General features: G+C 37.6%; 45 protein-coding genes and 1 tRNA gene (1 of these 46 running past the window's edge). 14 read left to right on the top strand and 32 right to left on the bottom strand.

The window, feature by feature from the left end:
• Positions 1-375: 375 nt before the first annotated feature.
• A tRNA-Val gene (locus tag PZE06_RS04735) sits at positions 376-448 on the bottom strand.
• A 223-nt stretch (positions 449-671) separates the two neighbouring features.
• On the opposite strand from PZE06_RS04735, the gene PZE06_RS04730 reads away from it, so the two are divergent.
• Complete coding sequence (locus PZE06_RS04730; protein WP_150914499.1) at positions 672-893, top strand: hypothetical protein; 222 nt, start codon at positions 672-674, stop codon at positions 891-893.
• Positions 894-941: 48 nt separating this feature from the next.
• Here the strand turns inward: PZE06_RS04730 and PZE06_RS04725 are convergent, their stop codons facing one another.
• From PZE06_RS04725 to PZE06_RS04715, 3 genes are all read right to left on the bottom strand, one after another.
• Positions 942-2897 carry a TRAP transporter permease gene (locus PZE06_RS04725; RefSeq protein ID WP_150914501.1) on the bottom strand — a complete coding sequence of 652 codons (1956 nt, stop codon included), beginning with the start codon at positions 2895-2897 and terminating at the stop codon, positions 942-944.
• Positions 2887-3408 (bottom strand): DUF1850 domain-containing protein, encoded by a 522-nt coding sequence (locus tag PZE06_RS04720; protein WP_150914689.1) that lies wholly within the window; start codon positions 3406-3408, stop codon positions 2887-2889. The genes PZE06_RS04725 and PZE06_RS04720 overlap by 11 nt, the downstream gene beginning before the upstream one ends.
• Before the next feature lie 153 nt (positions 3409-3561).
• Positions 3562-4581: a TAXI family TRAP transporter solute-binding subunit gene (locus PZE06_RS04715; RefSeq protein ID WP_150914503.1), complete on the bottom strand. Its 1020-nt coding sequence runs from the start codon at positions 4579-4581 to the stop codon at positions 3562-3564.
• Positions 4582-4963: 382 nt separating this feature from the next.
• Between PZE06_RS04715 and PZE06_RS04710 the strand changes: the two genes are divergently transcribed.
• The 4 genes from PZE06_RS04710 to PZE06_RS04695 all read left to right on the top strand — a co-directional run bounded on the left by PZE06_RS04710 (position 4964) and on the right by PZE06_RS04695 (position 7904).
• Complete coding sequence (locus tag PZE06_RS04710) at positions 4964-5692, top strand: esterase family protein (RefSeq protein ID WP_150914505.1); 729 nt, start codon at positions 4964-4966, stop codon at positions 5690-5692.
• A gap of 163 nt (positions 5693-5855) precedes the next feature.
• On the top strand, positions 5856-6368 hold the full coding sequence (locus PZE06_RS04705) for a YjcG family protein (RefSeq protein ID WP_150914507.1): 513 nt from the start codon (positions 5856-5858) through the stop codon (positions 6366-6368).
• A 6-nt stretch (positions 6369-6374) separates the two neighbouring features.
• Positions 6375-6797, top strand: coding sequence for a GNAT family N-acetyltransferase (locus PZE06_RS04700; protein ID WP_150914509.1), 423 nt, complete (start codon positions 6375-6377; stop codon positions 6795-6797).
• 429 nt (positions 6798-7226) lie between these two features.
• The gene (locus PZE06_RS04695) at positions 7227-7904 is read left to right on the top strand and encodes a DUF421 domain-containing protein (protein ID WP_150914511.1); all 678 of its coding nucleotides are present in this window, start codon (positions 7227-7229) and stop codon (positions 7902-7904) included.
• Positions 7905-7910: 6 nt separating this feature from the next.
• On the opposite strand, the gene PZE06_RS04690 is transcribed toward PZE06_RS04695, so the two are convergent.
• Positions 7911-8186, bottom strand: a complete 276-nt coding sequence (locus PZE06_RS04690; protein WP_150914513.1) for a hypothetical protein — start codon at positions 8184-8186, stop codon at positions 7911-7913.
• A 135-nt stretch (positions 8187-8321) separates the two neighbouring features.
• On the opposite strand from PZE06_RS04690, the gene PZE06_RS04685 reads away from it, so the two are divergent.
• Positions 8322-10604, top strand: coding sequence for a UvrD-helicase domain-containing protein (locus tag PZE06_RS04685; protein ID WP_150914514.1), 2283 nt, complete (start codon positions 8322-8324; stop codon positions 10602-10604).
• Between the two features lie 577 nt (positions 10605-11181).
• Here PZE06_RS04685 and spoVIF read toward each other — a convergent pair.
• From spoVIF to PZE06_RS04645, 8 genes are all read right to left on the bottom strand, one after another.
• Positions 11182-11436: a sporulation-specific transcription regulator SpoVIF gene (gene spoVIF, locus PZE06_RS04680; RefSeq protein ID WP_095310119.1), complete on the bottom strand. Its 255-nt coding sequence runs from the start codon at positions 11434-11436 to the stop codon at positions 11182-11184.
• Between the two features lie 131 nt (positions 11437-11567).
• Positions 11568-12344: an SDR family NAD(P)-dependent oxidoreductase gene (locus PZE06_RS04675; RefSeq protein ID WP_150914516.1), complete on the bottom strand. Its 777-nt coding sequence runs from the start codon at positions 12342-12344 to the stop codon at positions 11568-11570.
• Positions 12345-12474: 130 nt separating this feature from the next.
• The gene (locus tag PZE06_RS04670; RefSeq protein ID WP_095310115.1) at positions 12475-12606 is read right to left on the bottom strand and encodes a YjcZ family sporulation protein; all 132 of its coding nucleotides are present in this window, start codon (positions 12604-12606) and stop codon (positions 12475-12477) included.
• Positions 12607-12701: 95 nt separating this feature from the next.
• On the bottom strand, positions 12702-13058 hold the full coding sequence (gene spoVAE / locus PZE06_RS04665; RefSeq protein WP_150914690.1) for a stage V sporulation protein AE: 357 nt from the start codon (positions 13056-13058) through the stop codon (positions 12702-12704).
• A 16-nt stretch (positions 13059-13074) separates the two neighbouring features.
• The gene (gene spoVAD / locus PZE06_RS04660) at positions 13075-14091 is read right to left on the bottom strand and encodes a stage V sporulation protein AD (RefSeq protein ID WP_150914518.1); all 1017 of its coding nucleotides are present in this window, start codon (positions 14089-14091) and stop codon (positions 13075-13077) included.
• A gap of 2 nt (positions 14092-14093) precedes the next feature.
• Positions 14094-14558, bottom strand: a complete 465-nt coding sequence (spoVAC, locus tag PZE06_RS04655) for a stage V sporulation protein AC (RefSeq protein ID WP_095310109.1) — start codon at positions 14556-14558, stop codon at positions 14094-14096.
• A gap of 14 nt (positions 14559-14572) precedes the next feature.
• Complete coding sequence (locus PZE06_RS04650; protein WP_150914520.1) at positions 14573-15043, bottom strand: sporulation protein; 471 nt, start codon at positions 15041-15043, stop codon at positions 14573-14575.
• A gap of 497 nt (positions 15044-15540) precedes the next feature.
• Positions 15541-15891 carry a DUF1360 domain-containing protein gene (locus PZE06_RS04645; RefSeq protein ID WP_150914522.1) on the bottom strand — a complete coding sequence of 117 codons (351 nt, stop codon included), beginning with the start codon at positions 15889-15891 and terminating at the stop codon, positions 15541-15543.
• Positions 15892-16024: 133 nt separating this feature from the next.
• On the opposite strand from PZE06_RS04645, the gene PZE06_RS04640 reads away from it, so the two are divergent.
• The gene (locus tag PZE06_RS04640; protein ID WP_150914524.1) at positions 16025-16519 is read left to right on the top strand and encodes a CotY/CotZ family spore coat protein; all 495 of its coding nucleotides are present in this window, start codon (positions 16025-16027) and stop codon (positions 16517-16519) included.
• Positions 16520-16662: 143 nt separating this feature from the next.
• On the opposite strand, the gene PZE06_RS04635 is transcribed toward PZE06_RS04640, so the two are convergent.
• From PZE06_RS04635 to PZE06_RS04625, 3 genes are all read right to left on the bottom strand, one after another.
• The gene (locus PZE06_RS04635; RefSeq protein WP_150914526.1) at positions 16663-17208 is read right to left on the bottom strand and encodes a CotO family spore coat protein; all 546 of its coding nucleotides are present in this window, start codon (positions 17206-17208) and stop codon (positions 16663-16665) included.
• Between the two features lie 518 nt (positions 17209-17726).
• On the bottom strand, positions 17727-18497 hold the full coding sequence (gene fabI, locus PZE06_RS04630; RefSeq protein ID WP_150914528.1) for an enoyl-ACP reductase FabI: 771 nt from the start codon (positions 18495-18497) through the stop codon (positions 17727-17729).
• Between the two features lie 119 nt (positions 18498-18616).
• Positions 18617-20473 carry a monovalent cation:proton antiporter family protein gene (locus PZE06_RS04625; protein ID WP_150914530.1) on the bottom strand — a complete coding sequence of 619 codons (1857 nt, stop codon included), beginning with the start codon at positions 20471-20473 and terminating at the stop codon, positions 18617-18619.
• 299 nt (positions 20474-20772) lie between these two features.
• On the opposite strand from PZE06_RS04625, the gene prpE reads away from it, so the two are divergent.
• Positions 20773-21513: a bis(5'-nucleosyl)-tetraphosphatase PrpE gene (prpE, locus tag PZE06_RS04620; protein ID WP_150914533.1), complete on the top strand. Its 741-nt coding sequence runs from the start codon at positions 20773-20775 to the stop codon at positions 21511-21513.
• On the opposite strand, the gene PZE06_RS04615 is transcribed toward prpE, so the two are convergent.
• The 4 genes from PZE06_RS04615 to PZE06_RS04600 all read right to left on the bottom strand — a co-directional run bounded on the left by PZE06_RS04615 (position 21510) and on the right by PZE06_RS04600 (position 24420).
• The gene (locus PZE06_RS04615) at positions 21510-22394 is read right to left on the bottom strand and encodes an RluA family pseudouridine synthase (protein ID WP_150914535.1); all 885 of its coding nucleotides are present in this window, start codon (positions 22392-22394) and stop codon (positions 21510-21512) included. The two genes, prpE and PZE06_RS04615, sit on opposite strands and share 4 nt — an antisense overlap.
• Before the next feature lie 53 nt (positions 22395-22447).
• Positions 22448-23242, bottom strand: coding sequence for an NAD kinase (locus PZE06_RS04610; protein WP_095310088.1), 795 nt, complete (start codon positions 23240-23242; stop codon positions 22448-22450).
• Positions 23243-23322: 80 nt separating this feature from the next.
• The gene (gene yjbM, locus PZE06_RS04605) at positions 23323-23961 is read right to left on the bottom strand and encodes a GTP diphosphokinase (RefSeq protein WP_150914537.1); all 639 of its coding nucleotides are present in this window, start codon (positions 23959-23961) and stop codon (positions 23323-23325) included.
• 90 nt (positions 23962-24051) lie between these two features.
• On the bottom strand, positions 24052-24420 hold the full coding sequence (locus PZE06_RS04600; protein ID WP_150914539.1) for a UPF0738 family protein: 369 nt from the start codon (positions 24418-24420) through the stop codon (positions 24052-24054).
• Between the two features lie 124 nt (positions 24421-24544).
• Between PZE06_RS04600 and PZE06_RS04595 the strand changes: the two genes are divergently transcribed.
• The 5 genes from PZE06_RS04595 to PZE06_RS04575 all read left to right on the top strand — a co-directional run bounded on the left by PZE06_RS04595 (position 24545) and on the right by PZE06_RS04575 (position 28208).
• Positions 24545-25138: a CYTH domain-containing protein gene (locus PZE06_RS04595; protein WP_150914541.1), complete on the top strand. Its 594-nt coding sequence runs from the start codon at positions 24545-24547 to the stop codon at positions 25136-25138.
• 14 nt (positions 25139-25152) lie between these two features.
• Positions 25153-25776 (top strand): lytic transglycosylase domain-containing protein, encoded by a 624-nt coding sequence (locus PZE06_RS04590; protein WP_150914691.1) that lies wholly within the window; start codon positions 25153-25155, stop codon positions 25774-25776.
• 668 nt (positions 25777-26444) lie between these two features.
• Entirely contained in the window at positions 26445-26849 is a 405-nt protein-coding gene (locus tag PZE06_RS04585) for a globin domain-containing protein (RefSeq protein WP_150914543.1), read from the top strand.
• Positions 26846-27718, top strand: a complete 873-nt coding sequence (locus PZE06_RS04580; protein WP_150914545.1) for a ClpXP adapter SpxH family protein — start codon at positions 26846-26848, stop codon at positions 27716-27718. The genes PZE06_RS04585 and PZE06_RS04580 overlap by 4 nt, the downstream gene beginning before the upstream one ends.
• Positions 27719-28034: 316 nt before the next feature.
• Positions 28035-28208: a hypothetical protein gene (locus PZE06_RS04575; protein ID WP_191963151.1), complete on the top strand. Its 174-nt coding sequence runs from the start codon at positions 28035-28037 to the stop codon at positions 28206-28208.
• Between the two features lie 199 nt (positions 28209-28407).
• On the opposite strand, the gene pepF is transcribed toward PZE06_RS04575, so the two are convergent.
• From pepF to PZE06_RS04545, 6 genes are all read right to left on the bottom strand, one after another.
• Positions 28408-30225 carry an oligoendopeptidase F gene (pepF, locus tag PZE06_RS04570; RefSeq protein ID WP_150914548.1) on the bottom strand — a complete coding sequence of 606 codons (1818 nt, stop codon included), beginning with the start codon at positions 30223-30225 and terminating at the stop codon, positions 28408-28410.
• A gap of 118 nt (positions 30226-30343) precedes the next feature.
• Positions 30344-31531: a competence protein CoiA gene (locus tag PZE06_RS04565; protein WP_150914550.1), complete on the bottom strand. Its 1188-nt coding sequence runs from the start codon at positions 31529-31531 to the stop codon at positions 30344-30346.
• Between the two features lie 331 nt (positions 31532-31862).
• Positions 31863-33374: a cardiolipin synthase gene (gene cls / locus PZE06_RS04560; protein ID WP_150914552.1), complete on the bottom strand. Its 1512-nt coding sequence runs from the start codon at positions 33372-33374 to the stop codon at positions 31863-31865.
• A 129-nt stretch (positions 33375-33503) separates the two neighbouring features.
• Positions 33504-34169, bottom strand: a complete 666-nt coding sequence (gene mecA / locus PZE06_RS04555; RefSeq protein WP_150914554.1) for an adaptor protein MecA — start codon at positions 34167-34169, stop codon at positions 33504-33506.
• Positions 34170-34674: 505 nt separating this feature from the next.
• Positions 34675-35070 (bottom strand): transcriptional regulator SpxA, encoded by a 396-nt coding sequence (gene spxA, locus PZE06_RS04550; RefSeq protein ID WP_150914556.1) that lies wholly within the window; start codon positions 35068-35070, stop codon positions 34675-34677.
• Positions 35071-35399: 329 nt separating this feature from the next.
• Positions 35400-35975, bottom strand: a complete 576-nt coding sequence (locus PZE06_RS04545; protein WP_150914558.1) for a GNAT family N-acetyltransferase — start codon at positions 35973-35975, stop codon at positions 35400-35402.
• 190 nt (positions 35976-36165) lie between these two features.
• On the opposite strand from PZE06_RS04545, the gene PZE06_RS04540 reads away from it, so the two are divergent.
• Positions 36166-36351, top strand: a complete 186-nt coding sequence (locus PZE06_RS04540; RefSeq protein WP_095310064.1) for a hypothetical protein — start codon at positions 36166-36168, stop codon at positions 36349-36351.
• A gap of 77 nt (positions 36352-36428) precedes the next feature.
• Here the strand turns inward: PZE06_RS04540 and PZE06_RS04535 are convergent, their stop codons facing one another.
• From PZE06_RS04535 to PZE06_RS04510, 6 genes are all read right to left on the bottom strand, one after another.
• Entirely contained in the window at positions 36429-37628 is a 1200-nt protein-coding gene (locus PZE06_RS04535) for a putative glycoside hydrolase (RefSeq protein WP_095310062.1), read from the bottom strand.
• A gap of 688 nt (positions 37629-38316) precedes the next feature.
• Positions 38317-39258 (bottom strand): ABC transporter ATP-binding protein, encoded by a 942-nt coding sequence (locus tag PZE06_RS04530; protein ID WP_095310060.1) that lies wholly within the window; start codon positions 39256-39258, stop codon positions 38317-38319.
• A 1-nt stretch (position 39259) separates the two neighbouring features.
• On the bottom strand, positions 39260-40303 hold the full coding sequence (locus PZE06_RS04525; protein ID WP_095310057.1) for an ABC transporter ATP-binding protein: 1044 nt from the start codon (positions 40301-40303) through the stop codon (positions 39260-39262).
• A 20-nt stretch (positions 40304-40323) separates the two neighbouring features.
• The gene (opp3C, locus tag PZE06_RS04520) at positions 40324-41346 is read right to left on the bottom strand and encodes an oligopeptide ABC transporter permease (protein ID WP_095310054.1); all 1023 of its coding nucleotides are present in this window, start codon (positions 41344-41346) and stop codon (positions 40324-40326) included.
• Complete coding sequence (gene opp3b, locus PZE06_RS04515) at positions 41346-42275, bottom strand: oligopeptide ABC transporter permease (RefSeq protein ID WP_095310053.1); 930 nt, start codon at positions 42273-42275, stop codon at positions 41346-41348. The genes opp3C and opp3b overlap by 1 nt, the downstream gene beginning before the upstream one ends.
• A 133-nt stretch (positions 42276-42408) precedes the next feature.
• Positions 42409-42670 carry the end of a peptide ABC transporter substrate-binding protein gene (locus PZE06_RS04510; RefSeq protein ID WP_150914560.1) on the bottom strand. 1430 nt of this gene lie beyond the right edge of the window, so the window shows 262 of its 1692 coding nt (coding positions 1431-1692); its start codon lies beyond the right edge, outside the window; its stop codon occupies positions 42409-42411.

The following is a 42670-nucleotide window of genomic DNA, read 5'->3' as shown; positions in this document are numbered from 1 at the left end:
TAATTTTTTGAATTCGATAGTCATGTACCTTAGACGTTAATGCCCCACAATTCACGCAGGAATGTTCTTTTACAGGCATCTCCACATAGAAACAATACTTACCCTCTACTATTTCTGTCTTCTTAATATCACTTCTTCAAATCCAGGTAAAAATATGTTAGAATTCATCATGCACGTATCCCCACTCTATACTTGTTTCTCGACAATTCAAGTATAAATGAATGAGTGATATCGTGCTCTTTTTTTTGCACAGTAATTGCGTAATAACCCCAACAAATATTATAGAACCATTTTTATAAGTTAATCAAAAAACTTATATAAAACAAAAACAGGCCCAAACCCTTGATACAAAAGGATTTGAACCTGCTTTAATGATGACCTGTGAGGGACTTGAACCCCCGACCCCCACCCTGTCAAGGTGATGCTCTCCCAGCTGAGCTAACAGATCGTTTTTTGAAGTATAAATATTATTATACTGATCTATAGTAAATTGTCAATAGAGTTTATTTGCACACAAAAAAGAACATCAGTTCGTTTTTTTGTTGAATAAAGAACATCAGTTCGTATATAATAATAAAGAGAAATGACTCTCACAAAAAAATAATCAATACACCATCATAATTAATCATGATTCTTATAAAGAGCTTAATTACAGAAAGCGGTGATGCCTCATGAATAAATTGTTATCAAAGTCACTAGATGAACAGATTCCTGTTGAAATGATATATATATCTTCTTCAAATCAAATAACGCAGCGGAAAATAATTGTGAAAGAAATCAACGGCTCGACAATTCGAGCATATTGCTTTATGCGAAGGCAAGCGAGATTATTTAAAATTGAGCAGATTTTATCATTAATGCCAGTTAGAACCTTTCATAAAGAAATTAGTTAAAGCAAAAAAGGAAGCTCTCCCATGAGAACTTCCTTTTTGGTTTATTCACTAAACTGTTTCTGGTTTTGCAGTACCTTTGCCTTTAACAAAAAATTGTAAGGCAACAAGGATAAGGAAGATGACAAGTCCTATCATATCAGACATGCCCTCTGGATAAATCAGCAAAATCCCACCGACAATTCCGGCAATTCGCTCTAACCAATGGAGCTTTCTTTGCCAGAAACCAATCACTCCAGAACCAATTGCTGTCATACCGGCAATGGCGGTGAATATAATCCAGATTAAATGATACCAAACTGTATCTATCATCAGCAATTCTGGAGAGAGCACAAACATATATGGAATAATAAAGGCGGCTATCGCCAGTTTTGCTGAATTGACCCCTGTTTTTATCGGTTCTCCGCCTGAAACCCCTGCGGCTGCAAATGCAGCTAATGCTACTGGAGGAGTGATGTCTGCGACAATCCCGAAATAGAAAACGAATAAGTGCGCAGATAAATCTGGTACCCCTAGCAAAATAATAGCAGGAGCTGCAATCGTCGAAGTAATGACATAGTTTGCTGTTGTTGGCGAGCCCATTCCAAGAATAATACAAGCTACCATTGTCAGCATCAACGTTGGGATCAATGCCCCGCCTGCCAAATCTAATAAACCGTTGGCAAGCTTTAAGCCTAGGCCTGTTTTTGTAACGACCCCTACGATAATCCCTGCAGCTGCAGTGGCAGCAGCAACGCCGAGTGCGGTACGAGCACCATCAACTAACGCATCAATTATATCTTTAAAACCGATTCTCGTTTCCTTGCGAATGGCACTGACTAAAATCGTAATCACGATCGCCCATAAAGCAGCACGTGTTACACTCATCCCTGACATTAACAAGACAATAACAGCGAGTATTGGTGTTAATAAATAAATCTTTTTTAACACTTCTTTACGATTCGGCATTTCTTCTTTTTTTAATCCACGTAAACCAACACGCTTCGCTTCAAAGTGTGTCATAATCCAAATGCCTGTGAAATATAATAATGCTGGGATGGCAGCTGCTTTAGCAATTTCCCAATAGGTAATTCCACCGATAAATTCGACCATTAAGAAAGCGGCCGCACCCATAATCGGCGGCATTAACTGACCACCTGTTGAAGCAGCGGCTTCAACTCCTCCTGCAAATTCCTTCTTATAGCCAAGCTTTTTCATCATTGGAATCGTAAATGATCCAGAAGTAACAACGTTTGCGACCGAACTTCCACTGATCGTTCCTTGTAAGGCGCTTGAGAAAATCGCAACTTTTGCTGGTCCTCCCGTTGCCTTTCCAGCTAAAGTGACAGCAAGATCATTAAAATACTGACCGACACCGGTTTTCACTAAGAAAGCACCGAATAAGAGAAATAGGAAAATGAACGTTGCCGATACTCCTAATGGCGTTCCCAAAATACCTTCCGTCGTATAAAACATCGTTTGAATTAAACGTTCCGGAGATAAGCCTCTATGTGCTAAAAAGCCTGGCAGTTGCGGGCCGTATAAGGCATACAAAAGGAAGAGCGACGCAATGATCGTTATCGGCAATCCTACCGCACGTCTCGTTGCTTCCAAAACTAATAAGATCGCTGCAACACCAACATAGAAATCAAGTTCAGTGATGACTCCCACTCTCGAGACTAAATCATCAATCATTAGCGGCCAGTAGGCACCAACACCTATAGCAGCAAGCGCTAAACAGATATCGTACCATGCTGGCTTTGTTTGACTACCACGATTCTTCCTTCTAGCTGGAAAAAGAAGGAAAATCAAAGACAAAGCAAACCCCAAATGAATCGAACGTTGTAATTGGGCTGTTAATACACCAAAGATCCCGGTATACAATTGGAATAAGGAAAAGGATAATAACCCTAGAAAAACGATCCAGCCAAAAATTCCTTTTAGACTTCTCGTATTAGCTTCAGGATCGTATTTTTCTAGCAACTTCTGCTGTTCTTCCTGTGATAATGTTTCTTCATTATGTTTCAACGATGTTCACTCCTTTCAATTGCTGAATGATGCTCAGCTTCCTCGCTTTTATTCGTACCCATGTTCCTGGCTCTATATAGTTAGAAAGCAAATATTCATTCGATAAAAATATGACCTTATGATTAGCCCGAACCTGTCCAATGCGAAGATCAATATGCGGAAATGTTCGCTTCATATTTTTAATGTAATATTTTCCATCCAGCTCCTCAAAAGTCTCTCCTTCTGAAGCATCCGACGGCATGCCGATAGCAAAATCTTCAAACATTAACTCATATTGTTGAATATTGCCATTTTTTATAATTTTATAACTTTCTAAAACGTCAGAAAGATGGATCGAATGAGTATATTTAATTTTAAACGTCTGTTCCTTTTTTAAAGGGATGTAGGCAAGCACATTCTCGCTATTTTGGTATTCAAAAACGAGCGCCTGCTTCAATGGAATGAATACAACAATGGTGATGAATAATAAAATGAGGGGTACTAAAAAGATGATACCTTTTCTATGTTTCATTTTCACGTAAACCCCACCTAGGAAATGGTGTCCTTCTTTTTGCAAAAAACAATCTTTAAAAGATAAGTTGACCGGCTAAAAAACCTCAGCGAGGTTATACAGCCGGTCATTTTTGCCATTATTTAAAGCTGCTAAACAAAACCCTATTTAGCTTTAGTACCCTTTTTCATCGAAGTACTTTTGAGCACCTGGATGAATTTCAATGCCAGTACCTTCTTTTGCTTTAGCAGGATCAATAACTTCTCCTTTTGCATGCTGAACTTTATCTAAGTTTTCAAAGATTGCCTTTGTGATTTCATATACAGCATCTTCAGAAAGACTATCGACAACTGCTAGCATCGCTGAAACGGCAACAGTTGGTACAGCATCAGCTAAACCGTAAGTTCCAGCTGGAATTTCATCCTGAACATAGTATGGATACTTATCCATTAATGCATCGATCTTGTCTTGCTCAAGTGGTACAACGACAACATCTGCAGTAGCGGATAAGCCTTCAACTGCTCCAGCAGGTGAACCTGCTGTAACGAAAGCTGCATCAATCGCACCGTCTTGAATACCGTCAGTAGATTCAGCAAAGTCAAGATCTTGCTTTTGAATATCGTCAAGAGTTAACCCATGCACTTCAAGAATTTGCTCTGCATTCAATGCAGTTCCTGAACCAGGAGCACCGATTGAAACTTTCTTTCCTTTTAAATCCTCAACCGATTTAATGCCTGTTTTTGCAGTAGTAACAATGTGAATGGTTTCAGGGTATAATGTACCAATTGCTTGGACATTTTCGACCGCATTTCCTTCGAACATGGCTTTTCCTTCTTTTGCATAAGAAGCGATATCTGTTTGCGTGAATGCAATTTCTGCATCACCATTTTTTAAAGTAGTCATGTTTTCCGCAGAAGCACCAGATGTTTCAGAGTTTGCTTGAATACCTGTTTCATCCTGAATAATACTAGCAAACGCACCACCTAGTGGATAATATGTACCACCAGTTCCACCTGTTAAAATGCTGATGAAATCTGGAAGATCAGCAGTCTCTTCTCCAGCCTGATCACTTGAATCATTTCCACCCGTATCAGCGTCATTGCCCTCTTCACTGTCTCCACCACCACATGCGGCTAAGAACATTGATAACGCCAACATTAAAACGGTTAGTAAAAGAAAATGTTTCTTTTTCATTCGTTTTCCCCCTTGTGTTTATTAGAGTTAATCGATACTATTTTATCACAGGATTATCTCTTATTGTCAACTTTATAGTGTACTCCCATCTTTACTCAGCTCTTAAAATCAAGTGTTTGCTAGAATTAAATCGGTGCAAAAAACGTTGTCAGATAGCAATTTCTACCATTACGGAGCACGGATTTTTACTTTTCATACTCTTCAAAAAAATTTATTTTAATCCTTTTTTGAAGATTCATTTTTCTTACAGTGTAATCTCATAGTCTTTACATTTTTAATCATGATTGTACATCAACTAAGTCATTTAAAAATGTTTTTCTAAATCTCCTATGGTACAATCTTTTGTAATTAGCCTAAAGCATAAATGCAAGGAGGGATTCGCATGGAATTTTCAAAAGGACGCATTACGGAATATCCGTTTGCAAGCAAAGAGTTAAATGAAAACATTCCAATACTAGTTTATTTGCCGGCTTCATACTCCCCTTTGTATAAGTACACATTAGTCATTGCTCAAGATGGCAGAGATTATTTTCAACTCGGTCGAATTGGAAGAACAACCGATGAATTGATTAATGGTGGTGAAATTGAAAATATCATAATTATCGGAGTTCCATACAAGGACGTGAAGGATCGCCGCTCGAAATATCATCCGCAAGGAAGTCAACATCAAGCATACATACGCTTTCTTGCTAAGGAGCTTGTTCCTTTTCTCGAGCAACACTTTCCAACTTATCAAATGGGCTTAGGAAGAGCTTTAATTGGAGATTCGTTGGCTGCTACAGTTTCATTAAAAGCAGCATTACAATTTCCTCATACCTTCGGCAAGGTGATTTTACAATCACCTTTTGTAAACAATGAAATCATCGATGATGTTGCAGCGTTTGAACAACCCCATTTACTTTCAATCTATCATGTAATTGGAAAGCAGGAAACAGAGGTAAAAACAACGGCTGACAAAATTGAAGATTTCCTTACACCTAACCGGGAGCTAAATATTGTAATGGAAAGCAAAGCATTCCCCTATTTTTATGAGGAATTCGAAGGAATTCATACATGGACATATTGGCAGCCTGATCTCAAACGCGCCTTAAAAAAGATGTTTCCAAAATAGTCAATCACGCTCATTTTACATATCAAAATGATCTAATAGAGAAATAAAATCCATTATTTGCTATAATGGAAATACAAGCGTTTACAAAAATTGGACACAAGCTATTGTTTATCTGTTCTGTTCATATGTAGAAATAAAAAATTAAACATTTGGAGGTTATACAATGAAATACGGAATTGTTATTTTCCCATCCAAAGCCTTACAAGACAAAGCGAATTCCTTTCGAAAAAGATATGATCCACATTATGCCCTCATTCCCCCACACATCACATTAAAAAGTACTTTTGAAGTGAATGATGTGGATATTAAAGATATCGCAGACCAATTACATCAAATTGCTCAACGATTTTCACCTTTTCAAATTAACGTAACGAAGTTTAGTTCATTCCAGCCTGTTAATAATGTCATTTATATGAAGATTATTCCTGAGCCGGAAATCGTTGATTTACATGAAGCAGTAGATGCGGTTATTGCTGATAGTCCATCTGAATATGCCTTTGTTCCCCACATCACAGTTGGACAAAACCTTTCAAATGATGAGCATTCAGATGTTTATAGTTCATTAAGACTGCAAGAAGTTAATCATGAAGAAACCATTGATCGATTCCACTTGCTTTACCAACTTGATAATGGTTCCTGGACTGTATATGAAACATTTCGCTTAAGAAAGGAATAGAGAAACTTGAATCTTATAACTGTAACTACTAATGAACAACTTGAAGAAGTCTATCGTGTTCGAAAAATTGTCTTTGTTGATGAACAGCATGTACCTTTAGAAGAAGAAATCGACAATCTTGAAGAAGAGTCGACACATTTTCTTTTGCAAGACGAAGAACAGTCAGTCGGTGCTGGACGTTTTCGTGTTGTTGACAGCTATGGAAAAGTTGAAAGAATTTGTGTTTTAAAGCATAAACGGAAAAGTGGTGCAGGACGAGCGATTATGGAAGGCATCGAAGCGTTCGCCAAAAAAGAAGGCATTAAGAAGCTAAAGCTAAATGCTCAAACCCATGCTATCCCATTTTATGAAGGCTTAGGATATAAAGTTGCCTCAGAGGAATTTCTTGATGCTGGAATTCCCCACAAAACAATGATTAAGCAGTTATAAAGGGCGATTGGAAAAAAAGAGACTCCTCTCTTTCACTTGAACGGGTTAAAAGGGTTAACTTTAAGAGCAGTGTGTATAAATTGCTGCTATAATGGGAGTGTTAAACTCTTAAAAACTCGAGAAAGATCATTTTCTCCTGCATTGCAACCGAAAAAAAGGAGAGCTAAGAGGCAATTTCGTTTTATTAGAAAAGGCAAACGCTCCTTACATATGTGGAAGGCTTCGCATTGTCACAGGAAATGCTGATGAAATAATCATATGATCCAACTTAAACATTCTTATTCAAGAAAAAGGGGCATGCGAGAAGATTCTCTCGATGCCCTTTTCAATACAAAAGTTATTCAACATACTTTTTAAGTAACGGCAAATATTTAACCACGCCCCTTCCCATACTAAGAAATAATTACTACTGGGGAATGAGGGTTAATTATGGACGAATATTTACAAATTCTAATTGAGCTGATTTTTGGATATATAGCTTTATTTGCTTTAACGAAGATTATGGGGAAAACGCAGATTACGCAAATTACACCATTCGATTTTATCTCTGCTTTAATTTTAGGAGAGTTAGTTGGTAATGCTATCTATGATAATGACATTACATTTCAAAAGGTCATTTATGCGGTCGTCATTTGGGGACTTCTTATTTTTATTACTGAAATCTTAACACAGAAAAAGAAAGGGCTGCGCAAGCTTTTAGAAGGTAAACCCTCAATCGTTATTCGCAAAGGGAAAATTGATTACGAAATGCTGAAAAAGGCACGTTTGGACATTAACCAGCTTCAGCACCTCCTTAGATCAAGAGGAATCTTTTCGATCCGAGAATGTGAGTATGCCATTTTAGAAACAGACGGTTCAATTAGCGTCTTAAGAAAGTCTAGCTATGAACATGTAACGATACGTGATCTTAATCTTCCTCGTTCAGCTGTTAAGCTACCGGTTACCTTAATACTGGACGGAGAAATCGAAGCTGATAACCTCCATTTTATTAAATGGAATGAGGAAATGCTTTATAATGAAATGAAAAAATTCGGCATCGATTCTGAAAAGGATGTTCTCTATGCTGAATGGAGAGAAGGTGAAGAATTACTTATTCAAACATATTAACTTTTCCTAGACAACTTCATTAAAATAACGGCCCTTTCCAGTAATTTCACTATAGATTTCTTCAATCATATATTTTCGATCCAGCTCCTGAACTGTGGAGCTTTTTTTATTGATCCTCCGCTCATCCTGTGGCAATTTCGCCATCCTTTCTCCATTTATCATGCCTGCTGCCCGCCTTGTTCTTTCGATAGGGAAAATTTGAAACGGATCATACTTGTTTTTTAATTCTCGATCAGCGTAATGATGATATTGATTATTTGTTGTCGGAGGAATATAGCCCATGCTAACCACCTCTTTAAAAAATTTAATTAACGAAAACCTCTTTAGAATATATATACGATTTGGTATGATAAATTTTGTCTGTACCAATAAAGAAACATCCATTTTAGACAAGAGAGAGCAATTAAGGGGAACATGATGAAAACAGCTGTATTAGAAAACAACGTAATCAACATAGAGCAATTAAATAGAGAACATTTTCATTCGATTCATGATGAAGGAAAAAAAGGGAAGCTTCGTTGTTCGGTTTGTGGAGAGCCTGTTCGCGTCTACTTAGGCATTGAACAGCAGCCTCATTTTTTTCATATGACAAAAAAAGCTAATTGTCAGGAGCACGAATTTGAGCTAGAGCACTCCTCTAAAGAAGAAGTAGAATACGTAGAACGAAATGGCTTCAAAATCCCAGTTTCTCGCACCATTACAACAGCAAAACACAGCACTGAATTCAAACCTCCACAATCAGTGAAACAAGCACCACCATTTATAAGAACGAACAAGTTGGAAGCGAAAGCTTACAGTCCCTATATACAAGCCTTGAAGGAATCTGGTTTTTCCTTAGATGCCAATCAATTGGAAGCTGCTACTCAAACTGAAGGTCCTTTGCTCGTCCTTGCAGGCGCAGGCAGTGGAAAAACACGGGTGCTGACAGCACGGACGGCTTATATGATTCAAGAGAAAAACGTCGATCCCCGCTCCATTATGCTCGTCACCTTTACAGCTAAAGCAGCTCAAGAAATGAAAGATCGATTACATCAATACCCTGGGATGAAACAGCAGCACATTCAACAGTTATTAGTCGGTACTTTTCATAGCATTTTTTATCGAATTTTATCCTTCCATGAGCGGAGTAAATGGAGTTCTGATCGATTATTAAAAAAAGAGTGGCAAAAAGAACAAATTATCAAATTAGGTGGTAAAGAGTTAGAGTTGGATGAGAAGGAGTTTGCTTATGATTTGGCACTGCAACAAATTGGTTTATGGAAAAATTCATTGATCCTTCCTTCTCAAATTAAACCTGAAACTCCTTGGGAGGAAAAGGTCGCTTATCTCTTTCAATATTATGAAAAAGCAAAACAGGACAAAGGTTTATTTGACTTTGATGACATGCTCCTTGGCTGCTACCAGCTTTTTCAAGAGAACCCTTCCCTTCTTGAAAATTACCAAAAGCGATTCCGTTATTTTCTTATTGATGAGTTTCAAGATATCAATAAAGTTCAATACGAATTAATTCGCATGCTGTCAGCTTCAAGTCATATTTGTGCAGTTGGGGATGATGATCAATCTATATATTCATTTCGAGGTAGTGACCCACAATACCTGCTAGAATTTGAAAAAGATTTTCCAAATTCAAAATTAGTCGTTTTAAATGAAAATTACCGTTCAAGCCATGAAATTGTGACGACCGCTAATTCAATTATTAAAAAGAATAAAGAACGTAGAACAAAGGAAATGCACGCGCAATTTTCTACTGGATTTTCACCTATCCTCTTCTTCCCCTATGATGAAGAAGAGGAAGCAACCATGATCGTTCAAGATATACAGGAGAAACTTGAAAAAGGTTATGCGCCCTCCGATTTTGCGATTTTATTTCGGACAAATACAAGTAGCAGAGCCATTTTTGAGCGGTTAACCAACTCTAGTCTCCCTTTTAAAATTGATCAAGATGTTGAGTCGTTTTATGAACGCTTTGTCGTTAAAGGCATGCTTTCATTTCTAAGACTTTCGCTGAATGAAGAGGATCAAGAAGCAATACGCTCGATCCTTCCCGTGTTATTTGTGAAAAATAACGTCCTGCAGGATTTAAAAGCCGACAGTATTCTTAATGATCGTTCATTACTTGAATGTGTCAGCCAGTTGAAAACCGGTTTTGCTTTTCAAGAAAAAAAGCTAAAAAAGTTAGTTCCTATTATTCGTTCATTGCGTCAGCTCTCGCCAGTTACAGCAATGGATATTGTAGAGAAAGAATTAGGGTACGGAGACTTTATAAAGAAAAGAGGGAACGAGGGCAACAAGCTGGATAAAGGCTCTGACGATATTCGAGATTTAAAAGTGGCAGCGCGAGGCTTCAAAACGATTCTTGAATTTTTAGATCATGTTAGTCATATGACAGCGATGAATAAAGAAATGAAAAAGCTTAGTAAAACGCTCGATAATGCCTTAACATTAAGTACAATTCATCGTTCAAAAGGGTTGGAATATAAAATTGTGTACGTCGTAAGTACCGTAGATGGCAGCTTACCACACGATTTTGCACTAGATTCTTACCGTAATGGTGACATTTTTCCATTAGAGGAGGAAAGAAGATTACTATATGTTGCCATTACAAGAGCGATGGAGCAATTATACCTATCAATTCCACAAAAACGACGAGGCAAAACGGCTCACCCTTCTCGCTTTTTAAGTCCTATAAAAGAACCATAGCGCAAGAGCCTTGCTCATCGCCGTACATAACTGGAGAAGCCTGTTCTTTCGATAATAGGGCCATTCTTGGTTGGCCTATCGTAGGGAGAAGACCTGAAGTTTGTTAGACTCTGGCTGCTTGCGCTAAACAAAGTTCCACTCATTTAAAGAGTTATATACAACTCCGAAATCATTTTAGTTCGAATTGTTCCGACTAGGATGGAACGTAGAACTTCTTCTTGCTAATCGAAACGATGACTACAGCATTTTTTATCTTAAGGAATTTGAGATTAGTTCGGAAATAGGCAGCATTTCCTAAAATAATGAAAGAGCATCCCTAACGGCTGCTCTTTCATTATTTTCGAGATAAACTCACTATTCATTAGTAAATCCCTGTAATCGACTTCACTGTACCGCCATATACTTTACAACTTTGCAATTTTCCCCTGATTTTATGAAGAAGTCAATTTATTATCATCTAAAGAACATTCTTCAGAAACTTGATGTGGTAGCTTTTCAACTACCGATAGGGTTCCGAAAGTTGTTGACATTTTTCCATTCAAAGAGGATCCAAATATTGGACGCCCCTTCATGAAAGCTATTTCTTATTTAGCATTTTTGAAATGGTGTTGAAATCAAGCTGCTTCCCATCACTAACAATGGACTTGACGATTTTATCTTCCGTTTCCTTGTTAACAGGCTTGTTAGCAATTTGTGATACCCTTCTGATCACGTTGCGCACCGTTCTTTCGTCCTTGAAATTTGCCCCTTGTAATGAGTTAGCCAAATCAAAAACATCCTTCATATTTACTCCTGTTTTCTTCTCGATATTTTTAAAGAATTGATTATCCATTTTGTGAAACTACGCCTCCTTTTTAAGCTACTTACATTTTATGAATGTAGCTCCTGAAGGGTGATATGAAAAGCGAAAGAAAGGCGTTTTTCATAGTTTTATAGATTTCACAATAATCGAAAAAGCTATTGTTACTTAATAATCCAACCTCCGTCGACTAGAATGTCGCTTCCCGTCATATAAGATGCCTCTTCTGAAGCGGCAAAAACAATGACATTCGCAATTTCCGAAGCTTTGCCAATCCTCCCTAAAGCGGTATTTTCTTCAATCATTTTTACAAATTTTTCACTTTGCAAACCTTTTTCAGTTAACGGCGTATCAACAAATCCAGGAGATACAGAATTGACACGAATACCATAGGGTGCCAGCTCTAGAGCCAGTGATCTTGTAAAATTAATCACTCCCGCTTTTGCGGCGCTATAATGAGGAATAAGCGCCCCTGCATGATGTCCAGATAGTGAAGCAACGTTTACGATAGCACGTCCCTGCCTCCTATTTTCCTCTTTTGCCTGTAAAACCATTAAATGGCCCAGCATTTTCGAAACAAGGAAAACACTCCGTAAATTCGCACTCTGAATATCGTCCCATTCCCCCTCTGAAGTTTCTAGTATTTTCGAGCTTTGGGAACTGCCCGCATTGTTTACTAGAATATGTAGATCACCAAAATGTAAACGGATATAGTCGGAAAGCTCTTGAACATCTTCCTCATCGGTCACATCTGCTTGAAAAATTTCAGCCATGGGGATTTTTTTAGTCTTATTAATCTCGTTTGCAACCGCTTCCAGTTTTGGTTTCCGTCTTCCTACCAACACCACCTTTGCCCCTTCTCGTGCAAGCCTTATTGCCACCTCTCTGCCTATCCCACTACCTGCCCCTGTAATTAAGGCAATCCTCTGAGCAAACCTCATTTTATCTACATCCCTTCCACACTATATCATCACTTTACATTATGCAACAAAACCCAGAAAATTCATAATATTCAATCCTATCGTTGCAAAAGAAATGCCGTTCTTTGCAAACGGCATTTCTTTCACGTCATTAATAGAAGCTAGCGCCTACAATAATTAATAGGATAAACAACACAACGATTAATACGAAGGTTGATCCGCCATAGCCAGCGCCTCCATAGCCGTAGCCACCATAACCTCCAAAGCCACATCCGAAGCCCATCTATGTCACCTCACTTTATACGGTCTCACTAGTAACATATGTACGGGTTCCAAAAAGTGTATAGGCTGTTTAATAGATTCCGCAAATGCATATACTCATCCTTTTGGTTTAAAAAGCAAGGCGCCGATGAATGCAAAAACAATTGCAGCAGAAATTCCTGAACTTGTTACCTCAAACATTCCTGTCAAAACTCCAACTAGGCCATGTTTCTCTGCCTCTTGTAACGCCCCGTGAACAAGGGTATTCCCAAAGTTTGTAATCGGAACAGTCGCCCCAGCTCCGGCAAAATCAGCCAATGGCTCATATAACCCAATGCCATCAAGTATAGCCCCTATAACGACAAGTAGGCTAAGCGTATGGCCTGGTGTTAATTTGGCAACATCAAATAATAATTGCCCAATTACACATATTAAACCACCTACTACAAACGCCCAAAAAAACATTGGCAACAACAAGAAAACCTCCTTATTATTCATTCATTTCGATTGAAACCGCATGTGCAATACATGGGATGCTCTCATTTTGCTGGTATGTTAATGGTGAAAGCAAGGCACCCGTTGCAACAACAAGAACTCTTTTATAAGTCCCTTTTTGCATTTCGTTGAGGATATGACCGTACAATACTGCAGCTGAACAGCCTGCTCCACTCGCCCCTGCTTGAACGGGTTGATCATCCTTATAAATCATCAATCCACAGTCTTGGAATTTTTCCCATTCTATATTCAGACCATTTTTCTGTAAAAGTTCAAAGGTGACTTCCCTGCCAATTTTCGCTAAATCCCCGGTAAGAATTAAGTCATAATAAGAGGGATCTAAGCTTAAGTCATTAAAGTGAGCTGTAATTGTATCAGCTGCAGCAGGTGCCATTGCTCCCCCCATATTGTAGGGATCTGTCATACCTAGATCAATGACCTTTCCGATCGTGGCAGAAGTGGTAACAGGCAACCCTTTTTCATTTTCATTTTTCTTGAGCAGCGCGGCTCCTGCCCCCGTCACTGTCCATTGGGCTGTTGGCGGTTTTTGTCCACCGTATTCTGTAGGGTAACGAAATTGCTTTTCAGTTGCAGCATTGTGGCTTGAAGCTCCCGTTACCACATAATCTGCGCCATTGTAATTAAGAAAAAAAGAGGCCAAAGCAAGTCCTTCCATTGAAGTGGAGCATGCCCCAAAAATACCAATATACGGTAGTTGAATCGTCCTTGCTGCCATACTTGAAGGAGTAATTTGATTAATCAAATCTCCAGCAATAAAGAATTGTATATCGTCCTTTGTTTTATTTCCTTTTTGAATCGCCGTTTTCGCAGCTTCCTCCATTAAGACCCGTTGCGCTTTCTCATACGAATCTTCTCCCATCCATAAATCATCATGGATGATATCAAAATCAGCGACTAATTTTCCGTTCGCCTCAAACGGGCCTACTGATACACCCGTTGAAACAATGACTGGTTTATTTGGAAATATCCAAGACTGCTTTCCCTTGCGCATGATTAGATAACCCCCCATTTGATGAGAAGGACTTTTATTAGGGCAACAACAAAAGCAGAAAAAACGCCGAATAAAATAACAGAACCTGCTAGCTTAAACATATTTCCTCCAACACCTAATACAAAACCCTCTGTTCGATGTTCTATTGCAGCCGAGATAACAGCATTCCCAAAACCTGTAACAGGAACTGCACTGCCAGCTCCAGCAAATTGGCCAATGTGATCATAGACCCCAAATCCAGTTAAAAGCATGGAGATAAAAACCATCGTTGCTACAGTTGGATTACCTGCCGTTTGTTCAGTAAAATTAAAAAAATAAATATAAAAATAGGTGATCGCTTGACCAACGATGCAAAAAAGCCCTCCAACAAAAAACGCCTTAATGCAATTCTTCAATACGGGCCTTTTCACTTCATGTTTTTGTTCCAAGGATTGATATTGTTTTTGTTCTTTTGTTTTCCCCCCCATAGCTGAGGCCTCCTTCAAGTTAGTTCTTTCTTTAATTTGATTATTTCCTGAAGCCTTTTTTCCGCTTTTTCAGTAGAATAAGTTGGATCCTTTAATTTTTCTTCTAACTTTACTGCTTCGAGAAAAATTTTGTAATCACTTGAAACAATAAAGTTTTCTTGTGAATACTTATCCTCAAGTAGCTTCTTGATTTTTTTCTCAATTTTCTTCATGTGAAATCGCTGCATATGCCTTACCTTATAAGCAACAAGAATATCCTCTTTCCCCTTTAATACAGAAACATCGTAAAGCTCCTTAAAACTTTCTACATCTTGTTCAATAGCTCCGATCAAATCCAATTCCTTTTTCGTACTTTTCTCAAGTGAAAGTGGTGCTGGATTTGTCGTTTTTACTAAAGCAAGCCCGCTTTCCTTCGAGCCATCATTGTTACAAGCACATAATAACGTAACGATCACGAAAAAATATGTAATCAATATTTTCCTCATTAATTCCCATCCCCCACCAGCATATATTGTTTTTATTTTCCTCGATTTTGCCTTAATTTATGAATATTAGTGACCTACCAATATTTGTAACAAAAATGGTAACTACAGGCATTTGAAAGCAGCACAGTTTGATGGTTGTAAGCAAGGTTTCACACTGGATAAGCCGAAACTTTACGAAATTATTAAACAACGTCTAACCATAAAAAAAGCCTGCTAAAAAATTAGCAGACCGCTCTTGCTTATATATTATCTTGTTTTTTTCTTTCCACAGCCACAACCTTTTTTTCTTTTCGCCATTTTTGGTTGTTTTTTCATTTTATGATTAGCGCTTGTGCTTTGTATTCTCATGTTTCCCTCTCCCATCTGTTATATTTCATCAACAAGACTTTGGAGCCTAATATGGATGATATGTGAGTATCGTTATGATAATCTATGCAATTTAGAAAATGCCTGTATATGTGCTTTACCCAGTTTGTTTTAGAAAATTAAGAAGGAGCTCATAATAGACGTTGAATGAGCGTTTCCATTATGGCAGCAATACCAGCAACCGCCAAAATAAGTAAAAAAGGAAAAGCAAAAACCGGCCACATTAAATAGAATAAAGATATGGCAGCAGCAGACCAAACGCCCGTACACCAATAACAGCTCAACAATTCACCAATAAAATTTTTTAATAACCCTTCCTTAGGGACATAATACACTTCCTCCTCACCATGTTCATTTACCTCCAATTCTTCATCAAAAAAGGGGGTTCTTATAAATTCTGTAATTTTATCAAATACAAGTAACCGGGTAAGACGAAAGCTAGCCAGTGAAATAATGATCAGTTCCATCCAAGAAATATCCATTTTTTTCATCCTTCATCATGATATTTTCCCGCCTATTTTTAGGAAATAAGGCGTTTGTCCGTTACCCAAATCCCCCCATAACAATATGTTATTAATGTAATATTACTTCTAAGAAAATAAGGAGGAATAACGAATGGGTTGTGGAAAAAAAGACGACGTACAAGGCGTTAGTCGCGGCAACTGTGTATGCGAAGTTGTCCGTGCTATAAAAGACATCCAAGATGCGGCCGAAGATGTTTGTGAGTGCCCTAGTAACTGTTTCCAAGAGCCTCTTGGTTCTTTAATTAAACCGGGTAAAAGACAAAGAGTAGATACTCGTGTATTCGTACTAAAAACAGCTGATGGATCTCCTTTCCATGCATTCTTCAGACATGATGAATGTGCATGCGTATCCATTTTTTTCCGAGTTGAAGAGATCTTTGATAACTGCTGTGCTACGTTACGTGTCATTAAGCCGGTTCAAAACGGTGAAGCAGTAGATTTAACTCATGGTAGCTGCATCGACTTAAGTAAAATTTGTCAAGTAGAAGGCTTTAGATCAACAAATGATTGTATTACTGTTGACTTAAGCTGCTTCTGCGCTATCCAATGTGTTGCTGACGTTGACTTAAACATTTGTGAAGATTAATCAACAAAGCGCCGTATGAATTAAGGCTGAAATTTAGGAGAAGTGTCTAGACTTGAGCTAGACACTTCTTTACTAAAAACAGGGTGATTAAGATCGGTACCTATATAAAAATTGGACATACTGTCCACATTGCCAAAAAATGACTATAGGCCGATCATTCTAATCTCGATTAAATCTTTAATAAGAATCGTTGCCTCTGTCTTATCAAAGAGTTTGACAATCACTTCCCGCTCTTTTTTCTCCTTCAATACTCCTCGCAGCGCTGTATCCTCCGTTTGAAACAAACAAGGAACTGGAGGTAGTTGCCGGGGAAAATGAGATAAATAATCTAGCTTTTCTTCTATATTCATTTCCCTAAAGGGCTTCACTCTTTGAAACGAAAATCCATGCTCATGTCCCTTCGCTTTCCCTTCATAACCTTCGAGTGCTTCTTGAACTTCCTTTTGAGACAATCTTATTTCATCATGATTCGATGCTGTTCCGAAAATTGCTTCCTCTTCTCCAGTAGAAGAACCTTTTTTTCTTTTTCGCTTCTCTAAATTCTTCTCCTCTGTCTGTCTTTGTTGTGATTGAAGTTTCTTCTCAGCTTGTTTTAAGGAGAATGTTTCCTGCATTTTTCCTTGTAAAGATTTATTCTCCTGATGCTGGATAAAGAGTAGAGGATCACGCTTTTTTTGGTCTTTGCTCATATTTGTCACACCTCCACATTCATTTGAATTCACCTTATATGTATGCTTGAACCTTGATTTCGTTTCCAAGATGAGGGTACTTTATGATGACAAATTTCCTTTAAAAACCAGGTAGTTTTTTGAACAATAGTAAATGGTAACGATCGTTCTCTAAACAGCAAGCTTCACTCGTAATTTGCAGGGGGAACTCGTCGGAAAAGACAGTGATTTACATTCGTTGATTTATTTAACCCACGAAGCACTTCCTTCTCAGGCGTTCCTCACACATCGATCGTACCTTTGCTTCTGAACTGAAAGGAAAAACAGTTCCTCGAACTTCTCGTTCAATAGGCGCTTCATTAGAGCGGATGCGATCACACATCCTCGAGTTTTCAATTTTGAATAGGAGCAGGATTAAACAAGATTGTTGATAAAGTGAGCTAAGGTCAACACCGAAATATAACCATGATAAATAAAAAAAGACTGTAGACAAATCGAGTTTGTTTACAGTCTGAACTCGCCCTATTTGGCGAGCGTCATTATAAAATATGATAGCCTGAATCTACATGAAGATTTTCTCCGGTCATCCCACGGGATAAATTACTAAAGAGGAATAAAGCGGTATCTCCAACCTCTTCAGGTGTTGTCGTTTTTCTTAGCGGAGAACGTTCTTCAATTTCTTTTAGAATTGAATTGAAATCGCTGACTCCTTTTGCTGAGAGAGTACGGATAGGACCTGCTGAAATCGAATTTACCCGAATACCTTGTGGACCAAGATCATTCGCTAAATATTTAACACTTGCGTCCAAGGATGCTTTCGCTACACCCATCACATTGTAATTTTGCACTACCCGCTCTCCGCCTAAATAAGTTAATGTAACAATGCTTCCGCCTTCTGTCATGTATTCTCTTGCCGCTTTCGCAACTGCAGTTAAAGAATAGGAACTCACATTATGCGCTAACAAGAAACCATCACGAGTGGTGTTCATATATTCCCCTTGCAGTTCTTCCTTATTGGCAAAAGCAATACAATGAGCTATACCATGAATCGTCCCGACCTCAGAGTGAATTGTTGCAAAGCATTTTTCAATATCTTCATCAACAGTGACATCGCAAGGTAAAATGAGAGAATGATTCCCCTCTAATGTTGCAACTAGTTCTCTTACACTTTTCTCAAGTCTTTCTCCTACATATGTAAAGATCAATCGCGCTCCAGCATCATGCAAAGAACGAGCGATTCCCCAAGCAATACTGCGTTTATTTGCTACACCCATCACTACTATATTCTTTCCTTCTAACGAAAGAGACATATTCGTTACCTCCTGTTTCATTAATACAAGTTATTAGAACCTGATACTAATTCTAACTGATTTCTTCAAAAAAGAAAAGCAGCAATACAATTCCTAGTATTGCTGCAATTAATATAAGATCATTGACAAAATTCTAATTCTCGTTTTAATTCGTCAACATATTCTTTTGTTCCTGTTACAATTAAACGGTCATTCACTTGCAATTCTGTATCCCCATGTGGAACAAGCGAATCCTTGCCGCGGAATATGCGCACAAAAATGATGTCGCCAGTAAAAGGGAACCTTCTGACGGTCATGCCATCAAATTGATCATTCAGTAAACGGATCTCGTAAAGGGATGTTTCTTGATTTGTTAAAATATTCATCACTCTTGGCGATTCAATTAAAGCTCGAAGCAATGCTTTTGAAGAGTTAAAGACCGAATATACTTCAACTCCTTTTTCTCTTAGCCCTTCCTCTAAATCAGGACTTTCAATCCGGACAATCACCCGTTCGATCCCTTTTTCTTTTACGGCAATAGCAAGAGTTGCATTGATTTCATCACTTCCCGTTGAGACAACCACAATATCAGCAGAAAAGACCTCTGTATTTTCTAACGCTGAAATAGAGAAATCAGTTAGTTCCTTTACCTCAAACAATGAGTTAGCAATTTGAGCGTCTGCTTTTTCCTGTTTTGTATGATAAATGACCGTATCATATAAAGACGACTTTAATTCTCTTGAAATCGGAAGTGTTAATTGATTCGCTCCCACAAAAGCTATTTTCAGCTTTTTCTCTGAAACCGTCTCTTTCGGAAGGAGATTTTTAAAGATAATCGGGGTGATGACACATGAAATTACAGCGACTAATATCAATGTCCCGCTTAATTCGGACGTAATCACACCCATTCTTTCTCCAATCGTTGCTGCTGCAATGACCAGAGACAATGTCGAAGTCAATAAAAAGCCAGCCGCTAAAACAGTCTTTGTGTCATACCATATTTTTAATAAGGCGACTGGGATTAATTTTGAAATTAGCAATGCAAGCAATAGAAGCGGGATCAGCATAAGCATTTTCGGATCGCCAAATAACTGCCATATATCTAAGTCGACTCCCACCATTACGAAGAAAATAGGAATGAGAAAACCATATCCGAATGAGTCAAGCTTATGCACTAACTCCTGATTTGGAGACAGAAGCGATACTAAAACCCCAGCCAAAAAAGCCCCTAAAATATTTTCAGCCCCAACTGTTTCTGAAATGGCAACAAGCAAAATAATTAAAGTGAAGACAGCTCTTGTCCCAATTTGAATCGTTCCAGTGGACATCCCTTCGAGCAGCTTATTGTTCTTAAACCTTTTTCCCACAAAGAATAACAACAAGCCAGCGCCGAATAATACAAGCAATAACCATGTGTTTCCTTGCCCGCCATCATATAAAGAAACAAAGACAGCTAGAAGAACCATCGTAACTAAATCAGCGATTACTGCAATTAAGAGAATAATCTGTCCTATTCCTGTTTTCATCAAACGCGCTTCCTTAAGGGTAGGAACGACCACTCCTAAGGAAATGGTAGAAATGATTAAGGTCATCAGAAAAGCATTTTCTATAATTCCAGCGAGAACGAATAAATAGGAAAGCCCGTATGAGACGATAAAAATGCCAAGAAAAACCATTGTGGCAACAAAAAAGCTGTTCGGCTCGTCCTTCCCATTCGGCAGACGTTCTTTTTTCTTTTTACCGGAGAAAGCTGAGAAATCAATCTCCAACCCACTTAGAAACATTAAAAATATAAAACCAAGAGTAGATAGTGTTTCAAGCCACATATCATCTTGAACAAGATTAAATCCACTTTTTCCAATTACTAGCCCCATTAATATTTCGGCGACAACTACCGGGATAAATGCCAGCTTTAACCGGTGCAAAAACAACGGTGTTAAAAATGCTACGATAATTACAATTACTAGAGATGCAACGGACGCACCATGCTCTTCCATTTTCACTCCCCCTAAACTAATAAAATAAAAAAGCGCCCATTTAATCTCCACTTCGCCATTTATTGTGAACGATCAAACACAGCAATTGATACATGTATAAATGGTACTAAAGCTCTTACTTATGTTGCAACTATTTAGACAGTATAAAATAAAATTAAAAAAAATCAGGCGCTCACTCTGGCATAAGAATCTTTATCGCAAATAGATAAAAACAAATTAGGTGCTAGTTAAATGATTCATGTATAAACGAATGATGATTATACTAATTAGTATCGATATTTTATTAAAGGAGTCAGCATATGCAGATTGATATTATTGGAGATATTCATGGCTGTTTTCAAGAATTTAAAAACTTAACGCTGGAACTCGGTTATCAATGGTCAAAGGGCTTTCCACTTCACCCAGATGGGAGGAAGCTTGCTTTCGTGGGGGATTTAACAGATCGGGGTCCACAATCTTTAAAAGTGATTGAGGTTGTGTGGGAGCTTATCATGAAAGAGAAGAATGCCTTCTATACTCCAGGAAACCATTGCAACAAACTCTATCGCTATTTTCTTGGCAATAAAGTTCAAGTTACCCATGGTTTAGAAACAACAGTTGCAGAATATAATGCGTTAACGCGCAAGGAACAACAGAAAATTCGCACAATGTTTATGCAGTTATATGAGGAAAATCCACTTTATCAAGTATTGGATAATGGTAAGCTTGTTATTGCACATGCGGGAATTCGCGCCGAATATATTGGGAAGCAGCATTCAAAAGTGAAGACTTTTGTATTATACGGGGACATTACCGGTGAAAAACATCCAGATGGCTCTCCAGTTCGACGTGATTGGGCAAAACTCTATCAAGGCGATGCAGCAATCGTTTATGGCCATACTCCAGTACCAAAACCACGCATTATAAATAATACCTATAATATTGATACTGGAGCCGTATTTGGTGGCTATTTAACCGCCCTAAGATATCCAGAGATGACATTCGTTTCTGTTTCTTCCTCAATGCCGTTTATTGCGGAAAAATTTAAGGAATTCAACTAAACTAACCTCTTCATATCTTTCGGCAGTGAAGTTTGAAAGAGTAAAGGCTTTTGAGTTATTGGATGAATAAAGGCAAGACTTCGACAGTGCAAGGCTTGACGGGTTATAGAAGCAGCAGGACCGCCGTAAAGGTCATCACCAAGCAATGGATGGCCAATATGAGATAGATGGACTCTAATTTGATGAGTTCGCCCTGTTTCTAACATCAGCCTTACATGGGCAAAATCCGTCATCTGCTGTAAGACTTCATAATGGGTGCAAGCATACTGTCCATCTTTCTGTACTGTCCTCTCAATAATGCTATCTTTTTTTCGCCCAATTGGTTCTTCAATCGTTCCTTTTTTATGCAAAAATATACCTGCTGCTATGGCCTCATATGTTCTTTTGATGATTCCATGCTTTTGTTGCGTACTTAATAAGTGATGGATATGGCGATGTTTCGCCACCAAAACAAGACCGGATGTATCCCGATCTAGTCTCGTCACAATATGAACTGTTGCGTCATGGTTCTTTTTTTCGTAATAACCGATAATTCCATTTGCAAGGCTTCCTGCTGGGTGCTCTCTTGATGGAATTGTCGATATTCCTGCTTCTTTATTTATAACTAGAACATAGTCATCTTCATAGAGAATATCCAACAGAAGTTCTTCCCCCTTAAGAGAATCACTTCGATTTTCAAGGGGAAACTCAACCACTAAAAGATCTCCCGCTTGCAACGGTCTGCGAACGGTTACCTCATGATTGTTGACGCTAATACGACCGCCAGCAAATTTAATATCCGTTAAGGCGGATTTGGATATGAATTGTTCTTTTAGAAAATCTCTTATAAGTTTTCCGTGATTATCGATGTTAATTTCCCATTGCAGTTGAAACCTAGACACTGTCATTACTCCTATCCCAATATGCAAACGCTATATCCAGCAATAGCATTTCCTTATTCTGAAATAAACGAGTCACGCACTCTTTTCCAAAACGGAAACGGTCTGAATCTCGCAAAACGAATTTTCTCGTCGGCAACTCGGAATTGAATCGATTTTACATCTTTATGAAGCAATGTTAAATGATCAACTGTTATCTGAAAGTCCGCTCCATTTACAGGCTTTAACATGCATGTATGATGAGCAGGCAAAACAAGTGGAGAGCCGACAGTACGAAAAACTCGATTATTTATCGAAGCCATTTCCGCAAGCTGTATAGCTTGAATCGATGGGTGTAAAATCGCTCCCCCCAACGCTTTATTGTAAGCAGTACTACCCGATGGAGTGGACAAGCAAAGCCCGTCTCCGCGAAAGCGTTCAAAATGCTGTCCCCGTATTTCTACATCCATCACTAACGTTGCATCGACACTTTTTACTGTCGATTCATTCAATGCTAAGTAGCGATTTTCTTTCCCACCATGGGAATAACGAATAATTACTTCAAGTAATGGATATTCCACCACTTGAAATGGTGTTTTCGCAATGGCAATAACAAGCTTTTCGATTTCATCTGGAAGCCAATCGGCATAAAATCCTAGATGACCGGTATGAACACCAACAAATGCGGTCTTATGCAAACGACTTTTATAACGATGGAATGCATATAGCAAAGTTCCATCTCCACCGACAGAAATAACGATGTCAGGATTATCCTCGTCATAAACAAGCTTGAAATCAAGTAAATAGGATCTCATTTTATGCATCAACGTATTTGATTTTGAATCCCCTTTTGAGGTTATGGCAAAGTTCATAATTACTGACTCCTCTTTCTGTAGGCTTATTTTAAGAACGTTCACAACAAGCTTTCGTTAATTGTTCTGTGCGATTGCATTCATCGTTTTCCATCTGGCTTCAATTCTTTCTTTCTTGTAAAGAAAGCTTGTGCTTCCTGAATTTCTCCGCGAATTAGGGACATTTCTTCATCCAATCGAAAAGCAGCCTCAGCTGCTCTTTGTAAGCGAAGAAGAATGTCCTCTGGAAACTGTCCTTTATATTTATAATTTAAAGAATGTTCGATTGTCGCCCAAAAATTCATGGCTAATGTCCTAATTTGAATTTCAACAAGAATTTTCTTTTCGCCTGAAATCATTTGAACTGGATAACGAATGACAACATGGTAAGAACGATATCCACTTGCTTTTTTATGAGAAATATAATTTCGCTCCTCCACGATTTCAAAATCATTTCGTTTCCGCAACAGTTCAACAACCAGTTCAATATCATCAACAAACTGACACATCATTCTTAGTCCGGCTATATCTTGCATTTCCGTATCTAATTTATCTAACGGGATCCCCTTCTGGTTCGCCTTATCAAGAATACTGGCAATTGGCTTTACTCTTCCTGTTACAAATTCAATTGGTGAATGATTTGAATTTAAGTCGAATTGTCCCCGCATCCCCTTTAGTTTAATTTTCAATTCGTCAACCGCTTGCTTGTAGGGTGCTAAAAACTGATCCCAATGCTTCACTGTACGTCTCACCTCATCCGATATTTTCTTTCTCCGGAGTGATGGATTGGTCACTCCTTATCTCTATTTGACGGATGGAAGAATAGAAACTTAAAAAAGCGTTTCTACCTTCGTGACCATTGTTTCACCATAATTGCCATTCCCTTTAATATTTTCAATCAGGTATTCCAATTCATCAACAAAAGATGGCAGCTCACAGTGCCCGGAATCATTTTTCAAAAAGACGGGCAACCCCTCTGCCAAGCTATTTTTTAATGAAATCCATAGTTCTTCTTTGATCACTAAATATGTATATTGCTCATTTTTTTCAAGCAGATAGATAAAGGAAACGTCATCAGAATCGACAAGCATTTGACCTAAAGGCTTGAAATCGGCAATTTTGATTTCTTTTTCAACAATTAAATGAAGCTCGTTTTCTTTTGTAATGGTTGCATTAACTACATTCATTTTTTCTCTCATATTTTCAACTCCTATACGATCATATTCTATCACAAACAAACATTTATCACATAATTGATCAATTCGTAAGCAACAAGGAAAAGTGGTATTCTTAAATATATCCCCGTTTAGAAAGGTGAAGTTAATGTCACAAAATATTGAAATTGAATTTAAAAATCTTTTAACTGAAACAGAATTTATCCGTTTAAAAAAATTCTTTCATATAGACGAATCTATGTTCACAAGCCAAGATAACCATTATTTTGATACACCGCAATTTGTATTAAAAGAAAAAGGTTGTGCACTTAGGGTTCGCTTTAAAAATGACAAGTACGAATTAACATTAAAAGAACCGCATGCAGAAGGTTTGTTGGAAACCAATCAAGCCCTCGATCTACGGGAAGCTGAGAAAATTTTGAATCATCATCATATCATTGTCGGTCCAGTACAGGAAAGATTGCGTGCTTTAAATATTCCGCTCGAACAATTAACACTTTTTGGCACGCTCACAACTAAAAGAGCTGAGACAAAATTTCAAAACGGTTTCATTGTTTTAGATTATAGTACCTATTTAAATCAAAGTGATTATGAGTTAGAATATGAGGTAGATGATTATCAATTAGGCAAGGAAAACTTTGAAAACCTACTGAAGCAGCTAGAAATTCCTCAAAGACCTACTGATAATAAGATTCGCCGCTTTTATCAAGCAAAGTATAACGATTACAACGGAAATCCTTGAGGTGAATAAATATGATGAACGTGGAACAGTTAAAGATTATGCTTCAGCTTCAAGCACTACAAAATTTTAATAATTCGCCATCCTCTTCTGGAAATTCAATTTTTCAAGAAATGATGAATGATTTGTTTGCAAATAGCCAAGAGAAGTTATTAAGTGACGCTCCTGTTACCAACAGTAATGAAAGCTCTTTTACACCATTGCCAATGACAGCATCGCTTCCGCCAATTCAGCTGACAAAGCTTGCGCAATCAACATCCGAGAAAACAAACTATGACGAGCTTATTGAAGAGGCAGCCAACAAATATAATCTTCCAGTTGATTTAATTAAATCGGTTATTAAACAGGAATCCAACTTTAATGCCAATGCAGTGAGTTCTGCCGGTGCATCTGGTCTCATGCAATTAATGCCAGGAACAGCAAAACATCTTGGCGTTTCAAACATTTTTGATCCGAGGGAAAATATCCTAGGCGGCAGCAAATATTTGCGGCAAATGCTCGATAAATACAATAACAATATCGAACTCGCATTAGCAGCTTATAATGCCGGTCCTGGAAATGTTGATAAGTACGGCGGCATTCCCCCATTTAAAGAAACGCAGAACTATGTAAAGAAAATCACAAGTAAGTTTTTAGCATAACATAACACCGTCTATTATCACCGGTGATTCAGGTTGCATTGACATGCAGCCTTTTTTATTTTGGCTTTGATATTTATCGGTGGTGATTTTGGCAAAAACTAAAGCTTAGACGAACTGGGCCCCAGAAATCACTTGATTAAGCAGGCAAAATAAACGAGGATTCTCACGACAGACCAGTTAGTGAATGATTAGACTCCTAGGGAAGGCTTGACAATTCGACCAAGAATTCGAGGGAATGGCTTTCCTTCCATCTAGTCGGTCTCGTCAGAAGCGCCGGCTTCGATAAAGGCAAAATCAGCATGTTTTATCGCAAACTCCCCCTTATTTTGACGCCAAACTGACCAGCCCTTGATGATAAGGCTGTTTTTTTGAGTCTTCATTACTAAAAGTCATTCTTCATTTCCATAACCTCTTCAAGCCAATTGTTTGAGATATGACAAACTCATTGATAAAATAAAGTAAGCTTGTAAAACGAATAGTACAAATGACACCTATCTTTTCTCATTGCCTTGTGTTATTGGACAGTTACACTTAACATGGAGCAACTAGGAAAGTAGAATTACACAATATTAATTTTGGCATTCCATGGCATTGATTGCTGTTTTCGGAAGTCGTCTTCATTCTATATTTTCAGGCGTTTAAGCCAAAATTAAAAGGAGTTTTTCAATATGGAACATATGCCTACCCCGTTCGAAGCAATTGGAGAAGAAAAATTAGCTCGACTCATTGATGCATTTTATCGCAGAGTGGAGCAGCATCCCGAGTTGGCACCCATTTTTCCTGCTGAGCTTTCTGAAACAGCACGGAAACAAAAGCAATTTATGACACAATTTTTAGGTGGACCACCTATATATACAGAGGAGCATGGGCATCCTATGCTGCGAGCAAGGCATATGCCATTTCAAATTACAGAATCAAGAGCAAAGGCTTGGTTATCTTGTATGAATGAAGCCATGGACGAAATCGGACTAGATGGAATGATTCGTGAAGCGTTTTTCTCTAGACTTGTGTTAACTGCACAACATATGATTAACAGCCCTGAAAAGGAAGACATGAAAGGTGAAGACTTGTGAACGAAAAAACTTTTACATCATCCAATTCTCATCATTGTCATGGCGCCGAAAAGAAACCAATTGAAATCTATATGTTCATTGACCCATTATGTCCGGAATGCTGGGCTCTTGAACCCATTCTAAAAAAATTACAAATTGAGTACGGACGTTACTTTTCAATAAAGCATGTCTTAAGCGGTCGGCTTGCCATGCTCAATTTAAATAAAAAACAACATTATGAAAACATCGCAGAGCTTTGGGAAAAAACCGCTACAAGAACAGGAATGTCTTGTGATGGTTCTTTATGGTTTGAAAACCCAATTTCCTCTCCCCATATTGTCTCAGTGGCAATTAAAGCAGCTGAGCTTCAAGGAAGAAGAGCGGGAATTCGTTTCTTAAGAAAAGTACAGGAGTGTCTATTTTTAGAGAAACAAAATATTTCCGAGCTTAAGGTACTCGAGGAATGTGCCGAGGATGCAGGTTTAGACGTGGAAGAATTTATTTCTGATATTCATTCAGATAGTGCAGCAAAAGCTTTTCAATGTGATTTAAAAATCACCTCAGAAATGGAAGTGCAAGAAATTCCCACCCTTGTTTTCTTTAATGAGAATATTGAAGAGGAAGGTATAAAGATTACAGGAGTATATCCTTATCAAGTATATGAACAAATATTACGTGAAATGCTTCCATATTCACCAGAAAAATCATATCCACCGCCAATTGAAGATTTTCTGAAATATTTCAAGCTCGTCGCATCAAAGGAAATTGCTGTCGTCTACAGCATGTCGATTCAAGAAGTGGAAAAAGAAATGAAGAAATTAAAACTAAAGCAATTAGTTGAGAAACTCCCCGCAAAATACGGTGTTTTTTGGCGGTATGTTTCAAAATAATTTTAAAGAAAAGACCGTGTAAACATTAAAGTCTACACGGTCTTTTCCTATATAAAACGAACAAAGGGGATGGGAGAAATTTTTCACGGTCAAACAAGGGGTATGTTTGCTTGTGATTAACTTCACGATATAAATATAACATGCATTCGCCCATTCAACAATAAGATTGTGCCTTTTTTCACAATATTGTCAAAAACTAAGTATATATTTTCATTACAACGAATATGATTTATTAAATAGGTGGGAGACTACCACCCCGATCTCTTTTTGCCCAAGCCACACTTAAAATCCATTACATATTTAGGGGAGTTTCACTGTGAAAAAAGTACAAGTATCACTCATGCTTTTATTCATTCTACTGGCTTTCTTCTTTAATATTCTCGGACTTATGGAGCTCGTTTCCATCTTTATTACTGCCCCGATCTTGTTTATTTCCTTATTAATTTTTATTATTTATTTAAATGAACGTAACCGGTTTCGGGGCTTTTAGTTAAATTTCACGTAATTATCGTGCTGCTCAGTTACAAATTTTTCATTAACCGGTTTTTAGGCGATTATACCGGTCTTTCTCTCATTTTTCGGTCTTCAAACCAGCATATCAGTCTTCTCGCCTTTACCCACCGAGTTATAGTTATCAAAAATTCATTCAAAAAGGAGATGGCTCACACTTCGGCCATCCCCTTTTCTTGTTATCCTAATAAATTTTCCATTTCATTGAGCTTTTCTTCAAACACCTTCAAAGCTTCTTCAATCGGCTCTGAGCTTGTCATGTCTACTCCAGCCTTCTTTAAGACTTCAATTGGATAGTCTGAGCTTCCAGACTTCAAGAATTCGATATAACGTTCGACGGCTGGTTGTCCCTCTTCTAATATTTGCTTGCTTAAAGCCGTTGCAGCACTAAAACCTGTTGCATATTGATAGACATAATAATTGTAATAAAAATGGGGAATTCTTGACCACTCTAAGCCAATTTCCTCATCAATAACCATGTTTTCGCTGCCAAAATACTTTACATTTAAATTATAATATTCCTGTGTCAACAGCTCAGCTGTTAAAGGCTCGTTATTTTGTGCTTTTTGATGAATTAAATGTTCAAATTCAGCAAACATCGTCTGACGGAAAACAGTGCCTCTAAAGCCTTCTAGATAATGATTTAATAAATACAATCTCTTTTGCTCGTCATCGATCGTTTTTAACAAGTAATCATTCAAAAGATTTTCATTACATGTAGATGCTACCTCGGCTACAAAGATGGAGTAATCTCCGTACGGAAAAGGTTGTGTCTTGCGGGTATAATAGCTATGGACAGAATGGCCGAACTCATGGGCAAGTGTAAAGAGATTATTTACATTATCCTGCCAATTCATGAGGATATAAGGATTTGTCCCGTACGTACCAGACGAGTAGGCACCACTGCGCTTACCCTTATTTTCATGGACATCGACCCAGCGATTTTCAAAACCTTCTTTAAGAACATTTAAGTAATCCTCACCTAGTGGCGCAAGTCCCTTTAAAATCAGCTCCTGAGCTTCCTCATAAGGAATTTCCATTTTTACGTCTTTAACTAACGGGGTAAATAAGTCATACATATGAAGCTCTTCAAGACCGAGCACCTTCTTTCTCAGCTTCACATAACGGTGAAGAAGTGGAAGATACTTATTAACGGTGTTGACGAGGTTTTCATACACCTCTTCAGGGATATTATTCGCCGCTAAAGCTGCATGTCTTGCTGAACGATAGTTGCGGATTTTTGCATTAAAATTATCCTTTTTCACCTGTCCACTTAGCGTGCTTGAAAACGTATTTTTGAACTTCCCATATGTTCCGTATACAGCTTTAAAGGCATCCTCACGAACACGACGATCTGTACTTTCAAGAAAACGAATATAGCGTCCATGTGTAACCTCGACTTCTTCTCCATTTTCATCCTTTATGCTGGGAAATTCTAAATCCGCATTATTAAGCATTCCAAAAGTATTGCTGGAAGCATCCATTACTTCAGAAGCTTCGGCTAACAGGCTTTCCTGTTCTGCAGACAATACATGGGGGCGCTGTAAATTAATTTCATCCAATGCATGTTCGTACAGCTTAAGCTCCTCTTTTTCCCCCAAAAAAGCTTGTAGCTTATCTTCCTCAATGGAAAGAAGCTCTGGAACAATGTAAGCTAAGGCACTTGCAACCTGGGAGTATAATGCCTTAATACGTCCATCTAATCCTTGATAAAATGAGTTTGTTGTATCTTGGTCGTAACGCATATGGGCATATGTATACAGCTTGCTGATTCGCTCCAAAATATGATCTTGCTTTTGCAATGCCTCATATAAGGTATCTGCACTTTCAGCCAGCTTTCCTTGGTAAGCAGCAACCCCTGGAATTAATTCGGAAACTTCCTGGAATTCTTTCTCCCACGCCTCATCCGTTGCAAAAATATCTTCTAGTCTCCACGTATCTTCAACTTTTATTTCACTTCGTGCTGGAAGCTTTTTAACAGCAGTTTCATTCGACATCATCCGTCCTCCATTCGACAATTATTTCGCAATTCGAAAAATATTTTTTCCTCTTTATTCTATCTCAAGAAGGGGAATTTAACAAATTATAACCGCTCTTCCCCATATAATTTAGAGCTTATGTGCTTTTGTAAAACTCCGTGTAAAAAAACCTATCCTCTTGCATCCATTCCTCCATATTGTTCGCCATTTTCATCGATTTATTGATGATAAAATGATGCTTTTTCACTTTCTTTAATACACCGTTAAACGCCAGTAGTTCCAAGTACTCTTCAATCGCAAAGGGGAGTATATTTCGCTTGATACTTGGTAAACTTCTTCTTTTTATTTTTCCTTTCTGAATCTCAAGTAATACGGTTGTGTATATTTCATGGAAATAAATTCTCTTCCCTTGCTCACATCCGTGAAAATGCTTAAGGAAAATGAGGCCCTGCCAAATAAAGGATGGTGTTTCAATGGCCAAACTATACTTTAGTGGAATGCCGACAAACGGGGGAAGATAATAAGGGTTGAGCGCACTCGAGTATAGCTCTGTCAAAAAATTAGTTGTCTCTTTTGAACGTTTTCCTAAGAGCTTTATTTTAAAGTGTTGCCTCTCTCTCAGCCAATCGCTTATTGGTGGTAACTTCGAAATGTTCGGAGCGAGGAAATCGTCTATTCTTAATTCCATTAGTGGAGTTAACGAAAAATGACAGAAAGCATTTCGTGTGGAGAGGGTCAATAAATTATCAAGTTGGATATATTGATTGGTTTGTGGACAAAAAGCTGGAAGATAAATTTGCTGAAGTTTGTTTTCTTTTAAGAATAGATAGTGAAATGAAGTCAACGATGTTTTATGGGAATGTCTTCGTTGAATATTTTTACCGCCTAAAATCCAAAGTGGCTCAATCGCTAATTTTTGATAACCTTTTGTTCTTTTTCGAAACACTTCCTCAGAAATAGGTGCACATTGGAATTCAATACAATACTGGTGCTGTCCATATGTAAAGGCTAAATCCGCCCTCTGTTTTATTTCTGGGTAATAGTGTTCCAGTTTAACTTCAAGACCTTGTGACTTAATCCATTCATGCAACTTTAATTTACCTGATAAATGATAATCCGATTCTCGCTCATATTCTGGCAAACATTTTGAATTTTTACGATGGGCAAAATGATAAATACGCTTCTCTCCTAGCTTTAAAATAAGCTCATCTCCACATGTTTGGCAATAAAATACCTCTTTTCTCCTTAATGACTCAAGATAGTTTTTATTCATTGTTTCTGCCAATGATACTACTTCACCTGAATGAAGCTTTGCCGTTAGCACGTAACTCTCATCTCCTTTCCCTTAATTATTTCTCCATTTATTTTAGAAACCCTTTCCCTAAAAATGTCTATTATATGGCGATGTTGATTCGATTTACAAATAATGAAGAAACTCTAACAGGACAAAATTGCACAGTACAGCTCACTTTCATTTGCTCTTTAGCGTCAATTACCAGTGAACAATTTCAATAATTTGTGCTGTGAATACTATAAAAAAATTTTTTGAACTAATATATCTGCACTTCTTTATATCTTTCGGCGATCTATTAAATTTATCGGGAAAACGCCAAAATACGAACCAAAAAAAGAATCCTAAAATTTTTAGGATCCTTCTATAAAAATGGGGACAGTAGCCTTGATAATGATTCCATCAAACGATAGCCGAGATGGCGCTTCTTGAATTCCTCTAAATTCAGTAAGCTCGCATCTTGCAAATCAAGTTCAAATTGCCGCGCTAAATTTTTCGTACTTCGCGTATGATAGAGAAAGGCATTCACCTCAAAGTTTAAATGGAAGCTTCTCATATCCATATTTGAAGTCCCAATTGAAGCGATCGAATCATCAACGATCATTAGTTTGCTATGCATAAACCCCTTTTCATATTCATAAATTTTTACACCCGCTTCTAATAGTGCTGGAAAATAGGAGCGTGAAGCGTGAAAAACAATGCGTTTATCCGGTTTATTAGGTACCAATAATTTCACATCAATGCCACTTAATGCTGCAATTTTTATAGCACTAAAAATATCCTCATCAGGAATGAAGTATGGAGATGCAATCCAAACTGATTTTTTTGCTGAAGTGATCATGGAAAAGAAAATATTTTTTATTACACTCCATTCATTGTCAGGTCCCCCCGCAATTAGCTGGACTCCACCATGATCATTCTCGATTAAAAGAGGCGACAAATACTCAGCGGTTAAAAGGCTCTTTCCCGTCATGTAATACCAGTCTTGTAAAAAAATAAGCTGTAAAGAACGGACAGCCTCTCCCCTTATCCATAAGTGGGTATCTCGCCAATGGCCAAAATGCCTACTCCATCCTAAATATTCATCACCGATATTTAGACCTCCAACAAAGCCAATGCTTCCATCAATGACAATGATCTTCCTATGATTGCGAAAGTTAAACTTATTATTTAAAAACGGAATATGAACTGGACCGAATGGAATCATCTCTATTCCGGCTGTCCTCATCTCTTTTATATAGCCTTTGGAAAGCATCCAGGAACCGACAGCATCATAAAGAAAGCGGACTTTCACTCCTTCACGAACCTTTGAAATTAATATATCCTTAAGCTTTGAACCAATTTGGTCATGGCGGACAATATAATATTCAAGATGTATATGGTGAGTGGCCTGTTTAAGAGCGTGAATAATTTCTTTGAAAGTTTCTTCACCATTGGTTAATATTCGTGTTTCTGTCCGAAAGGAAATGGGACTGTTGCCTAACTTTTGAGCGAGAAAAAATAACTTCTTTTCATCTGGTGCCATTTCCTCTACTCTTTCAACAATGGAATAATCGATATCCCCTTCAATCTTTAAAAACGTCTGTTTGTCCAATAAATATTTTTCCCTGAACATCTTCTCCTTGCTGTGGTTTCTTCCAAAAAGCAGATAAAAAATAAATCCGATTAATGGAAAGCTACCTAACACCACTAACCACGTTAAAGTTTGACTTGGGTGGCGATTTTCCAAGAAAATGACAAAACCAATAAAAACAACAGAAAGGGTAATGATAATACTAGTATAGCCAAGCAATCCTCCCTCAATATGTTCATGAAAAAGATAATATAGCATAGATAGAATAGCTAGGAAAAAAAGGACCCTCACTGTGTTTTTCAAATGCCTTCACCTCCGCTAGCTCCATCCTTCATATTCAGCCTTTATCAACATAGCACGGGCATTGGATTAATAAGGCGAAGGAGTAAACAGGTAAAAAAATACCGATCTCATGACTGAAATCGGCAACTTTTAATTGAAATACTTTCTTAGTTCTGCAAAAACATTTTCAGCTATGATAAGCTTTCCATACTCTTCAACTCGATGGAATGTCACTTGTGTTTCCACTCCATATTCAAGAAGAATACTCAAGCAATCATCAACGTCATCCTCTTCAAACTCATCCTCATGAAATTCAATAAATAAATAATATTTTCCTTCAAAGGAATAAAGTTTTGTATCTAACGCGTCAAGAATATTACGATTTGCTAAAGCGATCAAATCTTCAAAATCATTGAAGGCAATTAAAAACTCTAATGATTCCTCTAACTCCCCATCAAGTTCAACATTTTTTGTCGTAAAATGTTGATCAAGCAGTTCTTCAATTCTGTCATCCACAGGAAGATCCTTATACTTATCCTCTGGTATAGGAAGTTCAAATTTTTGCCCATCTTTAGATACTTGTGCCTTCGTCACAAGAACTTCAAGCCCTTTATCCAATGCTTGTACTTGAATCCAAAGCGGGCCTTCAATCATGAATTCTTCCTCTTGGTGGATTTCATCCATCATTTCCCAAAATAATTCTTCACTTCGTTCCCGGTTATACCAAATTTCTTCCCGATCAAAACCTCGTTCTTCTATATCAACGTATGAAATGTAAAACTTTACTGTATGATCATTAATTCGTTCTATTTCCATCAAGTAACCTCTCCCTTCTTGCATTATTGGAAGGGAATATATACCCCCATGCAGAACATGTTACCCCTTATCCGTCATTTTAATCTTAAAAATGATATGTGACCTTGTACTTATATTTTATGATAAAAATAAGATAAAGGGAAATAAAATATGATGGAATTCTAAAAACCATTATATGCCTAGTATTGTTCAAATAATCAATAAGAACCTCATTTGTTGTATCTTAACAAAAAAAATGGATCCTCACAATCATTTAAGCTTATTCTTTACCATATATAAGGAATTTCACAAAATCGTTTTATTTTGCCATTCTTTTATCTTTTTAATGTGTGACAATTTAATAATTGGAGTGTTCCTACTGTTAAGGCTTATTATAACCTTTAAGGGAAAACAAAATAAGTCATTCGATAAAAATCAAAAAATTCCCCTGTGCTAGACAAAAGGTTGAGCTAAACCTATCTTAAATAAGAAAAAACCTTCGATCCAAATGATCGAAGGTTACTCGTTAGTTAACAAGACGCCGAGCCTCTTGAAGTTGAAATGTCCGAACCTTTCTAGGTAGGAAACGGCGAATTTCATCTTCATTATAGCCTACTTGAAGACGCTTTTCGTCAATAATAATTGGACGTCTAAGCAGACCAGGATTATCCTTAATGAGCTCCAATAAATCTTGAAGTGGCATTGTTTCCAAATTCACATTCAATTTTTGGAATGTTTTTGATCGCGTTGAAATTATTTCATCTGTTCCATCCTCAGTCATACGAAGAATTTCTTTAATTTCTTCTATCGTCAAAGGTTCGGAAAAAACATTGCGCTCTTGATAAGGAATTTCATGCTCTTCAAGCCAAGCCTTTGCTTTTCGGCAAGATGTGCAACTAGGTGAAGTGTATAATGTAACCATTTTAATTCACACTCCTTCAGATTCGACAAAATCGAAAAATCTATATTAGATTCATTCTCATTTGAGTACTAAATTAAAATTACTATAAATAAGTAATTTCTATTGTTTTATTATACACCAATATTGACTAAAAAGGTATAGTTTTTTTGCGGAATACAGAGAATGTTTTTTTGACAAAGCCTGTTTTATAGCACTCTTTATATAAGACGAATGAGTTGCGGAAAAGTTTCACTTTTTATCAAAAATCGTTAAATTTTTTTTAAAAGAATTTTTAATGCTGTTCCGTTTTTTATCTTAAATTCTCAATTAAATGGATGAATTGAAAAAAACTATAGATCCTTTAACATATCCTCTCTGTCATCATCTTCTTGAAAGGTTAATACCTCTTCCACAGGTTGATAGGAAGAACCGTAAATTTCTTGATCCTTATATGTGTGAATTTGTTTATATGTTTTACCCATCGCCTCATAAATCATTTCTTCACTTTCGCCGCTCGGAGTCCAATATAAAATTTCCATCTGATTTATTTCGTTTGTAGCAAGGGAACGTCTTCGGTATCCAATCGACTGGGCATGTTGAAATCCTTCCCTTTTATAGAAGCGCAATCGCTTCTCAGAATCACTGTCTTCATAATCAACAGGCTCTACTTCAAGTATAATCGGTTTTTCTTTACGCTTTAATTTTTCAAGCAGTTTATGTCCCAGTCCTTGTCCTCTCGCATCCTTTGATACGAATAAGTAGTCAATAAAAACAAAATAATCAAACTCAGCATACATCAAAACGTGGAGAGGACCTTCATCCTTATGATAAATATCTGAACGTTCCTGCAATAACGTCTCCATATGTTCCTTTGATTTCATTTCTTCAATCGGAAAATACTGATTGAGTTTCTCGTACCAGTGCATGGTTCATCTCCTTTATCTCGTACAAAATGATTTCTTTTTAAACTTTCCCTATTATTTTCCTCATAAACCAATTTTATTAACACATCTCATAATTTTCTCTTTTCTTCAATATAAACTTCTTTTACAATGAAGGTAGGGGATCATTACAGTTTGTATGAGGATAATTAAAATAAATACAGGGGGGTTAACCATGCCTGGGTACATAATGGACTTAACCATAGTTGCTGTTCTCATTATTGGAATAACAGCGTTGATGGGAGTACTTTTAAATGGAATCGGTACCAAAGTGTTTGGTGGGAAAAACAAATCGGAGTTCGTTGATAAATCAGAAAAAATTCAAACCGGCTGGAAGAGTGTCGGAGGATTCAAAAAATAATTAAATAACAAAAATGGCAGGTGCTTACATAAACACCTGCCATTTTTGTTACTCTTATTAACAGTACTAGTTGCATCTCAAGGTGTATAGTCTACATTCTTACTATAGGTGTTAGCAGCATTCCATAAAAGAAACTCATTGATACCGTGATCGTTTAAAGCCCTTATTTGCGCTTCAACCTCGGCCTTACCATATTTTTTATAATTTCCTTTCCCTAACCAAGTGGCTGTAAAATCTTGAAGCCACGGTCTGGATATCGGAGGATTTTCAAGGTTAGATAAAATATTGCTTTCCAGCTTTGCATATTCAGAGACGAGCTTGTACGGCTCCAAATCAGGCTTGCTAATACCAAAATAAGAAGTCCAATGACTAGGATAAATCATCGAGGAAATAACATCAATATGCTCGCTTATTTTCGAGAAATTTTGTCCAATTCCCGGAGCTTCAGGCAATGTTGCCGTATATCCGAAAATATCGACTGATACTTTAACTGAGAATGGCTCAAGCTTCTTTTTCGCATAGGCGATAAAATCGGTAACTGCTTGTACCCTTTTTTGCGTATCGTCCCCCTGTGATTTCTCATAATTGCCCATTGAATATTGCAATTTCTTGTCTCTTGTTTCAAAACCTTCTGGAAAACGGACATAATCAAACTGAATTTCTTGGAAACCCATTTTTGCAGCTTCTATCGCAATTTCAACATTATAATCCCAAACCTCTTGTAAAAACGGATTGACAAAAGATTCTCCACGACTATTCACCCATACTTTAGAACCATTTTTAAAAGATAGCTCAGGCTTTGCCGTTGCTAAAACAGTATCCTTAAAGACGACGATGCGAGCAATCGGATATATTTTCTTTTGCTCCAACGTTTTTAACATTTGCGTTGGATTCTTAATATAATTCTTTCCAATTTTTTTATATGGTGAGGAGTCATCGGGAGTGTACGTAAGATTGCCCCAATCATCTTTTATATCTATAACCATCGAATTTAAATCCGAGTTCTCGGTGAGATTAATCAACTGCTTAAATTTTCCACTTCCAGCAGAATGACCAGTAACATATATGCCTCTTACAGCATCCGGGTATTCAAACTGAAAACCGCTTTGATATTCAAAACGCTTCATTTCGCTCGGTAAACTTTTCACTAAAGAGATATGCTCACGCAGTGACTGCAACTTCGGTTGATGTGCATTTTTTTCAGGTGCAGCAAAAGCGCTAGTTTCAAGAATCAAGGCAAGTATCGTAACAACAAAAACAGGACGAAGAAATTTCATAAATATCCCCTTTTCCTCGCTGACTTTGATAAAGCAGGAGTTCTTTTTCTATTCTATTTTAACGTTTCTTTGCCCTTAGATCTATTCGACATTTGTCGATTTCATCTATTTTGTAAAGAAGCGATAACCCCATTGAACTTCATTCTTACAAAAACAAATCCTTATATTTCTTATTGTAAATCAAATCAGCTTTTTTTAACGTGGTGCTTTTCACTTCAACTGTTTGTTTTTGCTAAAGACTATGTGAAATCGTTGATTTCATGTCGGAAAGGACGTCTTTAAACAAAAGAAGTGGCGATAAACGAATCGTTTGTCGCCACTTTCTTTTGTTTTTTTTACTGTAAGTAGGTGGAGGCTTCCCAACACTATTGAAATACTTGTGGACTATTGTCACAACAAGCCAAACTACTCATTCAATCTGTTAGTTGACCAAATTTAAGAACAATCAGTTTGCACCATTTTCTCGTCGGAATCCATCCCGCAGATTATCCACCAAGAGCTCTTAATAGCAACCCCTGTATGAGGGCAAATTTCATATCAAATCCAACCAAGTTTTTCGGAAAAAGTTTGCACAGAAATAGATAAAGTCCGGATCAGCGTGTGAAAAGAAAAAGGAGTCAAATCAAATCCCTTTTACCCAACGTAAAAACATTGTGGAGAGAATTAACTATGACTCATTTTCCTTTTATTATTTTGCATATTGAGTTTTATACTGTTCCCATTCCTTAACTGAGCATTGAACAAAATGTCCGGGCTTTACTTCACGGAATTGGACATCATCATCTTCAGTGTATTGATGAACGCTTGGATTATATGTTTTACGTTTACGATTGCGTTCATAATTTGGATCTGGTAATGGAATTGCCGATAATAAAGATTGTGTGTATGGATGAATCGGGTTTTGATAAAGTTCGTCGGCTGGAGCAAGCTCGACTAGTTTCCCAAAATACATAACACCAATTCGATCACTAATGTATTTGACCATGGAAAGATCATGGGCAATAAATAAATAGGTAAGCCCCTTTTCTTTTTGCAGTTTTTTCATTAAATTAACGACCTGTGCTTGAATTGAAACATCGAGTGCAGAAATTGGTTCGTCTGCAATAATAAATTCAGGTTCTACAGCAAGAGCACGAGCAATCCCGATGCGCTGCCTCTGACCGCCTGAAAACTCATGGGGATAACGATTCGCATGCTCTTTATTTAAACCGACCGTTTCTAATAATTCCACAACTCTTCTCTTGCGCTCTTCTTTTGACTTAGCAAGACCATGAATATCAATACCTTCCGCAATGATATCAGACACTTTCATCCTTGGGTTTAAGGATGCTTGTGGATCTTGGAAAATCATCTGCATTTTTCGATTGAATTCTTTTAATTCAGCCTTTGATTTTTTTCCATGAACATTGACGCCATTAAAGAGCACTTCTCCATCTGTGGCATCGTAAAGGCGGATAATTGTCCTTCCAGTAGTTGACTTTCCACAACCAGATTCACCCACTAGCCCTAACGTTTCACCACGATAAATATCAAAAGAGATGTCATTCACCGCTCTTACTTCATTAGCTTTGCCAATGTTGAAATACTGCTTTAAATTTTTAATTTCTACTAATTTTTCAGTCGTCGCCATCTTAGTTCCCCTCCTTCATTTCAAGGAATTCACGTTGACGCCTTTTCACTGCTGGAGGCGGTTCTACTTTTGGAGCATCTGGATGCAGCAGCCATGTTGCCGCATAGTGCGTATCAGACACCTTGTACATAGGCGGTTGCTTTTCTAAGTCGATTTTCATGGCGTAAGCATTACGCGGTGCAAAAGCATCCCCTTTTGGTGGATGGAGCAAATCAGGTGGAGTACCTGGAATAGCGTACAGTTCTTCGTCATCCGAATCAAGTGTTGGCATGGAACTAATTAAGCCCCAAGTATACGGATGTTGAGGATTATAAAAAATCTCATCAACGGTTCCGATTTCCACTATCTTTCCACCGTACATAACCGCCACACGGTCGGCAACATTTGCTACAACACCCAAATCATGGGTAATGAAAATAATCGACGTATCAATTTTCTTCTGTAAATCCTTCATCAATTCCAAAATTTGCGCTTGGATCGTAACATCTAGAGCTGTTGTCGGTTCGTCTGCAATCAGTACCTTTGGATTACACGCTAGCGCAATGGCAATAACAACACGCTGACGCATTCCACCTGAGAATTGATGTGGATATTGCTCAAAACGCACTTCTGGATTCGCGATCCCAACTAGTTCAAGGATTTCAATTGCCCGTTTTTTCGCTGCCGACTTACTAAGCTTCTGATGCTTGACAATCGGTTCAATAATCTGTTTTCCAATTTTCATCGTCGGATTTAACGATGTCATCGGATCCTGAAAAATCATGGAGATTTCTTTTCCTCTAAGCTTCTGCATGGCCTTATCAGAAAGCTTTGCGAGATCCTTTCCATCAAAAAGAATTTCTCCCGCTTTTATTTCAGAGTTGGACTCTGGCAATAAACGCATGAGCGCTTTCGTTGTCACTGATTTACCTGAACCGGATTCCCCAACGATGGCTAATGTTTCACCTTTTAAAAGATCAAAATTCACTCCACGAATAGCTTGTACCTCTCCACTGAATGTATGGAATGAAATATGCAAATCCTTTACTTCTAAAATCTTTTCCATATTTTTTTCACCTACCTTTTCTAATCGCGCATTTTCGGATCTAACGCATCTCGCAGTCCATCTGCAACCATATTAAAACAAATCATAATTAAGCTGATAACTGTCGCTGGAATAATCATTTGATATGGATAAAGCTGTAATACTTTAAATCCTTCGTCAATCAAAGTACCTAATGAAGCATCAGGCGGCTGTAATCCTAGTCCGATAAAGCTCAAGAAAGCTTCAAAGAAAATCGCACTTGGAATGGTAAACATTGTGTTAATAATAATAACACCAGCCAAATTTGGGATTAAATGCTTACTAATAATTTTTCCATTTGATAGCCCTAATGTTCTTGCAGCTAAAACATACTCTTGATTCTTCAGCTTCAGTACTTGAGCGCGGATTACCCTTGCCATCGTAATCCAGCCTGTAATCGTCAGTGCCAACGTAATGGATAAAATCCCTGGATCTAACAGGATGGTCATTAAGATTACAACGACTAGATTCGGAATTCCTGATAAAATCTCGATAATACGCTGCATCAAAGTATCGGTTCTTCCCCCAACAAAGCCGGAAATGGCACCATAAATAACACCAATCACCATATCAATAGCTGCAGCTAAAAAGGCAATGTAAAGTGATACTTGTGTTCCTTTCCATAAACGGGTAAACAAATCTCTTCCTAAGCTATCTGTTCCAAACCAATAATATTCCTCAACGTTTTTTTGTTCGTAAGCGTTATAAACATCACCATTTTTCCTTGTCAAATTCCCATCAAATGGCAACCAACTTACATTTTCCAATACTGGAATGCGTGGTGGTAAATTATTGTGCTGTAAATTTTGCTCTTGATAGGTCCGACCTGATATATGAGGACCGACAAGTGCCATAATCGTTAATATCGCAATTATCACCAAACTAACGATAGCACCCTTATTTTTCTTCACCCTAAGCCATGCATCCTGCCAGTAGTTAAGGCTTGGCTTAGAAATTTCCTCACTTTTCTTTGAATCAAGTTGAGCGGGTGAAAACATTTCTTTTGCAATTTTTTCTTGCGCCATTATTTTTTCCCTCCCGCTAAACGAATTCGTGGATCAATGACACCGTATAAAAGATCAACGATTAAAATAACTGCAACAAATAATCCCGCAAATAAAAGCGTTGTTCCCATAATAACTGGGTAGTCATTTACTTGGATAGATTTAACGAATTGTTCTCCAATTCCTGGAATACCAAAGATTTTTTCGATGACTAATGAACCAGTCATTAAACTAACGACGAGTGGTCCTAATACCGTAATAACTGGAATGAGAGCATTTCTCAATGCATGTTTGAAAGCTATTTCAAACCAGCTTGCCCCTTTTGCTTTAGCAAGAGTGATATAATCAGATTCCATTACTTCAATCATTTCTGTTCTCACAAAACGTGAAGCTGTCGCAAGAGGGAACATTGCGAGCGCAATTGTTGGGAGCACCATATATTCTGGGCCACGCCAAAAAGCTACAGGGAACCAACCAAGTTTCACTGCGACATAATATTGAAGCAATCCGGCAAATACAAATGAAGGAATTGATTTACCAAGTACAGCGATAAAAGTCGAAGTATAATCTACCCATGTATTTTGCTTTAGGGCAGCAACAACTCCTAAAATAATCCCAAAAAATGTACCGAATAGTATTGCTAACGCCCCTAGTGTTGCTGAAGGGCCAAGGCTTTTAATGATGATGTCAGTAACCCCAACGTTATTAAATTGAAATGAAACACCTAAATCTCCTTTTAATAAGTTCATCATATAATTTGCATATTGTACTGGCACTGGATCATCGAGACCGTACTTATCAATCATAATGCTCAGCTGTGTCTCTGATAATTTATCTGCATTTGAAAAAGGCGTACCTGGGATAATCTTCATGAGGAAAAAAGTAAACGAGGCAATTAAAAATAGAGTTACCACCATATAAATGATACGCTGAGTCAGATATTTCGCCATTTCTTACGCACCCCCTAATTTTTTAAAATCTCAAAAAAGTAAGACTGTTTTTTTGCAAAGGGAAAAGAGAGTATATTGAGAAACAATATACTCTCTTCTTATAACAATTTAAGTTATTGTCATAATTTTCCTATTATTTTACAGAAGTCCACTTAAAGCTATACTCAGGTCCTACTAAATGGTAAGTAAAGTTTTCTACTTTCTCATTTACAAGTAGGTTAGAAGAACGTTGATAAAGTGGTGCAATTGCTGCATCCTCTTCAAGTAAAATTCTTTCTGCCTCAGCAAGTGCTTCATAGCGTTCCACTGGCTTTTGAGCTAAAGTAGTTTGTGCTTCTTCAATAAGTTGGTCATACTTTTCATTAGAGTAGTCCATCTTATTATTTCCGCCGCCA

The organism is Robertmurraya sp. DFI.2.37 (assembly GCF_029211245.1).
GTDB classification, from domain to species: domain Bacteria; phylum Bacillota; class Bacilli; order Bacillales; family Cytobacillaceae; genus Robertmurraya; species Robertmurraya methanolica_A.
Note: the sequence above shows the minus strand (reverse complement) of the source record. Positions and strands in the feature narration are given on the sequence as shown.

Excerpts from the sequence above, each read along its gene's own strand:
- PZE06_RS04730 (WP_150914499.1), top strand. The coding sequence starts at position 672 with ATGAATAAATTGTTATCAAAGTCACTAGATGAACAGATTCCTGTTGAA.
- PZE06_RS04720 (WP_150914689.1), bottom strand. The coding sequence starts at position 3,408 with ATGAAACATAGAAAAGGTATCATCTTTTTAGTACCCCTCATTTTATTA.
- PZE06_RS04715 (WP_150914503.1), bottom strand. The coding sequence starts at position 4,581 with ATGAAAAAGAAACATTTTCTTTTACTAACCGTTTTAATGTTGGCGTTA.
- PZE06_RS04710 (WP_150914505.1), top strand. The coding sequence starts at position 4,964 with ATGGAATTTTCAAAAGGACGCATTACGGAATATCCGTTTGCAAGCAAA.
- PZE06_RS04705 (WP_150914507.1), top strand. The coding sequence starts at position 5,856 with ATGAAATACGGAATTGTTATTTTCCCATCCAAAGCCTTACAAGACAAA.
- PZE06_RS04695 (WP_150914511.1), top strand. The coding sequence starts at position 7,227 with ATGGACGAATATTTACAAATTCTAATTGAGCTGATTTTTGGATATATA.
- PZE06_RS04690 (WP_150914513.1), bottom strand. The coding sequence starts at position 8,186 with ATGGGCTATATTCCTCCGACAACAAATAATCAATATCATCATTACGCT.
- PZE06_RS04685 (WP_150914514.1), top strand. The coding sequence starts at position 8,322 with ATGAAAACAGCTGTATTAGAAAACAACGTAATCAACATAGAGCAATTA.
- spoVIF (WP_095310119.1), bottom strand. The coding sequence starts at position 11,436 with ATGGATAATCAATTCTTTAAAAATATCGAGAAGAAAACAGGAGTAAAT.
- PZE06_RS04675 (WP_150914516.1), bottom strand. The coding sequence starts at position 12,344 with ATGAGGTTTGCTCAGAGGATTGCCTTAATTACAGGGGCAGGTAGTGGG.
- PZE06_RS04670 (WP_095310115.1), bottom strand. The coding sequence starts at position 12,606 with ATGGGCTTCGGATGTGGCTTTGGAGGTTATGGTGGCTACGGCTATGGA.
- spoVAD (WP_150914518.1), bottom strand. The coding sequence starts at position 14,091 with ATGCGCAAGGGAAAGCAGTCTTGGATATTTCCAAATAAACCAGTCATT.
- spoVAC (WP_095310109.1), bottom strand. The coding sequence starts at position 14,558 with ATGGGGGGGAAAACAAAAGAACAAAAACAATATCAATCCTTGGAACAA.
- PZE06_RS04650 (WP_150914520.1), bottom strand. The coding sequence starts at position 15,043 with ATGAGGAAAATATTGATTACATATTTTTTCGTGATCGTTACGTTATTA.
- PZE06_RS04645 (WP_150914522.1), bottom strand. The coding sequence starts at position 15,891 with ATGGATATTTCTTGGATGGAACTGATCATTATTTCACTGGCTAGCTTT.
- PZE06_RS04640 (WP_150914524.1), top strand. The coding sequence starts at position 16,025 with ATGGGTTGTGGAAAAAAAGACGACGTACAAGGCGTTAGTCGCGGCAAC.
- PZE06_RS04635 (WP_150914526.1), bottom strand. The coding sequence starts at position 17,208 with ATGAGCAAAGACCAAAAAAAGCGTGATCCTCTACTCTTTATCCAGCAT.
- fabI (WP_150914528.1), bottom strand. The coding sequence starts at position 18,497 with ATGTCTCTTTCGTTAGAAGGAAAGAATATAGTAGTGATGGGTGTAGCA.
- PZE06_RS04625 (WP_150914530.1), bottom strand. The coding sequence starts at position 20,473 with ATGGAAGAGCATGGTGCGTCCGTTGCATCTCTAGTAATTGTAATTATC.
- prpE (WP_150914533.1), top strand. The coding sequence starts at position 20,773 with ATGCAGATTGATATTATTGGAGATATTCATGGCTGTTTTCAAGAATTT.
- PZE06_RS04610 (WP_095310088.1), bottom strand. The coding sequence starts at position 23,242 with ATGAACTTTGCCATAACCTCAAAAGGGGATTCAAAATCAAATACGTTG.
- PZE06_RS04600 (WP_150914539.1), bottom strand. The coding sequence starts at position 24,420 with ATGAGAGAAAAAATGAATGTAGTTAATGCAACCATTACAAAAGAAAAC.
- PZE06_RS04595 (WP_150914541.1), top strand. The coding sequence starts at position 24,545 with ATGTCACAAAATATTGAAATTGAATTTAAAAATCTTTTAACTGAAACA.
- PZE06_RS04590 (WP_150914691.1), top strand. The coding sequence starts at position 25,153 with ATGAACGTGGAACAGTTAAAGATTATGCTTCAGCTTCAAGCACTACAA.
- PZE06_RS04585 (WP_150914543.1), top strand. The coding sequence starts at position 26,445 with ATGGAACATATGCCTACCCCGTTCGAAGCAATTGGAGAAGAAAAATTA.
- pepF (WP_150914548.1), bottom strand. The coding sequence starts at position 30,225 with ATGTCGAATGAAACTGCTGTTAAAAAGCTTCCAGCACGAAGTGAAATA.
- mecA (WP_150914554.1), bottom strand. The coding sequence starts at position 34,169 with ATGGAAATAGAACGAATTAATGATCATACAGTAAAGTTTTACATTTCA.
- spxA (WP_150914556.1), bottom strand. The coding sequence starts at position 35,070 with ATGGTTACATTATACACTTCACCTAGTTGCACATCTTGCCGAAAAGCA.
- PZE06_RS04545 (WP_150914558.1), bottom strand. The coding sequence starts at position 35,975 with ATGCACTGGTACGAGAAACTCAATCAGTATTTTCCGATTGAAGAAATG.
- PZE06_RS04540 (WP_095310064.1), top strand. The coding sequence starts at position 36,166 with ATGCCTGGGTACATAATGGACTTAACCATAGTTGCTGTTCTCATTATT.
- PZE06_RS04535 (WP_095310062.1), bottom strand. The coding sequence starts at position 37,628 with ATGAAATTTCTTCGTCCTGTTTTTGTTGTTACGATACTTGCCTTGATT.
- PZE06_RS04530 (WP_095310060.1), bottom strand. The coding sequence starts at position 39,258 with ATGGCGACGACTGAAAAATTAGTAGAAATTAAAAATTTAAAGCAGTAT.
- PZE06_RS04525 (WP_095310057.1), bottom strand. The coding sequence starts at position 40,303 with ATGGAAAAGATTTTAGAAGTAAAGGATTTGCATATTTCATTCCATACA.
- opp3C (WP_095310054.1), bottom strand. The coding sequence starts at position 41,346 with ATGGCGCAAGAAAAAATTGCAAAAGAAATGTTTTCACCCGCTCAACTT.
- opp3b (WP_095310053.1), bottom strand. The coding sequence starts at position 42,275 with ATGGCGAAATATCTGACTCAGCGTATCATTTATATGGTGGTAACTCTA.